This window comes from Streptomyces coacervatus (genome assembly GCF_029223485.1).
Classification (GTDB): Bacteria; Actinomycetota; Actinomycetes; order Streptomycetales; family Streptomycetaceae; genus Streptomyces; species Streptomyces coacervatus.
On the sequence record NZ_JARHTP010000013.1, the window covers coordinates 112900 to 169076 of the forward strand.

Sequence of the window (56177 nt, forward strand, 5' to 3'; positions counted from 1 at the left end):
CCTCTTCGCGAGCGCGGCGTCCGTACGGGCCCTGGCACTCGAGGCGCTCCAGCGCGCAGTGCTCGACATACGCACCGCGCCGGAGGCCGACCGGTCACCGCCCCACCAACCGCTCCTCCTCGTCGAGTGCACCGCCGGGCTGTGGGCCGGCACCGCACGCCGACAGGAACTGTCCGCCGACTTCCTCGCATGGGTGGACCGTACGACGCACGCCTTCCCCTGCGTGCCGTCCGACGAGCCGTCCTCCGTGCACGCCGGTCTCATCTGCTGGGCCTACCACAGACTGCCCCGGCACGCGCAGGCCACCGTGTGGCACACCGTCGTGCAGCGGGACGACGCCCGCACGGCCGGCCGGTCTCTCGGCACGGCCCCCGACAGGGTGCCCCACCTCCGACGCACCGCCCTCGAAGATCTCCGCCAGGCCTGTCTGGAGCTCCATGCCGAATGGTCCGACAACGGACACTGCCGCCCCTTCAGCTCCCTCCTGGAAGCCGCGACCCGCCGCAACGGCCCATACCCCAGTGGCGACCTCGACCGGCACATGGCCGTCTGCCACGACTGCTGCCGCGCCCACTCCGACCTGACCGGCGTGAACGAACAGCCGGGCACCGTACTGGCCACGGCTCTCCTCCCCTGGGGTGGTGCCGCCTTCGCGGCCGCCAGACGGCGGCGCACCAGCAACGCTCCGTCGGTCGCCAAGTCCGAGCGGAGGCCGGGCACCGCGGGCCACGCCCTGCCCCGTACAGAAACGGCGCCGGGCCTGTCATGGCTCCGGCACATCGCCCGTAGGAGCCCCGCAGTGAGCGTCACAGCGGCCGCGGGAATCCTCGCAGTGGCTGCCACCGCCCTCCAACTGCACGTGACCGGCCACCACACCGGCGCTGCCGGTCCTGTGCCCGCGGGCCCCACCCGGACCGCTGGCGACCCGACCGCCGCCCCACCTCCCTCCCCCGGCGCGTCACCCGACAGGGCGGACAGGACCAAGCACGCCTCGCGGTCTTCAGGCGGCAAAGACCATGCCGGAGCGGAGGGCCACGTACACGATCAGGCCTCTGCCCATCCGGGGCGTCCTCCCTACGCGCCTGTGGTGCAAAGCCCCAGCGTCCCGCCCTCCTGCAACAGCGAACAGAAATAGATCAAACCGGCCGACCACGGGAGATGCATCGCATCGGCCGCCCGCCCCTGCTCAGCGACTCGGACTCGCCTGCCTCGCAGTTGCCCAAGCCCTGCTCGGCCACCACTCTGCGGCCTGCTCCAACGGCCCGGTTACCACAAGAGGTTGAAGGCTGCGTTGCCACTGCTCAAGCGCACGATCCGCGAGCCGGCCATGGACAGCGACGTCCGGACCGACACCGTAGTGTTGGCGACGGCCGCTGGGATCGGGCACCGCAACCTGATCGGCGCACCGGTCACCCGCTCGCTGATCGCCTATGCCCACTGATCACTTCGGCACCACCCGTCCAGGCACGCCACTCGGCCCGCGGAACGCGGCTGACCTCCGTCTTCACCCGGGGTTTTCCCCACACCACGGCTGCGGCGCACCGCGGCTTCAGCGCACCGCCGCGACCGCGTCCACGACGACCTCGGCCACCCGTGCGGGCTGCTCGACCAGGACGGCGTGCCCCGCGTCGGGCACCGTGACCATCCGCACCTGTGGGCAGGCCTCCAAGCCGCGCCGCTCGCCGCCCGCCAGACCGATCTCGTCGTGATCGCCGCGCACGACCCAGGCCGGGACATCGGCCTCGCACAGCCGCGGAACCAGCGACGGATATCGGTCCAGGTACTCGTAGTAGCGCCGTACGATCCGGCGGCAGGTGGCCGGATCGTTGGCAGCCATGTCCGCCGCAAGTGCCTCGGCCCGATGTGCGGGCAGTTCGCGTTTCATGGCCTTGGGCAGCAGCTTCAGCATGCCGGTCCAGCCCGCGATGCCGAGCCCGGGCACCCGCCCCAGGGCGTTCATCACCGCCAGGAACTTCGCCTCGTCCGCGCGCGAGAAGGTCGGCGACAGCAGTACCAGCGGCCCCCGGAACAGATCCGCCGCCGCCATCTCGATCGCCACGTTCGCGCCGAGGCTGTGCCCGACGACCACATCGCACCCCGACTCGGCGGCGAACTCCGCCATCAGCCGGGCGTAGTTCTCCATGCTCACGTCGTCGGGCGCCGTGGTCCCCCCGAACCCGGGCATCGTGGCCGCGACCAACCCCAGCGCCGCCAGTGCCGGCTCGGCCATCATGTCCACGTAGAACTCGGTCGAACACAGCCCGCCCGGGATCATCAGCACCCGGTGCGGCGCCTGCTCCGGCCCCGCACGGCGGACATCCCACCGCTCGCTCATAGTCCGAGCCTGACGCCGGACGCCGGCCCCCGCATCCGCTGCGGTGGCCGGCGTCCGTCCTCGCCCCCTGTGACCGGGTACCGCCGCTGGTCAGTGGGCGGCGGCCAGCTCCTGCTCGGCGCCGCTCTGTACGCCTGTCTTCGCGCTGCGCAGGGCCGCGATGCCGATGAAGACCATGGACGACAGTCCGGCGAGCGCGAAGGCGGTGAAGCCGAAGTCGCCGTTGCCCGCGGCGAGCAGCTGGCCGCCGAGCCACGGGCCGAAGACGGCGCCGAAGCGGCCCATGCCGGAGGTCCAGCCGACGGCGGTGGCGCGGTTGTCCGGGGTGGAGCGGATGGAGACCGTCGCGTAGATCATCGTCTGGGCGCTGTTGAGGAACACGCCGGTGAGGAAGACGACCAGGGTGGTGACGCCCATCGGCATGTGGATGCTGAGCAGATAGACGCCGGCGGCGGTCAGTGCGAACCAGATCGCCGAGATGCGCGGGGCACCGAACCGGTCGGCCGCCCGGCCCGCGACCAGCATGCCCACGATGCCGCCGAGGTTGAAGACGACGACGAAGGTCAGGGCGTTGGCGAGTTCGTAGCCCTCGGTGCGCATCAGGGTGGGCAGCCAGGTGGCGACGCCGTAGACCAGGAGCAGTCCGCCGAAGGAGGCGCACCAGTACAGCAGGGTCTGGGTCCACTCGCCGCCGCGGAAGAGGTTGACCAGTGCGTCCCAGCGGTCGCCGGCCGTCTTGCTGCCGGCCGCGGCGGGCAGCTCGACGTCGTAGCGGGTGGCCAGTGCCTGTGCCTCCTCGGCCCGCCCCTTGGCGACCAGGAAGCTCAGCGACTCGGGCAGGAGCCTGGCCAGCATCGGGGCGAAGAGCAGCGGGGTCACGCAGACCCAGAAGGCGGCGCGCCAGCCGACCGGGTCCACCAGCCACTTGGCCACGTAGGCGGAGAGGATGCCACCCGCGTGGTGCGCGGTCATCAGCATGCCGATGACGATGGCGCCGCGGCCGCGCGGGGCGTAGTCGGAGACCATGCTGATCGCGGTCGGCAGCAGACCGCCGAGGCCGACGCCCGCCAGGGTCCGGCCGAGGCCGAAGACCTCGACGCTGCCCGATATCGCGCAGATCCCGGAGGCCAGCGAGAACAGCGTCACACAGGCGACCATCAGCTTCTTGCGGCCGATCCGGTCGGCGACCGTGCCCGCGGTCAGGGCGCCGACCAGCATGCCGAAGGTGGCGTAGGAGCCGAGGTCACCGGCGGTGTCGGCGGTGAGGCCGAAGGTCTTCGTCTCCAGCAGGTGCGGCAGCACGGAGCCGTAGATGAACATGTCGAGGCCGTCGAAGAGCACGGCCAGCCAGCACAGACCGACGACCAGGAGGGCCAGTCTGCTGATGCGAGCGGACGGGGAGGGGGAGGGGGAGGGGGAGGAGGACATCTTTGTTTTCCTCTCGTGGAACAGGGTGCCCCGACGCTAAGGATTCGAAGCGAGATTCGTCAACGTTTTTGTCAACAATCTCATCGACAATCAAGACCCGGCAGTCGGGACGGGGCAACGGGGCTGTCAGGCGACCGGCGGTGTCCCGTGCGTGTGGAACGACTCGATGGTCTTCAGGCCCCAGGCCTGCCCCTTCTTGCGCTCCTCCTCGGTCCAGGTGATCAGCGGCCAGTCGGGCGCGAGGACGAGTCGGGTGAGCGGGTTGCACAGCTCGATGCGGTTGCCGCCCGGCTCGTAGACGTAGAGGAAGAACGTCTGCTGGATGGCGTGCTTGTGCGGGCCCGTCTCGATGAACACACCGCTGTCGATGGCGAGATCGGCCGCGCGCAGGATGTCCTCGCGGGTGTCGGTCGCGAAGGCGATGTGGTGCAGCCGGCCGGCCGAGCCGGTCCAGTCCTCGGTGTAGACGACGTCGTACGACTTGTTGGTGTACGTCAGCCAACGCGCCGCGATCCGCCCGGAGTTGAGCCTGATCTGCTCCGTCGGCCGGGCTCCCAGCACTTGTTCCTGGAACTCGGCGTTGGCGAGCACGTCGGCGGCGAGGAAGTTGATGTGGTCCAGGCGGCGGACCCCGACTCCCCTGTTGGGCTTGGCCTGCGGCTGGTTCTTCAGCGCCGGGCACAGTTCCTCGGGGGCCCGGTAGTGCTCGCTCTCCCAGTACAGGGCGTGCTCGTGGCCGTCCGGGTCGGTGGTGAGGTACAGCTTGCCGATGCCCGGTTCGTCCTCAGCCCACTTGCCGCTGCCGCCCGACTCCTCGATCGCTTTGATACGGCGATGGAGGGCGTCCTCGCTGGAGGTGCGCAGGGCGAGCCGGCCGAGGCCGGGCTGTGCACGGGCGGTGAGGACCAGGCTGTGGTGCTCGTAGTCGTCGAAGGTCCGCAGATAGACCGTGTCGCCGTCCCGGCCGTTGACGGTGAGGCCCAGGTAGTCGGTGAAGAAGGCGACGCTGGCGTCCAGGTCGGGGGTGAAGAGCTGGGCATGGCCGATGTGGGCGATGTCGCCGAGCGGCGGAGTCATCGGTGACCTCCTTGGGGTTGCGGGGGGATCGGTGCCGTCTCGGCGGACCGGGGGAAGACGGTGCCGTCGAAGATCTTGCGGGCCGTGCGGACCACGGCGGTGCGGCGGGCGGAGGGCAGGCCGTCGGGGGTGGTTCCGAGGCTGCTTTCTATGTCCAGGAAGCCGGTGGGGTGTTCTATGCGGACACGGTCGCTGCCGGGGTCGATCGCGGCCAATTCCGCGCCCACGGCGCCGTCGATCCGCAGACCGACGGCCACGCTGGCCGCGCCGAGCACGCCGATCGAGGTGTGGCAGCGGACCGGGATGAAGGTGCGGGTGGTGACCGCGCCGCCGTCCCGGGGCGGGGCGAGCAGGGTGAGCTTGGGCACGGTGGTGTCGGAGACATCGCCGAGGCCCATCAGGCGGCCCGCCGCGAGGCGGATCCCGCGGAGCCGGTCGGCGAGAGCGAGGTCCTCCTCCAGGTCCTTGGGTGTCTCGTAGCCGGTGACCTTGAGGGAGGCCGCAGCGATGAGGACCGTGGGCATGCCGTTGTCGACGCAGGTGACGGGGACGCCGTCGATGACGTCCCTGACGTTGCCGGTCGGCAGCAACTTCCCTGCCCCGGCCGGGAATTCGATGACCACCGGCGCTGCCGTCCCCGGCACGCCCGAGATCTCGGCGTCTCCCGTGTAGTCGACGCGGCCGCCCGGGGTCGGGAAGGTCGCCGTTGCGTAGTCGCCGGTGTTGACCATGCGGATGCGGACGGAGGTCGACTCCTCCCCCACCGGGACCAGGCCGCGCTCGACGGCGAACGGGCCGATGCCCGCGAGGATGTTCCCGCAGTTCTGACGGTCGCTCACCTCTGGCCGGTCGACGACGACTTGGAGGAAGAGGTAGTCGACGTCGGCGCGCGGATCGGCCGAAGCAGACACCACGGCCACCTTGCTGGTGAGCGGGTGCGCGCCGCCCAGGCCGTCGATCTGCCGGTCGTCCGGGCTGCCCATGACGCGCAGCAACAGGGCGTCGCGCAGGGCCGGTTCGGCGGGGAGGTCGTCGGCGAGGAAGTAGGCGCCCTTCGAGGTGCCGCCCCGCATCAGCAGACAGCGCACCTCCTCGGGCACGCGGGTCACGGCCGCTCCCCCGCATTCCCTGCGTACTCCTGGTACGTCTGGTATTCGACGCCGAGTCGCTTGAGGGTGTCCCTCAACCCGTAGCGGTCCAGGCCGAGTTGGCCGTCGAGGAAGGCGGCGCGGGTGGCGGCCTCCTTGGCCTCGCGGGCCTCGGACTTCCGGACCGTCTCGCGGGCGCGTTCACGCGGTACGACCACCACGCCGTCGTCGTCGGCGAGGATCACGTCGCCGGGGCGGATCACCTGGCCGTCGACGGCGATCGGCACATTGACCGAGCCGCCGGTGGCCTTGACCGTGCCCTGCGAGGAGACGGCCCGGGACCAGGCGGCGAAGCCCATGTCCCGCAGTTCGTGGGTGTCGCGGATGCCCGTGTTGAGGACGACGCCGCGCACTCCGCGATGCTGGAGGGCGGTCGCGAACAGCTCGCCGAACAGACCGTCCGTGCACGGCGAGGTCGTGGTGACGACCAGGATGTCGCCCTCGCCGCACTGCTCCACGGCGGCGTGGATCATGAGGTTGTCGCCGGGCCAGCCGAGCACGGTGACGGCGGTACCCGCGACCCGTACGCCCTGCTGGACGGGACGGATCTCCGGCCCGAGCAGGCCCGTTCGGCCCATCGCCTCGCTGACGGTGGCCACACCGAAACCGGCCAGCGCGTCGACGTCCTTCAGTGCCGCCCTCGGCGGGTTGGTGACGATGACGCCGCTCATGCCAGCTCCTTCGCGATCTGCGGGTAGGGACGCATATACGCCTCGGCCATGGTCTTGTGGGCCAGGCCCAGGTTGGGGCCGGCGTTGCGCTTGAGCTGGACACCGCGGCGTACGGCGAGGTCGGTGTAGTAGTCCCACAGATGCTGCTGGGCGCCGAGGCACTCCATCGCTTTGCGCTTGGTGTCCCACACCTCGGTGATGTCGAGGAGGACCTCGGGCTTGAAGCCGCTCATCTCGGGCTGGTGCGGCTCGAAGTAGAAGACCGGCGGGGCGCCGATGATCTCGCCCTCCCCCGGGTAGCCGATGGCCTGCGCGAGGACCCTGGCCTCCAGCGCCATGCGGTTGGCGGCCGGGTGGTCGCCGTTGTACGGGTCCTCGGTCGGGTGGGTGAGCACGACGTCCGGCTGGGTCTCGCGGTAGACGGCGACGAGCCGGTCGGTCAGCTCGGCGGTGGCCACCAGCGGGTAGTCACCGGCGTCGAAGAAGCGGACCTCGGCGCCGAGGGTGGCGGCGGCCCGCTCGGCCTCGTCCCGGCGTATCGCCTTGATCTCGTCCAGCTTCTTGCCCTCGCGCCACGCCTTGGCGGACTCGCCGCGCTCGCCGAAGGTCAGACAGGCGATGGTGACCTTCTCCCCGCGGGAGGCGGCCAGGGCGATGGCGCCGCCCGCCCGCCACACGAAGTCCCCTGCATGCGCGGTGACGACGAGCGTGGAACGTGGTGGGGTGGCGGGCGCATTGGCCTGGGTCATTGGTGCAATCTCCTTGATGGACAGGTGGGCGCCCGCCCCGCACCACGGTGATCAGTCGCGCAGCGCCTCGATCACGCTGATGAGGTGGGCGCGGACGGCCGTCTCGGCCGCCTGCGGGTCCCTGGCCCTGATCGCCTCGATCATCGCCAGGTGCTCGTTCAGGGAGTGCTGCGGACGCCCCGGCCTGAGCGCCAACTGGAAGCGGTGGCGCACCAGTTGGGCATTGAGCCGCTCCAGCAGGTCCACGGCGGTCTGCTGGCCGGAGAACTCGCGCACCTTGGCGTGCAGTTCCTGGTTGAGCTCGGAGTAGGTCACCGGCTCACCGTCGGCCACGGCCTTGGTCATCGCCGTGCCCAGCTCCGTCAGCTCGGCGAGCTGCTCGTCACTGGCGGCGACGGCGGCCTTCGCCGCGCACAGCCCTTCGAGGACCATGCGGCACTCGGTGATGGCGACCGCTTCCTCCACGGTCACCACCCGCACCCGCGAACCACGGTTGCGGATCCGCTCCACGAGGCCCTGAGCCTCCAGATCGATCAGTGCCGCGCGGATGCTGGCCCGCGTCACACCGAACTGCTCGGCGAGCTCGTTCTCCACCAGCCGCTGCGCCGGTGCCATCTCGCCGTGCAGGATCGCCTGCCGCAGCTGCGCGAGCGCATGCTGCTTGGCCTGCTCTCCGGTGCTCGGACGGGCTTCTTTCGGCATCGTTGCCCTCCCTGAGTGAGTGCCTGTCGAACCTAAATCTAGCCAAACAAGATTGTCAACAATTTTGTCTGCTGTATTGCTCGCACAGGTCGGGAGAGCTAGGTTCCCCCGGCGGCGCCGCCGGGCCCCTCGTCGTCAGTCGACGGTCGCCGCCGGCAGGGGATCCTCTGCGTGGGCGATGAAGTCGTCGACCAACCGGTGGAAGAGTGCGGCGAGTTGCTCCAGATCCTCCGCCGACCAGTCCGCCAGGGCCAATCCCAGACCCCGGCGGCTCGCCTCGCCGATGCGGTCGACCGCCGCCAGGCCGACGTCGGTGAGCTGCACACGCTGCGCCCGGCGGTCGTCCGGGTCGACGACGCGGACCACATAGCCGCCCCGCTCCAACTGCCGTAGCTGCCGGGTGACATGGGAGGCCTCCACCGACAGCCGGACCGCCAGCACCCCGGGGCGCAGCGGCTCGCTCTCGGCGATGTGGCGCAGGATCATCACGGCCGCCCGGTCGAGCGCCAGTCCGGCCACGGACATCAGGCGCTCATGCTGCCGGGCACGGCCGGCCAGGTATGCGACACGGGTGAGCGCCCGCTCGATGTCGTGCACGTTCGCCGAGACGGGCGCCGGGACGGATTGCTGTGCGGCCATACCGCCACCCTAAATCTACTTGCCTAACTTAAGCAATATGCAGATGATTGCTTGACTTAAGTAAGCTAAGCATGCTTGCCTAAGTCAAGTAAGCCCGTAGCACTCAGACCGGGGCCGCACCGAGCGGAGGCGGCCCCTGTGCGCCGGCTCCGTGGGGACGGGGAACGGCGCAGTCACCGGGTCCGGCGGCCGGAACACTTCCCCCCGTCCGGCGCCGGACCCGGTGGCACCTCTCTCCCACACTCCCCCATCCAGAAAGAGAGCCTCCCGATGGCCACCATGAAGTCCGTCACGACCGGCGCCCAGAACCACATCGACCTGGTGGACGTCGAACGTCCCGTGCCGGGCCCGAAGGACGTGCTGATGAAGATCCGCGCCTGTGGCATCTGCGGCACCGACACCTTCTTCCTCCACCTCGGCGGCATGCCCGCCGGCGCCGACGGATCGATGCGGTCCATTCCGCTGGGCCACGAGCCGGCCGGCGAGATCGTGGAGGTGGGCGCCGAGGTCACCGAGCTGAAGGTGGGCGACCGGGTCGTGGTCAACCCGCAGGGCGTGCCCTCCGGGATCATCGGCTGCGGCGGCGAGCACGGCGGGATGAGCGAGTATCTGCTGCTGGAGGACGCCGAGATCGGCAAGACCGTCGCCGTCTTCCCGGACACCGTCCCCTACGACGTCGCCTCGCTGAACGAGCCGATGGCGGTCGCCCGGCACTGCGTCAACCGTTCCGAGGCCAAGCCGACCGACAAGGTCGTGGTCTTCGGCGCCGGGCCCATCGGCCTGGGCGCCACGATCTGGCTGAAGCTGCGCGGCGTGGAGCACGTGGTGGTCGCCGACGTCATCCCCGAGCGGCTGGAGACCGCGCTCGCCGTCGGCGCGGACGCCGTCATCAACTCCGCCACCGAGGACGTCACCGCCCGACTGACCGAGCTGCACGGACAGGCGGCCAACGCGCTGGGGCAGCCTCGCGCGGGCACCGACATCTACATCGACGCGGCCGGTGTCGCGGCCGTCTTCAACGCCACGGTGGATGCCGCCAAGTGGGGCGCCAGGCTGGTCATGGTCGCCGTACAGAAGAAGGGCGCGGACATCGATCTCGGCGGGATGCTGCGCAGTGAGCTGACGCTGATCGCCTCGCAGGGGTATCCGACCGAGATCTTCGAGGTGACGCCCGAGCTTGTGGAGCACCATGAGCGGTTCGCGAAGCTGATCAGCCATCGGGTGCCGTTTCTTGACGCGGAGCGTGCGTTTGAGTTGGCGATGACGCCGGGGGCCGCGGAGAAGGTCGTCGTCACCTTCGAGTAGGCGCCGCCGGGTGGGGGTGCGGCTATTGACGGTGCCGCGGTGGGTTGTTCGCCGACTGCTGCGCCGTCGTGGCTTGTCGCGCAGTTCCCCGCGCCCCTGAAAGCCCGCTGCTCCTACGGCGTTTCGGACAGGAAGCCCACTGCCGTGATCGACAATCTGGGAATTCCCTGGTGGCCGGGCATGCTGCCGGCGGCGGTCTCGTGCGCGGCTCTGCTGTGCGCCACGGCTGCCTCGGCACTCGGCTACCTCCTCACCGTCCTGCTGCTGGTCCTCGAACTGCTCGGCCCCGCCGCCTGGTTGCTGCTGCCGGCCTCTCTCGGGACCGTGACCCGGCTGCGTGCGGCCCACCTGGACGCCCTGCAGGCGCGGGCCGAGCATGCCGAGCGCACCCAGGAGGAGGAGGCGCTGCGCCGGGTCACGGAGGAGCGCATGCGCATTGCCCGTGATCTTCATGATGTCGTCGCCCACCACCTGGTGCTCGCCAGTCTCCAGGCCGGCGCCCTCGCCCGGCAGTTGCCGGACCGACCCGTCGAGGCCGCTCACATCGCCACCGACCTCACCTGCACCACCGCCTCGGCGCTGCGTGAACTCAAGTACACCGTCGGCCTGTTGCGGCAGGACGGCGACACCGACAAACCCCCTGAGCCGACCCCAGGCCTGGCCCAACTCCCCGAGCTGGCCGCCTCGTTCGAGAATGCCGGGCTCGTCGTCACCGTCACCACCGAGGGCGAGCCGGGTGCGCTGTCCGCGGGCGCCGACCTCACGGCGTACCGCATCGTGCAGGAAGCCCTCACCAACGTCACCAAGCACGCCGCCGCCCGCGAGGCCGAGGTGCGGCTCGTCTACTCGCGAGACCGGCTGACGGTCACCGTCGCCGATGACGGCGGCGGGCCACCGGCCGTCTCCGCTCCCCCGGGCGGCGGTTACGGCGTCATGGGCATGCGCGAGCGTGTCCGTTCGGCCGGCGGTCGCATCCGGGTGGGCCCTCGGCCCCGGGGCGGCTTCGAAGTCGTCACCGAGCTGCCGCTCGACCCGCACCCGACGCTTCCACTTGCTTAAGTCAATCAATTCTGTCTATGCTTGCGTAAGTCAAGCAATAAACCCTTGCCGGAGGCCCTGCCATGTCCGACGCCCTGACCCGACCCGCTTCGGCGGGGACATCCGCCCCGCCGAAGCCGAACGCCGTGGTGGCGGTGCTGGCCCTGGCCGGAATCGTCGTCTCGCTGATGCAGACCCTGGTCATTCCGATCGTCCCGGAGCTGCCCACCCTGCTGAACGCCTCGGCCTCCAACACCGCCTGGGCCGTGACCGCCACCCTGCTCGCCGCCGCGGTGGCCACTCCGGTCGTCGGCCGCCTCGGCGACATGATCGGCAAGCGGCGCATGCTGATGGTCAGCATCGTGCTGCTGGTCTCCGGCTCCGTGGTCTGCGCCCTGGCCGACTCCCTCGTCCCGATGATCATCGGACGTACCCTGCAGGGCCTCGCCGCCGCCGTGGTGCCGCTCGGCATCAGCATCATGCGCGACGCGCTGCCCGCCGACCGGCTGGCGGGTTCCACCGCGCTGATGAGCGCCTCGCTGGGTGTGGGCGGTGCGGTGGGGCTGCCGGCGGCCGCGTTCATCGCCGACAAGTGGGACTGGCACATCCTGTTCTGGACCTCGGCCGCGCTGGGTGCCGTCGCCTTCGCGCTGGTGCTGCTGATCGTGCCCGAGTCCAAGGTGCGCACCGGTGGCCGCTTCGACCTGGTCGGCTCGCTCGGCCTGTCCACCGGTCTGGTCTCCCTGCTGCTGGCCGTGTCCAAGGGCGGTGACTGGGGCTGGACGTCCGGCACCACGCTGGGCCTGGGCGCCGCCGCCGTCGCGATCCTGCTGGCCTGGGGCTGGTGGGAGCTGCGGGCCGAGCAGCCGCTGGTCGACCTGCGGACGACCGCCAAGCCGCAGGTGCTGTTCACCAACCTGGCCTCGGTGGCCCTCGGCTTCTCGATGTTCGCGATGTCCCTGGTGCTGCCGCAGCTGCTCCAGCTGCCCGAGCAGACCGGCTACGGCCTGGGCAAGTCCATGCTGACGGTCGGCCTGGTGCTCGCCCCGCAGGGCCTGGTCATGATGGTCATGTCCGCCGTGTCCGCGAAGGTCACCCAGGCCAAGGGCCCGAAGGTCACCCTGATGATCGGCGCGCTGATCGTGGCCTCCGGCTACGCCCTGAACATCGTCCTGATGAGCGAGGTCTGGCACCTCATCCTGGTCTCCTGCATCATCGGCGCCGGTGTCGGCTTCACGTACGGCGCCCTGCCCGCCCTGATCATGGGCGCGGTAGACCCGTCCCAGACCGGTGCCGCCAACAGCCTCAACACCCTGATGCGGTCCCTGGGCACGTCGTTCGCCAGTGCCCTGGCCGGTGTCATCCTGGCCCAGATGACCACCGACTTCGGCGGGCACGCCCTCCCGTCGGAGAACGGCTTCAAGGTCGTCATGGCCATCGGCGCCGGAGCCGCCCTGCTGGCCTTCCTCGTCGCCTCCTTCATCCCGCGCCGCCCGGCGCCCGCCCAGGCGGCCACCGACACGGACGAGCAGCCCGAGGCCGTGACGGCCAAGGCGTAACGCCCGGCCGACCGCCCTGCGACAGGCGGCCGTCCTCCCGCTCCGGCGGGAGGCGGCCGCCTGTCGTGTGTGGGGCGACTCAGGAGGCGGCTCAGGCGTTCACGGATGCCGGCGGGCCGCCCTCGTACGCCGCCCGCAGCACGGCCAGGGCCCCGTCGGCCGTGACCTCGCGGGGATTGGCGTAGGCCTGGCCTGCGGTCTGCGCCGCCGCCACCGTCAAGTCGGTTTCCTTCAGGCCGAGTTCGGCGAGGGTGCGGGGTGCGCCGAGGCGTTCGGACAGCTCCCGCAGGGCGCGCGGGGCGTCGTCCGCGTCGAGGGCGCGGGCCAGGGCGGCGGCCGCGTCCGGGGCCGCGGGCGCGTTGTACGCCAGGGCGTACGGCAGGACCACCGTGTGGGTCTCGGCGTGGGGCAGGCCGAAGGTGCCGCCGAGGACATGGCAGAGCTTGTGGTGCAGGCCCATGGTCGTAGCGCCGAGGCAGGAGCCGCACAGCCAGGCTCCGTACAGGGCGCGGCCCCGGGCCTCGATGGAGTCCGGGGCGTCGGCCACCGCCGGGAGGGCGCCCGCCATGGCCCGTACGCCCTCCCCCGCCATCAGTGCGATCAGGGGTGAGGTGTCGGGGGCGTACAGCGCCTCGACGGCGTGGGCGATCGCGTTGATGCCGCTGGTGACGGAGAGCGGTACGGGGAGGGAGAGGGTGAGTTCGGGGTCGTAGACGACGCTGCGCGGGAGGACGACGGGGTCGCGGCCGGTGCGTTTGGCGCCGTGTTCGGTCAGGCCCCAGACCGGGGTCATCTCCGAGCCGGAGTAGGTGGAGGGCACGGCGATCAGCGGTAGGCCGGTGCGCAGGGCGATCGCCTTGCCGAGGCCGATCGAGGAGCCGCCGCCGACGGCCACGCAGCCGTCGGCGCCCGCCGCGCGGGCCGCCTCGACGGCCCGGTCGGCGACCTCGACGGGCACATGCATACGGGCGCCGTCGTGCAGGCCCGCGCAGGCGGGGCCCAGCGAGTCGGCGACCGCCTGCGCGGTGGCGGCGCCATGGCTGCCGCACACCACGAGCAGCCGTCGCAGACCGAGCCTTGCGGCCTCACCGGCCGTCGCGGTGGTGGCGGCACCGGGCCGGAAGACGACCCGCACGGGCCGGGACTCGTAGGAGAAGTCGAGGTCGTGCTTCACGAGCGCTCCAGCACGAGGTCGAAGCGGGCGTGGCGGAAGGGGTTCGGGACGCCGAACTTCCGGGCCAGGGAAAGGTCGTCCGTTTCGGTGAAGTCCTGGACCAGGCCCGGCTTGACGGCGAACACCGCGTCCGAGTCGAGGTAGTCGCTGCCCGCGACGAAGATGTGGGTGGTCACCGGCACATGCGCTGCGGCCTTGGCGATGAAGTGGATGTGGGCGGGGCGGTAGGGGTGGCGGGCGGTCGCGCGCAGCAGGTCGCCGACCGGGCCGTCCGTGGGGATCGGGTACGGGCTCGGCACGCAGGTGCGGAACCAGAAGCGGCCCTCGGCGTCCGCGGTGAACAGCCCGCGCCCGTTGCCCGGCGGCTGCACCTCCGGCTGCTGGACGTCGTAGAAGCCGTTCCCGTCGGCCTGCCAGACGTCAATGACCCCACCTGGCAAGGGAGTTCCGTCCCGGGACAGGACCCGGCCGCTGACCACGCAGGGCTCGCCGCCGCCCACCAGGTCGATGTCCGCGCCGAGTTCGCGCGCCGGGGACTCGGTCATGTGGAAGGGGCCCAGGACGGTCGACTCGGTGGCGCCGGGGGCGCGGTCGGCGCTGTTGCCGTGGATTGTCTCGACGAGCATCGACAGACCGAGCACGTCCGACAGGAGGATGAACTCCTGCCGGGTGTCCGTGCACATCTGCCCGGTCGCCGTCAGGAAGCCGATCGCGCGCTCCCACTCCTCCTGCGTCAGACGGGTCTCGCGGGCGAAGGCGTGGAGGTGGCGGATCAGGCCGGTCAGCAGCTCGCGCAGGCGCGGGTCGGCGGTGCCGTCGAGGCTGGTCACCGCCTCGTCCGTGACCTTCGTGTCGGTGGCGTCGGTGGTCATGTCGGCTCCCTTTCCGGTGCGCGGATCAGCCGAACCAGACGACGAGCCGCACGTCCTCGTCGCCGTACCTGGCCGCCAGGTCCCGCATGGCGATCCATACCTGTGCCCAGCATCCCTCGTCCGGCGGGGCGAGCATCCGCGCCGTGAGGACCACGGGGCGGTACACCGCTCCGTCCAGCCGCACATCGGCACCGGGCGGCCACTCCGGCGGTGCCAGGAGCAGGTCGCTGCCGAAGGTGTCGGCGGCCGCCCCGCGCAGGCCGGGAGTCACCCGAACGAGTTCGTCGCCGTCCGGCTGTGCCCGCACCGCCCAGTTCCAGGCAGGCCCGTGGGCGAGCGGGGCGTCCCAGTCGACCGCCGCGACCTCGGCCCAGGTGGCGTAGGTGTGGCTGTGCTGGAAGTCCCCGAGGCCCGTCTCCCGTACCGGATCCGAGACGCCGTCCGGCAGCCCGCGGCCGGCGAAGAGCGGCCGCTCCACGTCCCCCGCCCCGCGGACGCCGAAGAGACACTCCCAGGCGACGTAGTCCCGGGGCGGCTGGAAGTCCAGCAGATCGGCCGTGAACTGCCAGCGCCCGTCTGGCGAGCGGCTTTCGATGACACCGTCGATGTCCGTACCCACGAGGGATGACCTTACGACAGTCCGGGCGTCAATTGACCTCCCGGAGCTGTTACTTGATGACGGCGTTCGCCACGACCACGACGACGCCGAGCAGCGCGTCGACCAGGCCGATGCCCACGGCGACGGCCCAGGCGCGTCCCGACCACCGTGCCGTGACCAGGCCGAGGCCGAACAGCAGCAGGATGTTCAGCAGGAACGCCGGATCCTCCACCCCGTCCGCCGGCCACCAGCCCCAGCCCGCCCCGGCGAGGATCGCCACGGTCGGCAGCACCGCCGTGACCAGGGGCCACTCGTCGGCGAGGGCGCGCAGGGCGTCCCAGCGGCGGTGCGGTGCGCGCTCGGCGATGTAGTGGGCGTAGCCGTGGGCGAGGGCGGAGGCGCACGCCGTCACCAGCAGCCATATGGCGTCGTAGCGGCGGCTGACGCGGGAGGTGTGGCCGTATTGGCTGAGGGCCGCGACCATGGAGCAGGCCAGTACGGCGCCGTAGACACCGCCGAAGAGGACGGCCTCGCGGGTGTCGTGCTGTCGTGGCTCGTGGACGGCCGTCGTTATCTGCGCCATGTCCTCCACGATCACCCGGCATCCGCGGGGCCGCCAGTTGCGACATGACGATGTGTCCTGCCGCCTGGGCCGATGCCGCACACAGTGTCCATGCACGGCCGACCGGCGATCTCGTTAGGGTCGGCGCATGACCCACAGTTTCGTTGTGCACATCCCCGACGCCGAGCTCGAACCCGAGCCCCTGAGCCCGGAGCAGATCGTCTCCGGGACGCCGGAGGTGACCGGGAAGGTGGTGTGGGAGTCGGCGGACGGCCGGCAGGTCCGCGGGGTCTGGCAGATCACGCCGGGTGTCGTCACCGACACCGAGGCGGACGAGCTGTTCGTCGTGATCAGCGGTTCGGCGACGATCGAGGTCGAGGGTGGGCCGACGCTGAGGGTGGGGCCCGGGGACCTGGCGGTGCTGCGCGAGGGCGACCGTACGACGTGGACGGTGCACGAGACGCTGCGGAAGGCGTACGCCATCAATCTGTGACCGGGGCCGCCGTGGTGCCGCGGATCTCCAACGTCGGTGCGGTGAGGTGCAGTTGGCCCGCTCCCCCGGGGTGTTCGAAGCGGTCCAGCAGGCAGCGGGCGGCGCGCCGGCCGACCTCGTGGCTGCCGTTGTCGACGGTGGTCAGCCAGACGTGGCGCAGGCGCGAGATGCTCGTGTTGTCGTAGCCGACGACGGACACGTCGCGCGGGACGCGCAGGCCGAGCTCCTCGGCCGCCGAGAGGGCGCCGACGGAGGCGATGTCGTTGACGGCGAAGAGGGCGGTGGGCCTCTCCGGGCGGCTGAGCAGCCGGACGGTGGTGCGGTAGCCGCCCTCCTCGGTCATGTCGCTCGGTTCGACCACTGCCTGGTCCGCGAGGCCGTGCGCCCGCATCGTCGCCTCGAAGCTGCGGCGGCGCAGTTCGCCGACGGCGCCGTAGCCCGCGATGTGCGCGATACGGCGGTGGCCGAGGCCGATGAGGTGCTCGGTGACCAGGCGGGCGCCCCGCTCGTCGTCGCCCGCCACGACGTCCACGCCCGCCGGGGCCGGTTCGCGGGCGCCCGCGACGACGATCGGGATCCGCTCGGCGGCCGTGCCGAGGGCGGCCGGGTCGGGCAGGGTGCCGACGACGACCAGGCCGTCCACGCGCAGGTCAAGGAGCGGGTCGGTGGGGTCCTGGCCGGTGCGGCGGTTGAGGCGGGCGTCCGCCAGCAGCATCCGCAGGCCGTTGTCGTGCAGCAGTGAGTTCAGGCCGTCCAGCAGGTCGACGAACCAAGGGTTGCGCAGGTCGTTGAGGAGCACGCCGACGGTGCGGGTGCGCTGCTCGCTGAGGCTGCGGGCGGCGGCGTTGGGCCGGTAGCCGAGCTGCTGCACCGCCCGCAGCACGGCCTCCCGCTTCTCCGGCCGCACCTGCTCGGAGCCGCGCAGCACGAGCGAGACCAGCGACTTGGACACCCCTGCCTGCTCGGCCACGTCGCGGATCGTCGGCGGTTTCATGGTGTGGACCGTTCCATGGGCCGCCGCGCCTTGTCAAAGGGGCCGGGGAGGGTTGACAGCTGCTGAGCGTGGGCTCAGGGTGGCCTGGACAGATTATGGACCGGTCCAAAGAGGGGCTGTCATGGTGGATTCGCTCGGTGTCGCCGTCGTCGGGTTCGGCTGGATGGGCCGGGTGCACACCCAGGCGTACGCCCGCGTCCTGCACCACTACCCGCAGCTGGGCCTGCGCCCGCAGCTGATCACGGTCGCCGAGGAGGTGCCGGGCCGGGCCGAGGAGGCCGCCGCGCAGTTCGGGTTCGCCGCCACCACCCGTGACTGGCGCGATGTCGCCGCGGACCCGCGGGTCCAGGCGGTCTCCATCACCGCCCCGAACTTCCTGCACCGCGAGATCGGCGTGGCGATGGCCGAGGCGGGCAAGCACATCTGGATCGAGAAGCCGGTCGGGCTGAGCGCGGCGGACGCCCGGGCGGTCGCCGACGCGGTGGCCACCGCGGGCGTCCAGGGTGCCGTCGGCTTCAACTACCGCAACGCGCCCGCCGTCGAGGCCGCCCGCGAACTCATCGCCTCCGGCGCCATCGGCACCGTCACCCACGTCCGCATCCGCCTCTTCAGCGACTACGCCGCCCATCCCGAGGGTGCTCTGACCTGGCGCTACGAGAAGGAGCGCGGCGGCAGCGGGGTGCTGGGCGACCTCGCCTCGCACGGCACGGACCTGGCCCGCCACCTGCTGGGCGACATCGAGTCACTGACCGCCGACACGGCCGTCTTCATCCCCGAGCGGGCCCGCCCCACCGGCGCCACCGCCGGCCACACCCGCGCCACCGGCGGCGAACTCGGCCCGGTCGAGAACGAGGACTACGTCAACTGCCTGCTGCGCTTCGCCTCCGGCGCCCGCGGTGTCCTGGAGGCCTGCCGGGTCTCGGTCGGCGAGCAGAACAACTACGGCTTCGAGGTGCACGGCACGAAGGGCGCGGTCTTCTGGGACTTCCGCCGCATGAACGAGCTCGGCGTCAGCCGCGGCACGAGCTACCAGGACCAGCCCGTCAGCACGGTGTACGTCGGCCCCGGCGACGGCGAGTTCGGGGCGTTCCAGCCGGGCGCGGCGAACGCCATGGGCATGGACGACCTGAAGGTGATCGAGGCGCACCGCTTCCTGCGCTCCATCGCGGAGGGCAAGCCGTACGGGGCGACGCTCCCGGACGCCGTGCACAGTGCCGCCGCGCTGGAGGCGATGGTGCGGTCGGCGGAGAGCGGGTCCTGGGTCAGCGTTCCGTCATAGCGGCCAGCGACTCCACGCCCTTGGCGAGGGCGTCGATCACAGACTGCGGAGGGGTGTCCGGGACTCCGGGCGCCCAGCCCCTCCGCCGGGTCCTGGCCGCGAGCGGGAGTTCCACCTGGACTCCCCCGCCGCGGGTCAGGTTCACCGGGTTGCGGGCGTGCAGACCGCGCAGGGACACCGGGATCTCGTCGAGGTCCGTGACCGCCTCGAACTCCGGCCGCAGCGCGTCGAGTTCGGCTGCGAGGAGCCGCGCGGCCGGCCGGTTGCCCCCGCCGAGGAAGATCGACCGGGGCGCCGTGGGCCTCATATGGCCGTGCAGGGAGACCACCACCGTCACCTGCGCCAGGAAGTCCCGCAGCAGCCCGCAGTGTTCGACCGCCATACGCGGCGACGGGATGTGCACCGGCTCGGGCACGCCCGGCTGGGTGAACACCAGGCTGGTGGCGTCGCACAACTCGCCCACGGAGCGGGCGAGTTCGGCCGTACCGCCCTCGTTGCTGCCGTGCAGTGCGAGGAGTCCGGTGTCGCCACCCTGCGTGAGGGTGGCGAGCAGCCGTACGCCTTCGATCTCGACCTGCTCCGTGCGTGTCGTCACTCGGCCCCTCAACTCGTCGCCTGCGGTGGCATGTTGTACGGCGTGACCACCTGGATCGCCGACGGCAGCGTAGGGCCCGCGGGCGGCAGGGCGCCGTGGGCGCGCATCACGATGTGGCAGGCCTCGCGCATGTCCTGGCGCAGGTCGTGGTGGAGGACGGCGGACAGGCGGTGCTCGCGCAGCAGACGGGTGTTGTCGTGGTCGAGGTCGTGCGCGACGAACACCGCGCACTCGCGGCCCAGGTCCTCGAAGGCGCGCAGGGTGGCGTTGTTGCCGCCGCCGATCGAGTAGACGGCGCGGATGGCCGGGTCGCGTTCCAGGGCGGCGCGGACCAGGTCGTACTGGGTGGCGTCCAGGCCGTGTCCCTCGGCGATCTCGACCAGCGTGCGGTCCGGGTGGCGGGTGCGCATGGCGCTGCGGAAGCCCATCTCGCGCTCCTCCTCGTTGCGGAAGAAGCCGCTGCTGAGGCTGGTGAGCACATTGCCGGGGCGCTCGCCCAGCCACTGGCCCATCAGGTAGGCGGCGGTCGCGCCGGCGGCCCGGTTGTCGATGCCGACGTAGGCGAGGCGGGCGGTGGCGGGCAGGTCGGTGACCAGGGTGACGACGGGGATGCCGGCCTCGGCGAGGCGGCCGACGGCGGCCGTGACCTCGGGGACATCCGGGGCCTTGAGGATCACGCCCTGCGAGCCGCGCCGGGCGATCCGGTCCAGGATCCTCGTCAGCTCCGGCGCCGGGCCGGTCTCGCGGAAGTGGAAGCGCGAGCGGACGACGGCCGGGTGCAGGGACGGCAGCTCCGCCTCCAGGGCGGCGCGTACGGCGGTGGAGAACCGTTCCGGCGTCTGCATCACGATGTCGATCATGAAGGTGCGGCCGACCAGCCGCACCTGGGTGCGCTGCCGGTCCAGGTCGGCGATGGCCTGCTGGACCTCCCGTGCGGTGCTCTCGCGGACACCGCCCCTGCCGTTCAGGACCCGGTCGACGGTGGCCTCGCTCAGGCCCGCCTGGCGGGCGATCTCCCGGATCGGGAACGGGTGACCCATTCGGTGGCTCCTTGAGGGGTTTTTGATGGCCGCGTGCCGGTTGTTCGACGGGTTTGTACTGACAAGAATGGCAGCGCTGAGTCGCCCCTGTCACCGAGAGGACCTCGATGTCCTTCACCGCCGTACAACACCGTGCCTGGCTGTCCGAGCAGGACTGCGACCTCGACTCGTTCCGCACGCTCGTCGAGCGGACGGCCGACCTCGCCGACTACCCGCACGCCCTGGCGGTGGAGCGGAACGTCCTGCTGTACGACGCCGAGCGCGTCCTCGCAGCCGGGCGCCGGGACGTCCAGGCGGAGCTGGTCAGAGCGCTCACCGACGGGCCCGGAGTGGTGGTGTTCCGGGGCGCGTTCCCCGACCGGGTGGTCGTCGAGCGGGCCACCGAGGTGTTCGACTCGCTGATCCGCGAGCAGTACGCGGCGGGTACGACGGCCGGCGACCACTTCGCCAAGCCGGGCGCCAACGAGCGGGTGTGGAACGCGCTGGAGAAGGCGGCCCTCTACGACCCGGCGGCCTTCGCCGACTACTACGCCAACCCCGTCCTCGCGCTGGTCTGCGAGGCCTGGCTCGGCCCCGGCTACCAGGTGACCTCCCAGGTCAACGTGGTCAACCCGGGCGGCCTCGCCCAGACCGTGCACCGCGACTACCACCTCGGCTTCCTCTCCGACGAGGCCGCTGCGGCCTACCCGTCGCACGTCCACCGCCTCTCCCCCGTGCTCACCCTGCAGGGCGCGGTCGCGCACTGCGACATGCCGGTGGAGTCGGGTCCGACGCTGTACCTGCCGTTCTCGCAGGCGTACGAGCCCGGCTATCTGGCCTGGCGGCGGCCGGAGTTCCAGGCGTACTTCAAGGAGCGCCACGTCCAGCTCCCGCTCGGCAAGGGCGACGCCGTCTTCTTCAACCCGGCGCTGTTCCACGCCGCCGGCACCAACCGCACCCCCGACGTGCGGCGCATGGCCAACCTGCTGCAGGTGTCCTCGGCCTTCGGGCGCGCGATGGAGACCGTGGACCGCGAGGCGGTGGCCAACGCGGTCTACCCGGTGCTGCTGCGCCGCAAGGCCGAGGGTGCCGACGAGGCGTGGCTGGAGAACGTGATCGCCGCGAGCGCCGAGGGCTACCCCTTCCCCACCAACCTCGACAGCGACCCGCCGGTCGACGGACTGGCCCCGCCCTCGCAGGCGGACCTCGTGCGCGAGGCACTGCGCGAGGGACGGCCCGCGCGGATCCTGCGGGACCAACTGCGCGTGGCCGGCGAACGGCGCGCGAGCTGAAAGGGCAGCGGAGATCCATGGGACTTCTCGACGACAAGGTCGTCCTCGTCAACGGCGGCAGCCAGGGCGTCGGCGCCGCCATCGCGCGGGCGGCCGTCCGGGAGGGGGCCGTCGTGGCCGTCACCGGACGGCGTCCGGAGCCCGGCGAGGCGCTGGTCGGCGAGCTGTCGGCGGCGGGCGGCAAGGCGATGTTCATCCGCGCCGACCTCGCGGACGCCGAGCAGGCCATGCACGCGGTGGGCGACGTCGTCGCCGCGTACGGGCGTGTCGACTGCCTGGTCAACTCCGCGGGGCTCACCTCCCGCGGCACGCTGCTGGACACCACGCCCGAGCTGTTCGACGAGCACATCGCGATCAACCTGAAGGCGCCGTTCTTCGCCATGCAGGCCGCCGTCGCGGACATGGTGGCCCGGAAGTCCCCCGGCACGATCGTCAACATCATCACCACCTCGGCGCACGGCGGACAGCCGTTCCTCGCGCCGTACGTGGCCTCGAAGGCCGGCCTGGTCGGCCTGACCCGCAACGCCGCGCACGCCCACCGCTGGGACCGGATCCGCATCAACGGCCTGAACATCGGCTGGACGGCGACCGAGGGCGAGGACGCCACGCAGAAGACCTTCCACGACGCCACGGACGACTGGCGCGAGGAGGCGGCGGCCAAGCTGCCGATGGGCAAGCTGGGCCAGCCGGACGAGATCGCGGACTTCGTGGTCTTCCTGCTGTCGGACCGGTCGGGCGTGGTGACGGGATCGGTGATCGACTGGGACCAGAACGTCTTGGGCGGCTTGGACTGAATCAGCCCGTCCGGCGTTTGAGGACGAGCCCGAAGGGCGATTCGGGGTCCGGGGCAGAGCCCCGGCAACGGACAGCAACCACACACCAGGAAAGCAGCGGAGCTAATGCGCATCGGAATCCTCGGCCTCGGCCGCATCGGCGCCTTCCACGCCGAGACCCTCTCCGGACTCGACGCGGTCGAGTCGCTCGTCCTCACCGACCCGTTCACGGACGCCGCCAAGTCCGCGGCGGAGCGGTTCGGCGGCGAGGTCGTGGACTCGCCGGAGGCCCTGCTGGCCGCCGGCGTCGACGGCATCGTGGTCGCGGCCGCGACGGACGCCCACCCCGGGCTGATCCTGGCCGGGGTCGAGGCCGGCATCCCGGTCTTCTGCGAGAAGCCCGTCGCCAAGACCATGGCCGAGGGCGTCCAGGTCCTCAAGGCCGTCGAGGGCACGGATGTGCCGATCCAGATCGGCTACAACCGCCGCTTCGACGCCGGCTTCGTCGCCGCCCGCGCCGCCGTGCAGGCCGGTGAGCTGGGCAAACTGCACACCGTACGGTCGACCACGCTGGACCCTGCGCCCCCGCCGGCCGGGTACATCGCCGCCTCGGGCGGCATCTTCCGCGACTGCTCCGTGCACGACTTCGACATCATCCGCTGGGTGACCGGCCGCGAGGTCGTCGAGGTGTACGCCGTCGGCGGCAACCGGGGCGCCGACTACATCAAGGAAGCGGGCGACGCCGACACCACCGGCGCCATCCTCACCCTGGACGACGGCACGATCGCGGTCGTCTCCAACTCCCGCCACAACGCCCGGGGTTACGACGTCCGCATGGAGATCCACGGCTTTACGGACTCCATCGCCGTGGGCCTGGACGACAAGCTGCCGCTGCGCTCCGTCGAGCCCGGCGTGACCTTCCCGGCCGGCACCCCGCACGACTTCTTCATGGACCGCTTCACCGAGGCCTACCGCGCCGAACTCACCGCGTTCACCGAGGTCGTGGCCGGCACCCGCCCCTCGCCCTGCACGGTCGCGGACGCCCTGGAGGCCGGCTGGATCGCCGACGCGTGCACGCTGTCGCTGCACGAGCACCGGCCGGTGACCATCGCCGAGGTCCGCACCGCCTGAGCGGCGGCCGCAGTCTCTCGTGCTCCGGGTGCTGGGCGGCCTCCGGCGCCCGGAGCACGAGTGTGTCGACCACCACGTCGCCCGGTCCGACACGGCCAGGAGATCTCTGCGTACGACCATGAGATCGCCTTGACCGAACGAACGACCGAGGAGCGACGGCCATGAACGCCGACGAGATACCCGGACCCTCCGACGACACCCGTCAACCCGCCTTCTCCAGCGGGGAGTTACGCACGCCGCTCGGCCCCGCAGGCCCCCGCGCGGTGGTCGTCGTAGGCGCCGGGCCGAGCGGTCTCGCGGCCGCGCGTGAACTGGAGCGGGCCGGACACCGGGTGACCGTCCTGGAGGAGCAGGAGACCGTGGCCGGGAAGTGCCGGAGCGTACGCATCGACGGCCGGGCCTACGACCTCGGCGGGCACATCTGCACCAACCGGTACGAGCGGACGGCGGAGTTGATGGCCGAACTGGACGTGGAGACGGAGCGCACCAGCCGCTATCGCGTCCTCGACGCCGAGGGACGCGCCACCGCCCAGCCCATGGCGTTCCTGCGCGGCGACGCCTTCCCGCGCTACCGGGCGCTGCGCGAGCGGGAGTTCCCGCGCATCGCCGAACCCGGGCTCGCCCACTCCGCGCGGGCCCTGGCCGCACCGGTCACCCACTGGCTCGCCGAACACGGCCTTCAGTCCATGGCCGAGTCGTTCGGCACCGGGTACACGGCGGCCGGGTACGGCTATCTCGACGACGACGTGCCCGCGCTCTACTTCGTCAAGTACGCCGAGATGACCGGACTGCTGTCCGACCCGCCCGAACTCCTCGGCCACGCGGGCGCGTTCACCGTCGTGGGCGGCTTCGACACGCTGTGGCGGCGGGTCGCCGAGGAGCTGAAGGACGTACGGCTCGGCGTGCGGGTGCTGTCGGTCGAACGGCACACGGGCGGCGTACGCGTCCACACCGACTCCGGCCCGGTGGACGCGGACGACCTGGTCCTCGCCGTCCCCCTGGACCGCATCCTGCCGCTCCTGGACGCCACCGAGGACGAGCGCGACCTGGCCGGGCGGATCCGCTCCAACGCCTACCACACCACCCTCGCCACCGCCTCCGGCCTCCCGGAGAATGCCTTCTACTTCCTCGACCGCCACACCGCGACCCGTGACGCGAGCGGCCACTGCGTCTCGTACCACCACCGCTACCCGGACAGCGACGTACGGACCTTCTACTCCTACGGCCGCCCCGAGGACGTCACCGCTCGGCTGCGGGACGACGTCGCGGAGCTCGGCGGGCGGCTGGAGGAGGTGCATCTGCACCGCCAGTGGGCGTTCATGCCGCACTTCGGCAGCGCCGACCTCGCGGACGGTGTCCTGGACCGGCTCGACGCACTGCAGGGCCGAGGCCGCACCTACTACGTCGGCGGGCTGCCCGCCTTCGAGCTGATCGAGTGCACCATCGCGCACGCCCAGGAACTCGCCCGCCGCCACTTCCCGCCCGCGGGCGCCACACTGACCCTGCACCAACCGACCGAGGAGGAACGGCCGTCATGAGCGAACCCGTCCGCGAGCCACTGCGCATCGGCGTCCTGGGCGCCGCCCGGATCACCGAACGCGCCCTGATCGACCCGGCCAGGACGGGCGGCCACCGTCTCGTCGCGGTGGCCGCCCGCGACCGGTCCCGCGCCGAGGCCTTCGCCGCCGAGCACAGTGTGGAGCGGGTCGCGGACTCCTACGCCGATCTGCTCGCCGATCCCGAGGTCGAGGTGGTCTACAACCCGCTCGCCAACGGCCTGCACGGGCCCTGGAACCTGGCCGCCCTGGCGGCCGGCAAGCACGTCCTGAGCGAGAAGCCGTCGGCGAGCAACGCCGAGGAGGCCGCCGAGGTACGGGAGGCGGCCGCGAAGGCCGGCACGGTCTTCATGGAGGGCTTCCACTACCTCTTCCACCCGGTCACCCGGCGCCTGCACGAGCTCCTGCAGAGCGGTGAACTGGGCGAGCTGCAGCGGGTGGAGACGATGGTCGCGATCCAGGCCCCCGCCGACACCGACCCGCGCTGGTCCCTGCCGCTGGCCGGCGGCGCCGTGATGGACCTCGGCTGCTACAGCCTGCACGCGCTGCGGATGCTGGCGCCCTGGGCGGGCGGCGCCCCGCGGCTGGTCTCGGCGCAGGGCGGGGAGCGTTCGGGCGCACCCGGGGTCGACGAGTGGCTGGACGCCGAAGTGGCCTTCCCGAACGGCGCCACCGGCTCGGCGCGCTGCCACATGGCGTACGACAGGCTGGAGATGAGCTGCCGGATCGTCGGCAGCCGGGGCGAGGCGCTGGCGCCGAACTTCGTGCTCCCGCAGATGGACGACCGGATCGTGGTCCGCACGGCGGAGGGTGAGCGGACGGAGCGGCTCGGGACCCGGTCGTCGTACACGTACCAGCTGGAGGCCTTCACGGCGCGGGTACGGGCGGGCGCTGCACTGCCGCTGGATGCGGACGACGCGGTGGCGACGATGACCCTGATCGACGCCTGCTACCGGGCGGCCGGATTCGAACCCCGGCCGCGGACGCGGGTGTAGCCGGAGGACGGCCGGACGGGGCGCCTGGGTTGCCGCGGCGGCGGGCGGGGGCCGGTGCGGGCGCGGACCCGGACGCAGGCGCAGGCCGGGCACGGACGCGGCGCGGGCTCTGCGATGATCGGTGCCATGGCCGCTCGCATTGCTCCCGCCCGCGTCGCCGACCTCCAGCAGGTCCTCGCCGACCACAGCCGCTACTGGGGCGAGCGCGATCTGCGCGACCTCCATCTGTTGGCCCTGGTGCAGGAGTTCGGCGAGACCTGCCTGGTCGCCCGCTCCGACGACGGCATCCTCGGCTATCTGATCGGCTTCGTCACCCCCGGCCGCACCGGATACGTGCATCTGATCGCGACGCGGGACGACGCCCGTGGCAGCGGCCTGGGCCGCGAACTGTACGCCGCCTTCACCGAGGCCGCACGGCGGCAGGGGGCCCTCCGGCTGAAGGCCATCACGAGCCTCGGCAACAAGGAGTCGGTGGCCTTCCACCGCAGCCTCGGTTTCGACGTCCGCGTGGCGGAGGACTACAACGGTCCCGGCGAGGACCGGGTCGTGTTCAGCCGCGCGCTCGGCTGACGTCGTACAGGGCCGGCCGCTCGGCCAGCTCGACCTGCACCCGGCCGCCGCCCTCCAGCGCCCGCACGCCCGCCTCGCACACCGCCGCCACCGCGTAGCCGTCCCACACGCTCGGGCCGATGACCTCGCCGCGGCGGGTGGCGTCGACCCAGGCCTGGACCTCTCGGTCGTAGGCGTCGGCGAAGCGTTCGATGTAGTCCTGGGTGATGGTGCCGCCCCAGCGGCCGGCCATATTGGTGACCATGGCATGGCCGTCGCCGATGCGGGCGGTGCCGCGTTCGCAGACCACCTCGGCCTGGACCTGGTAGCCGAAGCCGCAGTTGACGAAGATCTCGACGTCGACGATCGCACCGCCGTCGGTCTCGAAGACGACGAACTGCGGGTCCTGCACTCCGTCCGGTGCGTTCGCGGACGGGGTGGGGCGCAGGACCGTGACGGCGGTGATCTCCTGGTCGAGCAGCCAGCGCGTCACGTCCATCTCGTGCACCACGGAGTCGTTGATGAGCATCTCGCTGCGCCAGCCGGGCGGGGAGGCGAGGTTGCGGTGCCGGTTGTGCAGCATCAGCGGGCGGCCCAACTGGCCCGTGTCCAGAAGGGACTTGAGTCTCATGTACTCGGCGTCGTAGCGCCGCATGAAGCCGACCTGGACCCGGCGGCGGCCCAGCTTCTGCTCCGCTTCGAGCACGCGCAGTGCGGAGGCCGCGTCCGGGGTGAGCGGCTTCTCGCACAGCACGGGCAGGTCGTGCTCGAACGCCGTCAGCAGGGCCGCCTCGTGGACGGGCCCCGGGGAGGCGATCAGGACGGCGTCGACGTCGGCCGCCGTCATGGCGGCGGCCGGGTCGGTGTAGGCGGTGCAGCCGTCGATGCGGGCCGCGACGTCCTTGGCGCGTTCCGCATCGACGTCCACGACTGCGGTCACCCTGGCCCCGCTGGTGACCTCCTGGATACGGCGGACATGGTCGGCGCCCATCTTGCCGGTGCCGACGACCGCGACTTGCAGTGTTCCTTGCCGAGCCATGGTCGTTCGTCCCCCTTCGGAGGGTCAGGCGCCGCAGGATCTCAGGAACTTGCGGGTGCGCACCGCGATCGGCAGCGGCTTGTCCGGCTCGCACGGGTACATGTCCTGCTCGACGATGGCGAACAGCTCCACGCCGAGCTTCTGCGCGGCCTCCAGCACGGGCCCCAACTCCGGTACGCCGGACGGGGGTTCGCACATCACGCCCTGGGCCACGGCGGGCCCGAACGGGGTCTCGTTCCTGACCACGTCCGCGAGGATCTCCGGGTCGACCTGCTTGAGGTGCAGATAGCCGATGCGTTCGCCGTAGGTCTCGATCAGCTTGACGCTGTCGCCGCCGTAGTAGGCGTAGTGCCCGGTGTCCAGGCAGAGGTTGACCAGTTCGGAGTCGGTCGAGTCGAGGAAGCGCTCGACGTGGTCCTCGGTGTCGATGTGGGTGTCGGCGTGCGGGTGCACGACAATGTCGAGGCCGTACGTCTCCTTCACCTCGTGGCCGAGCCGCTCCATGCCCTTGGTGAGATACGCCCACTGCTCGCCGGTCAGCTCCTGCGGCTCCAGGATCTCGGCGGTCTTGTCGTCCCGCCAGAAGGACGGGATGACGACCAGGTGCTTCGCGCCCATGGCCTGGGTGAGTGCGGCGACCTGGCTGACGTGCTCCCAGGTGGACTCCCAGACGGAGGGGCCGCGGTGCAGGCCGGTGAAGACCGTGCCGGCGGAGACCTTCAGGTCACGCTTGTTGATCTCGTCGGTGAGGCGGGCCGGGTCGGTCGGCAGGTAGCCGTAGGGGCCCAGCTCGATCCACGGGTAGCCGGCCTCGGCGACCTCGTCGAGGAAGCGTTCCCAGGGCACCTGCTGGGGGTCGTCGGGGAACCAGACGCCCCAGGAGTCAGGGGCCGATCCGACCCGGATGCGGTCCAGTGCACCTGTCATGTCAGGAGGTTCCTTCCGGGGTCGCCGCCACGGGTGCGGTGAGGTCCTTCTCTTCCGGGAGTTCCTCGACGTCGACGCCGCGCACCTGGGACAACTCGTGCTTGAGTGCGGCGAGTTCGGCGCCACCGGCCATGTGGTTGGTCAGCTCCTCCAGGGTGATCTGGCTGCGCTCGGCGGAGAGTTCCATCGTGCCCAGGCGGAGCACGCTGAAGTGGTCGCCGACCATGTAGGCGTGGTGCGGGTTGTGGGTGATGAAGATGACGCCCAGGCCGCGGTCGCGGGCGGCGGCGATGTATTTGAGCACCACGCCGGACTGCTTCACTCCCAGCGCGGCGGTGGGCTCGTCCAGGATCAGCACGCGGGCGCCGAAGTAGACGGCGCGGGCGATGGCGACGCACTGGCGCTGGCCGCCGGAGAGGGTGCCGATGGGCTGTTCCAGGTTGTCCAGGACGATGCCCATGTTGCGGAGTTCCTCGTCCGCGGTCTTCTTCATCTTCTCGATGTCGAGACGACGCACGGGCCAGGGGCCCTTGGTCATCTCGGAGCCGAGGAAGAAGTTGCGCCACACCGGCATCAGCGGGACCGTCGCCAGGTCCTGGTAGACGGTGGCGATGCCCTTGTCCAGCGCGTCACGCGGGGTGGAGAAGCGCACCGGGGTGCCGTCGACGAGGAACTCGCCCTCGGTGTGCTGGTGCAGCCCGGAGATGATTTTGATGAGCGTCGACTTGCCGGCGCCGTTGTCGCCCAGCACGCAGGTGACCTGGCTGGGGCGGACCTGCAGGCTGACGCCGTGCAGGGCGCGGATGTTGCCGTACGCCTTGCCCGCGTTGCGCAGTTCGACGATCACGCCGTCCTTCTCCGGTGCGGCGTCCTGGAGGATGGCTCCGTGAGTTCCGCTGTTCTTGTCTGTCATCGGATTCACCTCCGGGTCATGGTGCGCTGGACCCACAGATTGATCAGGACGGCGCCGAGGAGCATGACGCCGAGGAAGGCCTTGAACCAGTCGGGGTTCCAGCCGGCGTAGACGATGCCCTGCTGCACCATGCCGAACATGAACGCGCCGAAGACCGGGCCGATCGCCGAGCCGTAGCCGCCGGTCAGCAGGCAGCCGCCGATCACCGCTCCGGAGATGTAGATCAGCTCGATGCCGACGCCCTCGCCGGACTGCACCGTGTTGAAGGAGAACAGCTGGTGCATGCCGACGAACCAGGCGCCGAAGCCGACCAGCATGAACAGCGAGATCTTCGTGAAGGCGACCGGCACGCCGACGGCGCGGGCGCTGTCCTTGTTGCCGCCGACCGCGAAGGTCCAGTTGCCGTACTTGGTGCGCAGCAGCACCCAGGTGGCGATCGCCGCGAACAGCAGCCACCAGAACACGGTGATCTTCACCTGCACGCCGCCGATGTCGAACGACGACGCGAAGACCTTCTTGGCCTGGTCGAAGCCGTCCATGTTGCTGATGTCGTCGGTGGCGACGTTGCCGGTGACCAGCTTGGTCACCGCGAGGTTGACGCCCTGCAGGATCAGGAAGGTGCCGAGCGTGACCAGGAAGCTGGGCAGGCCGGTCTTGACCACCATCCAGCCGTTGAAGAAGCCGATGGCGAGCGAGACGACCAGGGCGGCGATGACACCGACCCATACGTTCATGGTGAGCTGGTAGCTGATCATGCTGGCGGTGAGCGCCGAGGTGATCACCCCGACACCGGCGGACAGGTCGAACTCGCCGCCGATCATCAGCAGGGCGACCGGGATGGTCACGATGCCCAGGGTCGAGGACTGGTAGAGGATGTTCGCCATCGAACCGGCGTCGCGCACCGGCGGAGCGGCGATCAGGAAGAACACGTACACCGCTACCGCACCGAGGAAGACACCCACCTCGGGACGGGCCAACAGCCTGACCACCAGCGGCCGTTCGGCTGTGCGCCCGTCGGTCTGCTTGGGGCCGGAGGCCGGCGGTGAGGTCACCGCCGGCTCAGCATGCTGGGTCATACCAATCACCGAGTGCCCTTCGCGGCGAACTGGGAGACGGCCTCGACATTGCTCTTGTCGACGAAGGCAGGACCGGTCAGCACCGGCTGCTCACCGCCGCCCATGTAGTTGCCGTTGTTCTTGTAGAGCCAGAGCGAGTCGACGGCCAGGTAGCCCTGGAGATACGGCTGCTGGTCCACCGCGAACTGGATCGTGCCCTTGCTGATGGCGGTCGTCAGGTCCTTGTTGAGGTCGAAGGTGGCGACCTTCGCCTTGCTGCCGGCGTCCGCGAGCGACTGCACCGCGGTCAGCGCGTACGGGGCGCCGAGTGCGGTGACGTAGTCGATGGAGGAGTCCTGCTTGAGCTTGGCGGTGATCGTCGACTTCACGGACGGCATGTCGGTGCCGTTGACGTAGAGGACGTCGGTCTTGCCGGAGAAGGTCTTCTTCACGCCGTCGCAGCGCTGGGTGAGGCCGACGTTGCCCTGCTCCTGGATGACACAGACGGTGTGCTTGGCGCCGAGGGAGTTGAGCTTCTTGCCGAACGCCTCACCGGCCACGCTCTCGTCCTGGCCGAAGAACTCCATCAGGCCGAGCTTCTTCCAGTCGCTCACACCGGAGTTGAGGCCCACCACAGGTATGTTCGCCGACGTCGCCTTGCCGACGACGGTCTTCATGGCGTCCGGCTTGGCGAGGGTGATCGCGATGCCGTCGACCTTCTGGTCGATCGCGTTCTGCACCAGGGTGGCCTGGTTGCCCGCGTTCGGGTCGGCCGAATAGATGAGCTTGATGTTGTCCTTGGCCGCGGCGGCCTCGGCGCCCTTGCGGACGATGTCCCAGAAGGTGTCGCCGGGCGACTGGTGGGTGACCAGCGCGACCGTCATCCGAGGCGTGGTGGCCTTGCCCGCCGAGGCGTTGGCACCCCCCTCTTCCGACTTCTTGCCCCCGGAGCTGCTGGAGCAGCCGGCGAGGGTCAGGGCAGCCGCCGCAGCCACCGCGACGACGGGGACGATTCTGCGGGAGCGGGGGTGAGAAGAGCGGTCCATCTTTCCTGGCACCTCACTGTGCGTTGCGGGGGAAAGGGAGAAGAGATCACGAAGATCCAGGGCCCGGGATCTTGGCATGCCCGGGTCGTCTGCCGCAAACGCGGCGGTCGGCCTGGGACGGGATCAAACCCCCGGCCGCGCCCGCTGTCAATACTTTGTTAAGACATCATTTCACGAGCTAGTCCGAATGTAAGTACAAACTATTGACAGCGTCGCCCTCCGAGGCCTACACCTGGGAGGCGGCAGGCCCTCTGGGACCCGCATCCCCCAGCCCGAGGAGCGTCGCGCATGACCGAGTCAGACCAGTCCTTCGACTTGATCACTATGGGCCGTATCGGGGTCGATCTCTACCCTCTCCAATCGGGGATCCCCCTGGCCCGGGTCGAGACCTTCGGCAAATTCCTCGGTGGTTCCGCCGCCAACGTGGCGGTCGCCGCCGCCCGACTCGGCCGGAACACCGCGGTGATCACCCGCACCGGGGACGACCCCTTCGGCGCCTATCTGCACGAGGCGCTGAAGGAGTTCGGCGTCGACGACCGCTGGGTTGCGCCCGTCGCCGCGTACCCGACACCGGTGACCTTCTGCGAGATCTTCCCTCCGGATGACTTCCCTCTGTACTTCTACCGGCAGCCTAAGGCCCCTGACCTGGAGATACATTCCGAGGAGCTGGACTACTTCGCCATCCGGGCGAGCCGGGTCTTCTGGATCACCGGGACCGGTCTGAGCGAGGAGCCGAGCCGCTCCGCCACGCTCGCCGCCCTCAAGGCACGCGCCAAGGCGGGTACGACGGTCTTCGACCTCGACTGGCGCCCCATGTTCTGGAAGGACCCGGAGGAGGCTCGCCCGTACTACGCGGAGGCCCTGCGGCACGTCACGGTCGCGGTCGGCAACCTCGACGAGTGCGAGGTCGCCACCGGCGTCCGCGAGCCGCGGGCCTGCGCCGAGGCGCTGCTGGAGGCGGGCGTGGAGCTGGCGGTCGTCAAGCAGGGCCCCAAGGGCGTCCTCGCGGTGCACCGCGACGGCACCACCGCCGAGGTCCCCCCGGTGCCCGTCGAGGTGGCCAACGGCCTCGGCGCCGGCGACGCCTTCGGCGGCTCCCTCGTCCACGGGCTGCTGTCCGGCTGGGAGTTGGCCGAAATCATGCGGTACGCCAACGCGGCCGGAGCCCTCGTCGCCTCCCGACTCGCCTGCTCGTCCGCGATGCCCACCGAGGCCGAGGTCGAGGACCTCCTCGCGCGGGCCACTGCCTGAACCCTCGCGCGAGCCACCCCCTGAAACGGAGCTTCCCCTTGTCCCTCAGCATCCCCGACCTCGTCTCGGTCAGGGCCCGGCATCCCGAGGCCGTCGCCGAGGCGGCCGCCCGGCGCGCCCGCCGCCCGCTCATCGGCGACAGCGGCCGTCTGATGATCGTGGCCGCCGACCACCCGGCCCGCGGCGCCCTCGGCGTCGGCGACCGCAGACTCGCCATGGCCAACCGGGCGGACCTGCTGGAGCGCCTGTGCATCGCGCTCTCACGGCCCGGCGTCGACGGGGTGCTGGCCACCGCCGACATCCTGGAGGACCTCCTGCTGCTCGGGGTGCTGGAGAACAAGGTCGTCATGGGCTCGATGAACCGCGGGGGCCTGGCGGGCGCCGTCTTCGAGATGGACGACCGCTTCACCGGCCACCGTGCCGAGGACATGGCCCGCCTCCGCTTCGACGCGGGCAAGCTGCTGCTGCGCATCGACTACGACGACCCGGGCTCGCTGACCACGCTGGAGTCCACGGCCCGCGCGATCGACGACATGGCCGCACACCGGCTGCCGCTCTTCGTCGAGCCGTTCATCTCCCGCCGGATCGACGGCAGGGTCAGCAACGACCTGTCCGCCGAGGCCGTCACCAAGTCCATCGCGATCGCCGCGGGCCTGGGCGGCACCTCCGCCTACACCTGGCTGAAGCTCCCCGTCACCGACGACCCGGACGCCATGGGCGAGGTCCTGGAGACCTCCACCCTGCCGACCGTCCTGCTGGGCGGCGAGGTGGGCGAGTCCGCAGAGGAACAAGCGGGCGCGTACGAGCGCTGGCGCAAGGCCCTCAGGCTGCCGACCGTGCAAGGCATGGTCGTCGGGCGGTCGCTGCTCTACCCGGCCGGGGGCAGTGTGGAGACGGCGGTCGACACGGCCGTGGGTCTGCTGTGACGTTCTTGTTGTGACTCGGAGGAGTGCTGTATGACATACCACCTTCCCGCGGGCAAGGCCCTCGGCGGCCCGTACGTCGTCGAGGTGACGCCCGAGAAGGCCGGCTGGGGCTACTCCAGCCTGCGCGTCCTGGAGCTCCCGCCGGGCGGCACGCACACCTTCGACACCGGCGACAGCGAATGGATCGTGCTGCCGCTGAGCGGCGGCTGCACGGTCGCGGCGGCCGACGACTTCGGCCACGACACCTTCGAACTCACCGGCCGCGACAGCGTGTTCAGCGGTGTCAGCGACTTCGCCTATGTGCCGAGGGACGCCCGTGCGACGGTCACCTCCGCCGGCGGCGGACGCTTCGCGCTCACGGGCGCGCGCTGCACCCGGCGCCTGCCCGCCCGCTACGGTCCGGCCTCGTCCGTACCGGTGGAGCTGCGCGGCACCGGGAACTCCTCCCGCCAGGTCAACAACTTCGGCGCAGCAGGGGTCTTCGAGTGCGACAAGCTCATCGCTGTCGAGGTGATCACGCCCGGCGGCAACTGGTCGTCGTTCCCGCCGCACAAGCACGACGAGCACCGGCCCGGTGAAGAATCGGTGCTCGAAGAGATCTATTACTTCGAGTTCGCCGATCACGACGGCACCCCCGGCCTCGGCTACCAGCGCGTCTCCCCCTCCGGGCACGGCCGCAACACGGACGTCCTGGCCGAAGTGCGCGGCGGCGACGTCGTACTGATCCCCGACGGCTGGCACGGGCCGTCCATGGCCGTGCCCGGCCACCACATGTACTACCTCAACGTCATGGCGGGCCCCGAGCCCGAGCGCGCCTGGCTGATCTGCGACCACCCCGATCACGCCTGGGTCCGCGGCACCTGGCCCGAGCAGCCCGTCGACCCCCGCCTCCCCCTCTACACGGCACCGGAGAAGTCCTGATGAGCACCACCACCCGCCGCCTGACCGTCGCCCAGGCCCTGGTGCGTTTCCTGTCCGTCCAGTACACCGAGCGCGACGGCGTGCGCCACCGGCTCATCGCCGGTACCTGGGGAATCTTCGGTCATGGCAACGTTGCCGGGATCGGCCAGGCCCTGCTGGAGGCGGGTGAGGACACCATGCCGTACCACCAGGGCCGCAACGAGCAGGCGATGGTGCATGCGGCCGTCGGCTACGCCCGCCAGCTCGACCGTCTCTCCGCGCAGGCCGTGACGACGTCCATCGGCCCCGGCGCGACGAACCTGGTCACCGGCGCCGCCCTGGCGACGATCAACCGTCTGCCGGTCCTGCTCCTGCCCGGCGACTACTTCGCCACCCGCGCCGCCGACCCGCTGCTGCAGCAGCTGGAGCACCCGACCGAGGCCGACGTGTCGGTGAACGACACCCTGCGCCCGGTGTCGAGGTACTTCGACCGCATCACCCGCCCCGAGGCCCTGATCCCCTCCGCCCTCAACGCCATGCGGGTCCTCGCCGACCCCGCCGAGACCGGCGCCGTGACCCTGGCCCTCCCCCAGGACGTGCAGGCCGAGGCGTACGACTGGCCGGAGGAGTTCTTCGCCGAGCGCGAGTGGCACGTACGGCGGCCCGCGCCCGACCCGTTCGAGCTGGCGGAGGCGGTCGCGGCGATCCGGGCCGCCGAGCGTCCGCTGATCGTCGCGGGCGGCGGCATCCACCACAGCAAGGCCGAGGAGGCGCTGAAGGCGCTGGTGGACGCCACCGGCATCCCGGTCGCCTCGACCCAGGCGGGCAAGGGCTCGCTGCGCTACGACCACCCCGCCGACCTCGGCGGCATCGGCCACACCGGCACGGCGGTCTGCGACGACATCGCGCGCACCGCCGACCTGATCATCGGCGTCGGCACCCGGTACACGGACTTCACGACCGCCTCCAACACCCTCTTCCAGAACCCGGACGTCCGGTTCGTCAACCTCAACATCGCCGCGTTCGACGCCCACAAGCTGGCGGCGCGGACGGTCGTGTGTGACGCGAGGGCAGGGCTCACAGCGTTGACAGAGGCACTCTCGGATCACCGTGTGAACTCGGTTTACGAGGCCGAGTACCGCGCCGGCAAGGAACGCTGGGAGCAGGTCGTTGACGCTGCTTTCACCGCCGACGACGAGAACGCCGTACCGACCCAGACCCAGGTGCTCGGCGCCCTGGACGCGGTCGTCGGCGACGAGGACGTGGTGATCAACGCGGCCGGTTCGCTCCCCGGTGACCTGCACAAGCTGTGGCGGGCGCGCAGCCCCCGCCAGTACCACCTGGAGTACGGCTACTCCTGCATGGGGTACGAGATCCCGGCGGGCATCGGCGTCCAGCAGGCCAGCCCCGACACCCCGGTCTGGTCCCTGGTCGGCGACGGCACCTACCTGATGATGCCGACGGAGATCGTCACGGCCGTCCAGGAGGGCCTGCCCGTCAACCTCCTCCTCATCCAGAACCACGGCTACGCCTCCATCGGCGGCCTCTCCGAATACGTCGGCGGCGAGCGCTTCGGCACCGCATACCGCTACCGGACCGCCGACGGCACCTTCTCCGGCGCCCCGCTCCCCGTCGACCTGGCCGCCAACGCGGGCAGCCTCGGCATGGACGTACTGCGCGCCAAGACCGTGCGCGAACTGCGCGAGGCGCTCGCCGCGGCACGCGCCTCGGACCGCCCGACCTGCGTCTACGTCGAGACCGACACGGCCACCCCGACCGCTCCCCCGGCCGAGGCCTGGTGGGACGTGCCGGTCGCCGCGACCGCCTCCCGCGAGGCCGCCGTACAGGCCCGCGAGGAGTACGACCGTCAGGTCGCCGACCAGCGCCGCCACCTCTGAACTCCCCGTATCCGAAAGGCCCTTGCACCATGAAGACCATCACCCACTGGATCGGCGGCAAGCCCGTCGAGTCCGCCTCCGGCCGCCACGGCGCCGTCTACAACCCGGCGACCGGCGCACAGGAGAAGCAGGTCGGATTCGCCACCGTCGACGAGGTGGACGCCGCCGTCGCCTCCGCGAAGGTCGCGTTCGAGAGCTGGGGCGCCTCCTCCCTGGCCAAGCGCACCGCGATCCTCTTCAAGTACCGCGAGCTGCTTGACGCGCACCGCGACGAGATCGCCGAGCTGATCACCGCCGAGCACGGCAAGGTGCACTCCGACGCGCTGGGCGAGGTCGCGCGCGGCATGGAGATCGTCGAGCTGGCCTGCGGTATCAGCGTGCAGCTGAAGGGCGAGCTGTCGACGCAGGTCTCCACCCGCGTCGATGTCGCCTCGATCCGCCAGCCGCTGGGCGTGGTCGCGGGCATCACGCCGTTCAACTTCCCGGCCATGGTGCCGATGTGGATGTTCCCGCTGGCCATCGCGTGCGGCAACACCTTCGTGCTCAAGCCCAGCGAGAAGGACCCGTCGGCCTCCTTCCGCCTAGCCGAACTGGCCGCCGAGGCGGGCCTTCCGGACGGCGTCCTGAACATCGTGCAGGGCGACAAGGTGGCCGTCGACCGCATCCTGGAGCACCCGGACATCGAGGCGGTCTCCTTCGTCGGCTCGACGCCGATCGCCAAGTACATCCAGCTCAAGGCGGTCGAGCACGGCAAGCGCGTGCAGGCACTGGGCGGCGCCAAGAACCACATGCTGGTCCTGCCGGACGCGGACCTGGACTTCGCGGCCGACAACGCGATCAATGCGGCGTACGGCTCGGCGGGCGAGCGCTGCATGGCCGTGTCGGTCGTGGTCGCGGTCGGCGACACGGGGGACGAGCTGGTCGCCAAGATCGCCGAGCGCGCGAAGAACCTGAGGATCGGCCCCGGCAACGACCCGTCCTCCGAGATGGGCCCGCTGATCACCCGCGAGCACCGCGACAAGGTCGCGTCGTACGTCGCGAGCGCCGCCGAGCAGGGCGCGCAGGTCGTGGTGGACGGCACCGGCTACACGGTGGACGGCCACGAGGACGGCTTCTTCCTCGGCGTATCGCTGCTGGACAAGGTGCCACTGACGGCGGACGCGTACCAGGACGAGATCTTCGGCCCGGTGCTGGTCGTGGTCCGCGCCGAGTCGTACGACGAGGCCATCAAGCTGATCAACGACTCCCGCTGGGGCAACGGCACCGCGATCTTCACGCGCGACGGCGGCGCCGCCCGCCGCTTCCAGCTGGAGGTCAAGGCGGGCATGGTCGGCGTGAACGTGCCGATCCCGGTCCCGGTCGGCTACCACTCCTTCGGCGGCTGGAAGGACTCCCTCTTCGGCGATCTGCATGTCTACGGCAACGACGGCGTCGCCTTCTACACCCAGGGCAAGGTGATCACCACGCGCTGGCCGGACCCGGCCGACGCGGGTATCAACCTCGGTTTCCCCAGCCACTCCTGACACCCCGTCAGCTCTTCAGAGGGAGGTACGCCCATGGCGAAGACCGGCGGCACCGCACGTGCCGCGACGGCCGCTCTCGACTCGCTGGACTTCGCCCTGGACCGGGGCAGTCCGGTGCCGCTCTACTACCAGCTGGCCCAGCAGCTGGAGGCGGCGATCGAGCACGGGGTCCTCGCCCCGGGCAACCTCCTGGGCAACGAGATCGACCTCTCGACCCGCCTGGGCCTGTCCAGACCCACCGTCCGGCAGGCCATCCAGTCCCTGGTCGACAAGGGGCTGCTGGTGCGCCGCCGAGGGGTCGGCACCCAGGTGGTGCACAGCCAGGTCAAGCGCCCGCTGGAGCTCTCCAGCCTCTACGACGACCTGGAGTCGGCCGGGCAGGGCCCGACCACCCAGGTGGTGCGCAACGAGCGCGAGCCGGCGTCGCCGGACGTTGCGGCCGCGCTCGCCGTCGCGGAGGGCAGCGAGGTGATCGTCCTGGATCGGCTGCGTCTCACCCACGGCCAGCCGGTTGCCCTGCTGTGCAACCACCTCCCCGCAACGCTCCTGGACCTGGACACCGCCCGCCTGGAGTCGACCGGCCTGTACCGGATGATGCGCACCGCCGGCATCACCCTGCACAGCGCCCGCCAGACCATCGGCGCCCGCTCCGCCACCGCCGAGGAGGCCGCACGCCTCGACGAGGAGGAGGGCGCGGCCCTGCTGACCATGCAGCGCACCGCGTACGACGACACCGGCCGTCCGGTGGAGTACGGGACGCACATCTATCGGGCGTCGCGGTATGCGTTTGATTTCCAGCTGCTGGTGAGGCCATGACGAGCGCGACGAGCGACAATCTGTGACGCACTGTCAGCCGTGCTGGGCGTACCAGTCGACGGTTCGCCGTACGCCTTCGTCCAACGACACGGTCGGGGCGTATCCCGTGAGGGAGCGCAGGCGTGTGAGGTCGGGGCAGCGGCGGGCCACCGAGTGAGGAGGGGCGGGCCGGTACACAACTTCCGGGTTGTGGCCGGTGATGTGCAGGATGAGCTTGATCAGATCCCCGATGTTGGTCTCCTCCGTGTCGTCGCCGATGTGGACGATCCGACCGCCTGCGGCCTCATTGGCCATCAGCCGGTGAACGGCCTCGACGGCGTCGTCCACGTAGCAGAACGCCCGGGACTGATCGGCGCCGAAAACCGTGAACGGGTCCTCGTGGCGCAGTGCGCGAAGGGCCACCTCCGGGATCACATGGGCCGCGCCCATCCGAGGGCCGTAGACATTGTGGAACCGTCCGATGACATAGGGCAGGCCCTTCGCCCGGGCGGTGTGCGTCACTGCGGCTTCGCCGAGCATCTTGCTGGTCCCGTAGGCGAAGCGAGGTGCGGTGATGTCCTCCACCGTCAAGGGGACGGTCTCCGGCGTGGGCACGGGCACGGTGCCGGCGCTGACTCCCCCGGCATACACCTCGCTCGTGGAGGCGAAGAAGAGGCGCTCGCCCGGCCGCATCCAGTCCAGCGTGTTGAGCAGCGCCAGACAGTTGATCCGGATGGCCCTGGCAGGATCCTTGTCCACATTGCGGACCCCCACGACGGCGGCCAGCATGTAGACCTGATCCCACCCGTGCGGGATGTCCCGGTAGCCGGCGGGTTCGGTGAGGTCGGCGTGGAGCACCTCGGCGTCGACGGACGCCAGGTCGGGGTCGTTCCGCCCACGCGAGAAGTCGTCGACGATCGTCACCGCATGCCCCTCGGCCAGCAGCCTCCGAGTCAGGTGCAGCCCGATGAAACCGGCACCGCCGAGTATCAGTGTCTTCATGTCGCCACCGCCGGGACCGGAGTGACAGCCGCCGCGGGCAGGTAGCCGAGGCCGGCATAGCGCACACCTCTGGCAGCGATCTCGGCGGCGTCGAGGATCCGCCACGAGTCGAACACCAGCCGCACACGGGAGCCGTCCAGTGCGCGGCCCACGTCGAGGTTGCGGTAGTCGGGGTGATCGGTGATGACGAGCACCGCGTCCGCGTCGTGGAATCCGGTGTGGACGTCGACGGGCTCGCCGCCGTATGCGCGGATCACGTCGGCTCCCACCAGGGGGTCATGGCCGAGGATCCGCAGTCCGGCCGCCGCGAAGACGGGCATCATCGTCGCGATCGGAGTGCCCCGCATGTCGTCGGTGGGAGGCCATCCCTTGTACGCCCAGCCGAGCACGGTCAATGTCGTTCCGCCCGTCTCGCGCATCATCTCGACGACTCTGTTCGCAACATGGACCGGGAGATCCTCGTTCAGCCTCCGGGCCGCACCGACCAATTTCGGCGTGTACCCGACGCGTTCGGCTCCGGAGGACATGATGTAGGGATCCTTCGACAGGCAGCCGCCGCCCACGTACCCGGGCTTGTGGATGTCCGGTCGCGGATAGTCCACATTCGCGGCCTTGATCACTTCAAGCGGGTCGAGCCCGAACCGTTCAGTGAGCTCGGCCACTTCATTGCCGAATGCGTAGATCACGTCGGTGTGGCAGTTGTTCGTGAGCTTGACCAACTCGGCGGCCTCAAGACTGGACACCGGAACAACCTGCTTGGCGAGGCCGCCGAACAGGGCCAGGCCGAGACGCAGACTGTCCTCGTCGAGCCCGCCCACGACCTGTGGCAGTTCGAGCAGCTCCCGCAGGGCCCGCCCCTGAACGGTCCGTTCCGGCGCCATCACCAGCCGGGCCCGGCCCCAGACGCCCGTCAGCTGCGGGAGAACGACCGCCCGGCTGGTCCCGACCGGCACGGTGCTGCGTACGACGACGAGGGTGTCGTGCGTGCAACGAGCGGCCACGTGCTCGGCGGCCGCGGCCAGGTTCTCCAGGAACGGCCGGTGCGTTTCCTCGTCGACGGGGGTGGACACGCAGATGATGGCCGCGTCGACAGGCTCGCCGGGCAGTTCGGACGCAATGAAGATGTTCTTGCCCACGAGTTGGGCGAACGCATCCTCGACGCCCGGTTCATAGACGTGGGCTCGCCCCTGCCCCAGGGACTCCAGCACCGAGGGTTGGACGTCGACTCCATGGACCTCGTAGCCCTTGCGGGCCATTGCCGCGGCCAGGGTCAGGCCGACGTAGCCCATGCCGATGATGCCGACCCGGTGAAATTCGTGCGATGCGCCTTCCTTCATGATCGGACCTCCTGTCGGTGCGGAAAATTTCAATGGAAAAAACTTCATTCAAGGACACGGTGGACGGACTTCGTCCAGGTCACGCACCGTCACGTAACCGGCGAAATGCTCTCTCCGGTAGCTGCGGCAGGCACTGGCGATGTTCTCGTGGCGGTCGGCGTAGTCGACCGCCAACACGATCTTTCCGGCTCTCCGCAACGCGCGTGTTGCTTTGAGTTTCGGCGCGCAGAAATCCTCGGTGCACGGGAGATCGGTGGCCTGGAAGAACAGCCCTTCCGCGCCGATCCCGTCGATGGCACTGATATATCCTGGGTAGCGTTGCAATTCGGGAGCGTTCAGCGGGAAAATCCAGAATCCCGGTTTGGCTGCCTTGGCGTACTCGCTGATCCTCCTGATCAGATCGACCATTTTCACAGCCAGGTCGTTCCGGGTTTCGCCGGGCACTCGATGGAGGTCGATCTCGTCGTAGGCCACCACCGTGTCGAGAAAAATACCGTCGAACCCGGCAGCGATCGCCCGGTCCACCCGCGGTTTGATCGCCTCGTCCCACCATCGCTGGTCCCAGTACTTCACGAAGTACTCACCGGGCCAGTCCCGCCATTCACTGATGATGAGATCCGGGTTCCTCCTGCGGAAACCGGGATAGTCCGGCCGGAACCATTCCATCGAACCGATTTCAAAATAGGCGAGAACCCTCTTTCCCGACTGCTTCAGATGACTGATCTCGTTCGCCGTGAAATACGATGCCGAAGCATCTCTGGCCAGGTCGATGACGGCCAGCTGATACGGCCCGCGGGCCAGCTCGTCGAGGTTCCCGTTCTTGTATCCCTGGAGCTGCACCACCGCATTGGTGATCGCGTTCGGGTTGTCGGGAGGTGGTGTAACGGCGCGGGTCCGGTCCGGTTGTTTCGCTCCCGCCGGCGTGAAACAACCCGCGAACATGACGAGGCAGCATGTGATGAGAATCGTCCTCATGATCCGCTGCGACTTCACGGGACACTCAGCCTTCCCAGCTTGCCCGGATCGACCCTTCGAGATCGTGCACGGGTTTCCAGCCCAGCGCGCCGTGGATCCTGTTCACATCGGCAGCGATCCACTGCACCTGACGAGAACGTGCCGGTGCCCCCGCGGACTCGCGCACATGCCCGATGAACCCGGCTGCCTGCGCGAGCAGTGCGACCGCCTCACGCGCCCTGACGGCGACACCGCTGCCGACGTTGAGCACGGGCCGCGGCAGGTGATCGGCCAGTGCGGCCGCACCGATCGCCGCCGCCACGTCCCGCACATCGACGAAGTCCCGGTAGGCGTCCAGCGGCCCGAGCGTGATGTGGTCCGCACCGCTTCGGAACGCCGCCCGAATGCCCTGCGCGGCCCGGCCGAGCAGGTTCTCGGGCGGCAGTCCGGGGCCGATCGGGTTGAACACCCGGAGCGACACGGCGTCCAGGGCCCCCTCGCCCGCGGCGAGTTCGATCAGCCGGGTGCTCGCGAGCCGCGTCACCCCGTACACGCTCACGGGGTTGCCCGCATCCTCCTCGGCGACCGGCCTGCCGGGGGTGACCTCGCCGTACTCCGCCGCCGAACCCAGCACCACCAGCCGCGCGGTCGGCAGCGCCGTCTTCGTCGCTTCCAGCAGGCGCGCGGTGACCAGGGCATTCGCCTCCATCAACGCGACCGTGTCGCCGGCCAGCCGGCCTGCGCAGTTGATGACGACATCGGGACCGACCCGCTCCAGCAGCATGGCGAGTTCGTCGACGCTCCCGGCGACCAGATCGTGCCCGACCCAGCCAGGGTCGTCCGGCCGCTGCCGTCGGCTCGCCTTGATGAGCGTGCCGACGCGCATGTCATGGGCGAGGAAGTCGGCGACCGAGCGGCCGAGGAATCCCGACGCGCCGAACAGCAGCACCGTCGCGGTCATGCGATCACTTCCTCGGCGGCCGTGATGGTCGGCAGCAGGGTGGAGCGCATCTGCTCGAAGCTGCGGTTGGCCTCCTCGTAGTCGTCCGGGCAGCCGATGTCCACCCAGTAGCCGCCGAAGTCGTAGACCCTCGGCTCGTCGCCGCAGGCCAGCAGGTCGAGCACCAGTTGGTCGAAGCCGAGAGGCGTGTTCTTCGGATACCGGGCGAGGGTCCTGCCGGAAATGGCGTACACACCCATGTTCACTCCATAGGACAGCGTCGGCTTCTCGCTGAACCTGACGAGGCGATCGCCGATCGTTTCCAGCGTGCCGAAGTCGATTTTGACCTTGCGCTGGTAACTGGCGATGGTCAAGGGCGCCCCCGACCTTTCGTGGCCCCGCAGGAGCGAGGCGTAATTGAGGTCGGTGAGAATGTCGCCGTTCATCACCAGAAAGTGCTCCGGCAGCCGGTCGAGGAAATTGAACAGTGGTCCGATCGTGGACAGCGGCTGGTCCTCTTCCGCGTAGTCGGCCGTTATGCCCCAGCGTGCTCCGTCGCCGACGAATGCGCGGATCAACGCGCTGAGGTGCCCCACCGCGAGCGTCACCCGCCGAAAACCCTGGGCCCTGAGCTGCTGCAAGATGATGTCGATGATGGCGTACTCCCCGCCGATCGGCATCAGCGGCTTCGGGAGTGCGGTGGTGTAGGGCCTGAGGCGCATCCCACGGCCTCCAGCGAGGATCGCGACATGCATGACATGACCTCCTTGGAAATGGGGTCTACTTCGGATCACCTGTAGTGATGGACGTCTCCGATGTTCAGCCGCAGAGCCATCAGCAGCAGTGCGAGAAGAACGACACAGCTGGCCAGGAAGATCGGCACCTCCCCGTAGGGCGCAAAATACTGCGCCATCGAATTCGTCGCGGCGATATTCAGTACGAGAACGGCTCCGGTGATTCCCAGAATCGAGCTGAAGTGGCCGTGATTGACGGTGATGAACCCGACGAAGTATGCACCGCCGAGCACAAGATAGGTGGTGACGAGCAGCATCCCTCGCGGGGTGAGGAGCCCGGCGACGGAAAGAGCGAGGAGCAAGAGGGTTCCGAGAGATGCCAGGGTCAGAATGCACAGCGCCAGTTCGCGCAGCAGCAGGCGCCACACACTGCGATGAAATTCAGCGGTCGTGCGCGCACGTCGCACCAGTTCGACAGCCTGGATATTGAACCTGTGCGTACGCCATTCCACTGTTCCCATGCCGACCACCAGTGGTGCCATCGCAAGGGCGAGGTCCAACGGTGCCGTCACGAACGGGACGGTGTTGTACAACAGGAACAGCGCGGACAGCACCGCATAGGCGATGCAGGGCAGAACCGAGAAGAGCGCGGGCCGAACGGGGGCCGGTTGTGCACCCCGGTCACGCGGTTGCCTCGTCGGGCCGGTGGCCCACCATGCCACTCCCGCCGCCAGCACACACGTGCCGACGGCGGTGATCAGCACGGGTACCGCATGGCCGACGTCGTACCGGTGAGCGAGGTAGGCCCCGCCCGCGACGAACGTGGGCAGCACGATCACAGCGAGGCGCCACTCCATGCCGTAGAAGACCAGCACACCCGAGGCGAGCTGAAAGCTCATCTGCAGTACGACGAACACGGCCAGCGAAGCGTCACCCGCGCCGGTGGCCGCGAGCATCATGGCGTCCGCCGCAGCAATGCCCAGACCGAGCAGGCTCAGCCGGCGCCAGATCCGTGCGGCCGCCTGCGGGTAGCCCTGCCCGAGCAGCCGGTATGCAGTGACGCTCGTGCCCATGCCCCAGATCCAGCCCAGGGTGGTGGCGAGCAGCATCCCGCGCAGCAACGCGGGCCCACCGATCTCGACGAGCACCGCCGGATACACCACGCCGGGTACCGAGTAGAGCAAGCCATGGGTCAACAGCACGAACCGCTGTGGCGGGCGCGCGGACGTCTCGTCCCGAGGCGGGTCCGGCCGCCGGGGCAGGCGCCGGAACATCTCGCCGGCCAGCTCGAAGACGTCCTCGCAGCCATACCTGTCGCGTGCCTCCTGGTCGGTCACGCCCTGGCGTTCGAGCAGGGTGGCGGTGTGCAGCTCGTCGACCACGAGCGGCGGGTTCGGTTCCAGCGTCGCCACCAGCTGCCCGACCGGGTCGGCTCGCCCCGACCCGCCGGAGCCCGGGTGGTTGTCGACCTGTCTCATGGGATCGCCGCCCTTTCCCGGCCCGCAACGCGACGGGGGCCCGAATGCGGGCTGAGCACCAGGTCGTCGTACATCTTGCGGTAGCCGTCGTTCCACTGCGACAGCGTGAACTTCTCCAGCACCCGCTCCCGCGCAGCCGTGCCGAGGCGGCGCCGCAGCCCGGCATCGCGGAGCAGCCGCACGCATGCCTGTGCCACTGCGGCCTGATCACCCGGCGGTACGAGGATCCCCGCGTCGCCGACCGCCTCCGAGACACCGCCGACGTTGGTGCAGACCTGCGGTCTTCCCATGGACATCGACTCCACCACGGTGTACGGAAATCCCTCCGACACACTGGTCAGCGCCGTCAGATGGCCGGCCTGGTAGGCATCCGCCTGGCGGGGCACCCTGCCCTCGAACACCGCGGCGCCCGACAGCCCGAGTTCCTCGACCAGCGCCAGGCAGCTCGCGTGGTAGTTCTTGTTCTCCCTCGGGACCGGACCGAAAATGCGCAGTCTCGCTTCGGGAACCTCGCGCCGCACCAGGGCGAACGCCCTGATCAGCGTGTGCAGATCCTTCAACGGGTCGATGCGCCCGACGAACACCATCGTCGGGACGTCCGGCTCCGCTTCGGCGACCGGGTAGTCGGCCGGGTCGATGCCGTTGTACATGGTCCGGATCCGGGCCGGGTCGGCTCCGCCGTACAACTGCCAGCGCCGGTTGTACTGGGAGTGCGGGGCCAGCACGTCGACGGCGCGGTAGGCCGCCACCGTCATCGCGCGGCAGAAGCGGAGCATGAGCAGCTGACCGGCGCTCGGCTGCGGTTCGCGCAGTATCTCCATATACCGCTCACGCAGATAGACGCCGTGTTCGGACATCACCAGTGGTGTGCCGTATGCCCATTTGCTGGTCAACCCCACGAGGACACTGGACCCGCACATCGCGAGGTGACACACGTCCGCGTCGATCGGCGGACGGGACAGCGGACGCAGCGCGTGCTCCATGAGGTCGGCCGCGGTGAACGCGTCGTACAGGGTGAGCGTGGCGCCACGGCCGGCTGCGTCGGCCTGACCGTCGCCATCGGCTTCCCGCCACGCTCGGGTCAGCCGGTCCAGCGCGTCATTGGAGACGAACACCGACCGGACATCGCCGGTCTTGGCGTAGTCGAACAAGGTTCGCGCCATGAACAGAAACGATTCTGCGATGTCCCGGTCATAGTGCGGGTCCTGCTGGGGCGGACGCAACAGTGTCCGCAGGAAGTTCTCGTGCGCCTCGACGACCGACGGCGGTGGCCGCTGTCGGTCGGCACCTTGCGAGGGAGCGGCCCACATCGGCAGGTTGACGACCCGGGTGAGGTTGTCGGGTGAGGGCCAGACCTGGGGTTCGGTGCCGTCGACCGTGAGCGATACGACAGTGAACGAGTTCTCCGGCATGCCTCGGATGATCTGGTCGCACCACAGGCTCACTCCGCCGGGGTGGTAGGGGTATGTGCCCTCGGCGACCAGCAGAACCCGCAGCGACCTGCCCACCTCGGCGGGGGCCAGGTCGACATGACGAGGGATGTCGCCCTCTCCGAGGGGGCCTTGGCCTCGACTCACCCGAACCGGACTGGTCATCGCGGCCTCGCAGTGAGGGTGACGGTGTCACCCCTGGTCAGACCCAGCCGGGAGACCGAGTCGGAGCCGTATGTCTGCGCCTCATCCGGACCGTGCTGGTCGGAAGCGGTCGCGGGCCTGGTCGCGACGCCGGTGATGAACAGAGAACCGCGCGCGGCCGGGGTATAGGTGATGGCGTTCGTGACCCGGTTCCACACGGCGTCCTCATGGCTTTTGAGCTCGGCGAAATGACTGGTGCGGGCGTCGACGTACTTCGCGAGGGTGAGCCAGTCGGGATTCTCCAGCGGAACCCGGAAGTACGCGCTGTATTTGGCGAGCAGCACCTGCAGCCAGTCGAAAACGAGACTCTTGCCGGGCGCGTACTGATGCGCGTTGCCCTGATGCAGGGTGTGGGCGTAGACCGAGCCGGTCATCAGGTGCTGCAGAGCCAGATCGGCCTCGTGATCGATGGACTTCCGGTAATAAGTGGCCGTGTCCTTCTTGCCGTTCGAATGAGCGTAGTAGATCGCCACCTGCTGTTCCGGCGTGGTCGCCTCGAAGGCGATGTCGACCGGCCAGTCCGGGACCACCAGGACGTCGGGCTGCAGTGGGTGGTGGATACCGCAGTTGAAGCAGTCGGGCTTGTGGCTGGGGAAGGACATGTCGCCGTGCAGGTACTTGACACCGAGATCGCTCGCCGCTTTGAGCAGAGCCTTGTTGGAGGCCTTGAGACCGTGGTCGATCACCGGCGCGGTCGGTGAGTTCGGTTTGTCGGCGTATGCGCCGAGCCCTGAGTACTCCGGGGGCTTGAGCACCGTCGTGGGCACCGGAAGACCAACCGCGGCCGCCCTGGCGAGGTTGTCTTTGATCTCGTGGTAATTGCGGTCGTACGGTGTTGTGTTCATCGCGGGATGGGTCAACGTGTGGCTGATCCAACGGAATTGATCCTTGAGGCAGAGGCTGTAGCTCGTCAGTTCGTCCGCTGTCTTCCCCGGATGGCACATCGGCGGCGCGTAGGGGTTCAGCAGGCTGCCGTTGAAAGCGAGGTTGAGCTTGAATCCCGCGGCGAGTGGATACCGGCGCCCGAAATCGGCCTGCTGTCGGCTGAGTGCCAGTGCTTCCGGGCCCGAGATGCGGAACTTCTGGGTGCGGCCCGGTGATCCGGGTGTACCGCGCAGCGTGGTGAGGAACCAGTCGTCGACGTCGACGTTGAGCCAGTGTCGCTGCTCGCCGAGGAAGACGCCCCTGGTGGCCCACCGGACCAGCCCGAAGCCGAGCAGGTCACCAGTCGCCTCACCGCGCCCGACGGAGAATCCCACGCCGAGTTCCTCCCGGCCGTCCGAGCCGGTCTGGAGCGCACCGACGACCGATGGGCCAAGGGTCAGGAGCGGTTGTGCGTGGCAGCCCGCCTTGAGTGCCGAGCGGTACACATAGCTTTGGGTCAGCGGGATGCGTATGTCCGGCGCGAGGTAGTCGAAGATCTTGCGACCCGTGTCGGTCAGCGCGGCGTGGGCCGGCACGGTGCCCACCGGCCCCTCGGACTGGGCACGCAGACAGGAGAAACCGGCTGCGGAGCTGTTCAGCGAGACCTGCCGCACCTTGTAGGTGCGTTCGTAGTTCCACAGGGCGTCCCACTCGGTGTTGCTGACGGTACTTGCGCCCGACGCACCGCTCAGAGTGTTGTCGGTCAGCAGGATGGCGTTGTACCTGCCGGTGCCGTCAGGGCGTACAAACCTGTCCGCGGCCAGCGGCTCGTTCTTGGTCAGCAGGACGTCGTAGGGCGTGCCTATCCGGTCCAGGATCTCTCGCCAGGCCGGCAGGCCGAAGTCCCGGGTGTCGGTCGCGATGATCAGCTGTCGCAGCGCGACCTTGTCACCCCGGTGCACCGGGGTGTCCGGAGCCGCGTTGTCCCGCACCGGCACGAGTTCCTTGCTGGGGACGGGTGGTGCGGGCGGCTTCGCCGTTCCGTCCAGGCCACCCCGGGCCGCCTGCCAACCGGTTCCGCTCGGCGCCACCGCCAGCGTGATGATCAAAGGGATGACACCGACCGCCATGGCGAGAAGGATCAGCGGACCGCGAGGATTCCTGACAAGAGCGCTCAAGCTCACCGGCACAGTCATCGGATTCCTTTCCGCGGGCCTGCGTTGCAGCTCATCTCCTGACTAGTAAACTTACGTCGTATACGTCCACTTTGCACCCATACGTCAGGGCGGTCAAGGGGGGTATCCCCCGGCGAGACAAACCCTCAGGAGGAGGTGCGCGAACGGCCCCGATCTGCCACGCCGGCAAGGGGGGCACATCGGGGCCGACCAGAGGATTCGAGACAGCCATCTGCTATATTTACGATGTAAACGTACAAGCTACACCGAAGGGTACATACCGTCAAGGCGAAAGCCCCGAGCGGTCCAGGGGCGAGGAGGCGCGGAATGGCTCACGGCTCAGCGGCAGGCCCGGTGCGTCGCGCCGGAGACCTCGGGCGTTGCGGCGGGCTCAATCGGGAACGGGTACGAGGCGCGGCGCTGGAACTGGTGGACCGCGAAGGCCTCCAGGCACTGAGCATGCGCCGCCTCGGCACCGAGCTCGGCGTGGAGGCGATGGCGCTCTACCGGTACGCCCCGAGCAAGGAAGCCCTGCTGGAGGGCCTGGTCGAAACGCTCTATCGCGAACTCGAGGAACGCCTGACCACCGAGCCCGGCCCCGCGACGGCCGGCACGCCCGCCTGGCGCGCCGAACTCCACCGGATCGCCCGCGCGACCTACGACATCTGCCTCGCCCACCCCCATGCCGTCCCGCTGCTCGCCACTCGCGTGCCGGCGGTACCGCCGACGTGGCAGCCGACTGCCGTCCTGCGGGACCACGAGAGGGTGCTGCGGCTGCTCCGCGCGGCCGGGCTCGACGACGTCCGCAGCGCCGCTGCCTTCCAGGCGCTCACCGCCTGGCTCCTGGGCTATGTGTCGGTGGAGCTGCGGCCCATCGTCGACGACCCCGACGAGCCGGATCCGGCATTCCGCCTCGGGCTGCACCGTCTGTCGGCCCTGGAGATGCCCACGCTCCGCGAGACCGCCACCGCGCTCGCCGAGCGGGGCGGACCGGACGGACTGGCGGCCGGGCTGGACGCTCTGCTCGACCGGTTCACACGGGAGTAGACCGGGAGCAGACACGGCACCGCCTTCCGCACGAGCGGGCGGTGGCGACGCGTGCTTCACAGCGGGACATGCGCATCGCCCGCGCCGTCCCCTCTTGACGCCCGCGTCAAGAAGGGGCAAAGTCGTATATATACGTTGTAAACGTACGCCCATGTGCCGCACGTCAGGAGCCTTGTGCCATGACGCGCAAAGAGCGCGACGGAACCGGGCCCCCGGGCCCGCCGTCGACGATCCTCGTCACCGGTGGCGCCGGTTTCATCGGCAGCCACGCCTGTGTCGAGCTGCTCGACCACGGTTACGAGGTGATCGTGGTCGACGACTACTCCCACAGCACCCGCCAGGTCCTTCCCCGGGTGGAGCGCATCGCCGGCCGCTTCGTCGGCGCCGTCTACGAGTTGGACATCTGTGACCGGCGGGCCCTGTCGGCCGTCTTCGACCGGCACTCCGTGGACGCCGTCATGCACTGCGCCGGCCTCAAGGCCGTGGGCGCGTCGACCCTGATGCCCGTCGAGTACTACGACACGAACGTCGGTGGCACGACCGCCCTGCTGCGGACCATGCACGACCACGGGGTGCACCAGCTCGTCTACTCGTCCACCGGCTCGGTCTACGGCGACGCCGGACACGGACCGCTCGACGAGGACACCCCCGCCCGGCCCACCAATCCGTACGCGGCCTCCAAAGTGCTGTGCGAGCAGATCCTCGCCGACGTCTGCCACCGGCACCCCGAGTACACCGTGCTGTGCCTGCGGTACTTCGAGCCGGCCGGCGCCCACCCCAGCTCGCTGCTCGGCGCGGATCCCAGCGGCGATCCGGGCGACCTGATCCCGCACATCGCCCAGGTGGCGGCCGGCCGACAGGCACAGCTGCGGGTGTTCGGCGGCGACTACCCCACAGGCGACGGGACCGCGATCCGCGACTACGTCCATGTCATGGACGTGGTCGAGGCGCACCGCATCGCGCTCGACCACCTCTTGGACGGACCCGGCATGCATGTGTACAACCTGGGCGTCGGCAGGGGGCGTTCGGTACTGGAGGTCGTCGCCGCGTTCTCAGAGGTGTGCGGCCGGAGCATTCCGTACGAGATCGTGCCCCGCCGTCCGGGCGACGTGGCCGAACTGGTCGCCGACGCGGGCGCCGTGGCGCGCGCCTGGGGCTGGCACCCCACCCGCGACCTCGCCGACATGTGCCGGGACGCCTGGCGCTTTCAGCAGCTCAACCCGCACGGTTACGCGGGCGGCGGGCGGCGCCCGAACGCGAAGCGCTGAGGGCGAACGCCGTCTCCACCAGGGCGATATGGCTGAAGGCCTTGGGCGCGTTGCCCAGTTGACGGCCCGCCTGGGGATCCCACTGCTCCGAGAGCAGACCGACGTCGTTGCGGACGGCGAGCACTCGCTCGAAGACCTCCCTGGCCTGTGCGGCGTGCCCGGTCGCGGCAAGGGCGTCGGCGTACCAGAGGGAACACGACACGAACGCGCCTTCCGAGCCGTGCCCACCGTCCACCCGGTGCACGCCGCGGCCGTCCGGCGCGTACCGCCGCACGAAGCCGCCGTGGCGCAGCCGCCGCATCGCGCGGACGGTACAGCGGACCCGCTCGTCCGAGGCAGGCAGGAAGCCGAGCCGCGGCATCAGCAGCGCCGAGGCGTCCAGGGCCGGCGAGCCGTAGGACTGCACGAAGGATCGCTGCCCGGGGTCCCAGCCCTCCCGGCACACCTGGCGGTGCACCTCGTCCCGCATGGCGCGCCATTCGCCGGAGGAGCCGTTGCGGCCGAGCAGCTCCCCCATCCGCAGGGCGCGGTCGGCGGCCACCCAGACCATGACCTTCGAGTGCACGAACTGCCGCCGGGGGCCCCGCACCTGCCACAGCCCCTGGTCCGGTTCCCGCCAGTGCCGCTGCAGATAGCCCATCATCGCCTCGACCAGATTCCACACATGGGCCGGCATGGGGATGCCGGCCCGCAGCGACAGACAGAAGGCGTCGAGGACCTCGCCGTAGACGTCCAGCTGGAACTGGTTCGCCGCGGAGTTGCCGAACCGGACGGGCCGCGAGCCCTCGTAGCCGGGCAGCCAAGGCGCCTCGGTCTCCGGCAGCAGGCGCTGTCCGCCGACGCCGTACACGGTCTGCAGATCGGCGGGGTTGCCGGCGATGGCCCGCACCAGCCAGTCCAGCCAGGCGGTCGCCTCCTCCCGGTAGCCGCTGCGCAGGAGACAGGACAGGGTGCGGGTGGAATCGCACAGCCAGCAGTAGCGATAGTCCCAGTTGCGCTCGCCGCCGATGCAGCCGGGCAGCGAGGTGGTCGGCGCGGCGACGATGCCGCCGGTGGGGGCGTAGGTGAGGGCCTTGAGGGTGATCAGTGACCGCACCACGGCGTCCCGCCACGGGCCTTCGTAGCGGCACTGGGCGGTCCACTTCCGCCAGAAGTCGGCGGTCTCCTTCAGGAGTGTCTCGGCCGGGATGCTCAGCGGCGCGGGCGGTTCGGGCAGATGCGAGGGCGACCACACGAGCGTCAGGGCCAGCCGCCGTCCGGCCGGGACGGTGAAGTCGTACACCGTGGCATCGTCGCCACGCGCCCGTACGGCTCCGTCGGCGCCCAGCCAGACGGCGTCCGGGCCGGCGACCCCCACCACGCATCGGTCGACGGCCCGGATCCAGGGCACGACCCTGCCCTGGTGGAAGCGCAGCTGCAGCTCGCTGCGCATGGACACGGCACCGGAGAGGCCCTCGACCACCCGGACGACGCAGGGCAGTTGGGCACGGGGCGGCATGAAGTCGGTGACCCGCACGGCTCCCGACGCGGTCTCCCACCGCGTGTCCAGGATCAGCGTGTCGGGCCGGTAAGCCCGCTGTGTGCAGGGACCGCCGTCGACGGGGGCGACCCGCCAGAATCCGTTGTCCGGGGTGCCGAGCAGCGCGGCCAGACAGGCCGGCGAGTCGAACCGGGGCAGACACAGCCAGTCGACGCAGCCGTCCTTGCCGACCATGGCCGCGGTCTCTAGGTCACTGATGAGGGCGTAGTCCTCGATGGGAGCACTCATGATCGCCACTCACTCACGCGGTGTGTGACCGAGTTCCGTGCGGTTCTTCGGGACGGCGGTCATGCAGGGCGGAGTCGACGGCGGTGGCAGCTCCGCCGCCGGCGCCGCCCTGCGGGGGCGGCATCCCGTTCCCACTTCATCGATCACCCTTGCGGATAAGTCGTATGTTTACGACGTATACGTACATCTTTGCATCACGAGGCCCGGGCGTCAACCCCGCCGTCCGCCGCCAGCGAAGCGCTGATCCGCCTCGCGGTGAACCCCGTCCCGCACACAAAGCGCAGCAGCGGCCCGAAGGTGGGAGCGGCGGCCAGCCCCGCGAAGTACAGGCCCGGCACCGAGGCCTGGAAGTCGGCGGACAGCCGTGGCGCACCGGCCAGTTGGGGCGGATCGGCGGCGCTCCTGCGCACCGCCCTGCGCAGCTGCGGGCTCAGCAGTTCCACCCTGTCGACGTCGACCAGGTATCCGGTCCCCGCGATGACATGGTCGGCGTACAGGGTCTCCACGTCTGCGCCGCCATTGCGCACCTTCAGCCGCACCCCGCCGTTCTCGCGCGCCGCCGAGTGGAGGCTGCGGCCGGACAGCACCGGGACACGGCCCTGCACGCGCTCGCGGAGCCACCAGGCGCCGGACGGTCCCAGCACCGTCCGCAGCAGGTGGGCGCGGGTGCGGGCCGGCAGGTGCCGGATGGCCGCGGGCCCTCGGCTGCAGACCACCAGCGGCCATCCGGTGCCCATCACGGCCTCCGGCCACAGCACTCGTGCGTGCAGCGGACGGTCCTGGGCCCGGTCGGCCTCCGGGGGAGGGCCGAAGGAGGGGCGGGTGCGGGCGACCACGGCCGGCTCGGCGCCGGCCTCGTTCAGCAGAGCAGAGGTCTCCAGGGCCGACTGCCCGCTCCCCACCACGACGACGCTCCGGCCCGCGAACACCGAAAGATCCGTGTGGTCCGCGGTGTGGGAGACGAGACCGTCCTCGCGCAGCCCGGTCAACTCGCGCGGTACGTACGCAAAGGGGGTGACACCGGTGGCGACGACGACGCCGCGCGCGGTGAACTCCTCTCCGGAGTCCAACGTGATGCGGAACCGGCCGTCAGGGGGGCGGTCGACGCGGCGTACCGCGGTCCGTTCCAGCCCGGGGACGCAGTTCTGCTGGAACCAGAGCCCGTAGCGCACGAATTCGGACAGCGGCACCGGTTCGCGCTCGCGGCCCGGGTGGCGTCCCTCCTTGGCCCGGAATTCCCCGAGTCCGTGCCCCGGGGCGGGGGCCGAGATCGACGAGGCGAACGGGGACGACTTGAGGTACATCTCGCGCGGCATGTGCGAGCGCCAGCCGTCCATCGGCTCCCCGAAGATCCGGTACGGCACTTGGCGGGCCTGGAGGTGGGCGGCGATGGAGAGCCCGTAGGGGCCTGCTCCCACCACGGCGACGTCGACGTCTCCTGAAGGCTTCATGATTCCGGGCGCCCTTCCCATCAGCGGCTTCTTGACTATTTGCCTGTATCGGGCGTATGTATATTTACAGCGTAAACATGTGTAGACGGACAGGCAAGACCGGCCAAGAGGTGAGGTGGCAGGCCGTGGCCGTCGTAAACGAATCGACCAGCGCCGGACCGGCGGAGACCGCGGGAAGGATGCGCACGCGCCACCGCCGCACTTCTCCGGTCCCGGTCCTGCTCGCGGTCGACGCGCTTGCCGCCACCATCGCCGCGGGCGGGGTGTATCTGCTCTGTCAGCGCTGGTTCGTCCCGGCCGTGCTCGTCCCGCTGTGGCTCCTCGCTCTGGCGTCACAACGGGTGTACGGGTCCTGCGCCGACGCGGAGTGCCTGCGCCGGGTGCTGCGGGCGGCCTGTCTGGCCGCCGCCGCGGCCGGCACCGCCTGGTGGTTCGCGCCCCGCGACGAGCTGCTGCACGACGCGCTGATCGCACTGCCGCTCGCCACCGGGCTGACGCTCGCGCTGCGCCGGCACCGGCGGGCGAGGATGCGCACCCGCGGAAGCCGGGTGCTCGTGCTCGGACCCGCCGAGTCCGCCGCCGAGTTGAGCGCGGCGCTGCGCAGGGGGCACGCCCCCGGGGTGCAGATCGTCGGTGTGTACCCCGACGCCGTGGACCTGCTCAAGGCGGTACGGCGGACCGGCTGTGACGCGGTCATCGCCCTGCCGGGTCCCGAGTTGGGCGCCGAAAGGCTGCGGCGGCTGTCCTGGGAGCTGTGGACAGCGGGCGTCGACCTGATGCTGGCCCCGGTCCTCGCCGATGTCTCGGCCGGGAGGCTGGCCGTGCGTCCGGTCGCCGGAGTGCCCCTGTTGCAGCTGCACGCCCCCAGGCTGTCCGCGCTGCCCCGCGTCCCCAAAGAGCTGACGGACCGTCTGCTGGCTTTGCTGGGTCTGCTGCTGCTGGCTCCGCTGATGGCGCTCATCGCCGCGTGGGTACGGCTCGACAGCCCGGGACCCGCGTTCTACCGGGAGCGCAGAATCGGGTGCGACAGCCGTGAGTTCACTCTGCTGAAGTTCCGGACGATGCGCCGCGGTACGGACCGGCTCAAGGCCGAACTCGCCCACCTCAACCGCTACGGCAGCGACCGGTACTTCAAGATCGCCGACGATCCGCGCGTCACCAGGGCGGGAGGGTTCCTGCGCTCGTCCTCACTGGACGAGCTGCCGCAGCTGTTCAATGTGGTGGCAGGCCATATGTCCCTCGTCGGCCCGCGACCTCTGGTGAAGGACGAGGTCGCCGCCCTGAGCGAGGACGGCAGTCACCGGCTCCTGGTGAAGCCGGGCATGAGCGGGTTGTGGCAGGTCAGCGGCCGCTCCTGCCTGCCGATCGAAGAGCGGGACCGGCTCGATGTGAGCTACGTCGAGAACTGGTCGCCCGCCCTGGACCTGTCCATCCTGCTGCGGACGCCGTCCGCGGTCGTGCGCCGGACCGGCGCATGCTGAGGAGCCCCCATGAGCGACCAGACACCGGCACTGCTCGTCAAGTTGGGGTGTTTCCCGCAACTCCACGGGGGGCTCGGGGTGGTGCGCACCCTGGGGCGCATGGGCGTCCCGGCGTACGCCATGGTCGAGGACCGCTTCACCCCGACCGCCCTCTCACGCCATCTCGCCGGCCGCTTCGTCCGCCCGACGACCGGCCGGGAGGACGCCTCGGAACTGGTCGCGGCGCTCCTGCAGATCG

General features: G+C 70.2%; 52 protein-coding genes and 1 pseudogene (2 of these 53 only partly in view). 23 read left to right on the forward strand and 30 right to left on the reverse strand.

The features are described 5' to 3' along the window. Positions 1–1135 carry the 3' portion of a hypothetical protein gene (locus tag P2Q00_RS29620; protein ID WP_275776171.1) on the forward strand. 227 nt of this gene lie to the left of the window's left edge, so the window shows 1135 of its 1362 coding nt (coding positions 228–1362); its start codon lies beyond the left edge, outside the window; the stop codon is at positions 1133–1135. Then, positions 1114–1357, forward strand: a pseudogene (locus tag P2Q00_RS51180) (hypothetical protein); the annotation flags it as partial. The gene P2Q00_RS29620 and the pseudogene P2Q00_RS51180, both read left to right, overlap by 22 nt. Before the next feature lie 192 nt (positions 1358–1549). On the opposite strand, the gene P2Q00_RS29630 reads toward P2Q00_RS51180, so the two are convergent. The 8 genes from P2Q00_RS29630 to P2Q00_RS29665 form a co-directional block, all read right to left on the reverse strand. After that, on the reverse strand, positions 1550–2335 hold the full coding sequence (locus P2Q00_RS29630; RefSeq protein WP_275776174.1) for an alpha/beta fold hydrolase: 786 nt from the start codon (positions 2333–2335) through the stop codon (positions 1550–1552). Positions 2336–2425: 90 nt separating this feature from the next. After that, complete coding sequence (locus P2Q00_RS29635; RefSeq protein WP_275776175.1) at positions 2426–3763, reverse strand: MFS transporter; 1338 nt, start codon at positions 3761–3763, stop codon at positions 2426–2428. 126 nt (positions 3764–3889) lie between these two features. After that, on the reverse strand, positions 3890–4840 hold the full coding sequence (locus P2Q00_RS29640; protein ID WP_275776176.1) for a catechol 2,3-dioxygenase: 951 nt from the start codon (positions 4838–4840) through the stop codon (positions 3890–3892). Continuing rightward, positions 4837–5949, reverse strand: coding sequence for a 4-oxalomesaconate tautomerase (locus P2Q00_RS29645; RefSeq protein ID WP_425579576.1), 1113 nt, complete (start codon positions 5947–5949; stop codon positions 4837–4839). Before P2Q00_RS29645 ends, P2Q00_RS29640 begins: the two co-directional genes overlap by 4 nt. Beyond that, the gene (locus P2Q00_RS29650; protein ID WP_275776177.1) at positions 5946–6659 is read right to left on the reverse strand and encodes a 4-carboxy-4-hydroxy-2-oxoadipate aldolase/oxaloacetate decarboxylase; all 714 of its coding nucleotides are present in this window, start codon (positions 6657–6659) and stop codon (positions 5946–5948) included. Before P2Q00_RS29650 ends, P2Q00_RS29645 begins: the two co-directional genes overlap by 4 nt. Continuing rightward, on the reverse strand, positions 6656–7408 hold the full coding sequence (locus P2Q00_RS29655; RefSeq protein WP_275776178.1) for a PIG-L deacetylase family protein: 753 nt from the start codon (positions 7406–7408) through the stop codon (positions 6656–6658). Before P2Q00_RS29655 ends, P2Q00_RS29650 begins: the two co-directional genes overlap by 4 nt. Before the next feature lie 51 nt (positions 7409–7459). Beyond that, entirely contained in the window at positions 7460–8110 is a 651-nt protein-coding gene (locus P2Q00_RS29660; RefSeq protein WP_275776179.1) for a GntR family transcriptional regulator, read from the reverse strand. Positions 8111–8245: 135 nt separating this feature from the next. Then, on the reverse strand, positions 8246–8749 hold the full coding sequence (locus P2Q00_RS29665; RefSeq protein WP_275776180.1) for a MarR family winged helix-turn-helix transcriptional regulator: 504 nt from the start codon (positions 8747–8749) through the stop codon (positions 8246–8248). A gap of 270 nt (positions 8750–9019) precedes the next feature. On the opposite strand from P2Q00_RS29665, the gene P2Q00_RS29670 reads away from it, so the two are divergent. The 3 genes from P2Q00_RS29670 (at position 9020) to P2Q00_RS29680 (ending at position 12651) form a co-directional block, all read left to right on the forward strand. Further along, complete coding sequence (locus tag P2Q00_RS29670; protein WP_275776182.1) at positions 9020–10054, forward strand: zinc-dependent alcohol dehydrogenase; 1035 nt, start codon at positions 9020–9022, stop codon at positions 10052–10054. Positions 10055–10198: 144 nt separating this feature from the next. Then, on the forward strand, positions 10199–11113 hold the full coding sequence (locus P2Q00_RS29675; RefSeq protein WP_338059356.1) for a sensor histidine kinase: 915 nt from the start codon (positions 10199–10201) through the stop codon (positions 11111–11113). 62 nt (positions 11114–11175) lie between these two features. Further along, positions 11176–12651 carry an MFS transporter gene (locus P2Q00_RS29680; protein ID WP_275776186.1) on the forward strand — a complete coding sequence of 492 codons (1476 nt, stop codon included), beginning with the start codon at positions 11176–11178 and terminating at the stop codon, positions 12649–12651. Positions 12652–12742: 91 nt separating this feature from the next. Here P2Q00_RS29680 and P2Q00_RS29685 read toward each other — a convergent pair whose 3' ends face one another. Genes P2Q00_RS29685 through P2Q00_RS29700 form a run of 4 tightly spaced genes read right to left on the reverse strand, consistent with a single transcriptional unit; the run spans position 12743 to position 15878 of the window. Continuing rightward, positions 12743–13825: a maleylacetate reductase gene (locus P2Q00_RS29685; protein ID WP_275776187.1), complete on the reverse strand. Its 1083-nt coding sequence runs from the start codon at positions 13823–13825 to the stop codon at positions 12743–12745. Continuing rightward, positions 13822–14697 (reverse strand): dioxygenase family protein, encoded by an 876-nt coding sequence (locus P2Q00_RS29690; protein ID WP_275776188.1) that lies wholly within the window; start codon positions 14695–14697, stop codon positions 13822–13824. The genes P2Q00_RS29685 and P2Q00_RS29690 overlap by 4 nt, the downstream gene beginning before the upstream one ends. 25 nt (positions 14698–14722) lie before the next feature. Beyond that, positions 14723–15316 (reverse strand): hypothetical protein, encoded by a 594-nt coding sequence (locus P2Q00_RS29695; RefSeq protein ID WP_275776189.1) that lies wholly within the window; start codon positions 15314–15316, stop codon positions 14723–14725. A 49-nt stretch (positions 15317–15365) separates the two neighbouring features. Then, complete coding sequence (locus P2Q00_RS29700; protein ID WP_275776192.1) at positions 15366–15878, reverse strand: hypothetical protein; 513 nt, start codon at positions 15876–15878, stop codon at positions 15366–15368. A gap of 127 nt (positions 15879–16005) precedes the next feature. Here P2Q00_RS29700 and P2Q00_RS29705 point away from each other — a divergent pair, with 127 nt between their 5' ends. Beyond that, positions 16006–16350, forward strand: coding sequence for a cupin domain-containing protein (locus P2Q00_RS29705; protein WP_275776193.1), 345 nt, complete (start codon positions 16006–16008; stop codon positions 16348–16350). On the opposite strand, the gene P2Q00_RS29710 is transcribed toward P2Q00_RS29705, so the two are convergent. Next, positions 16340–17344 (reverse strand): LacI family DNA-binding transcriptional regulator, encoded by a 1005-nt coding sequence (locus P2Q00_RS29710; RefSeq protein ID WP_275776194.1) that lies wholly within the window; start codon positions 17342–17344, stop codon positions 16340–16342. The two genes, P2Q00_RS29705 and P2Q00_RS29710, sit on opposite strands and share 11 nt — an antisense overlap. Positions 17345–17465: 121 nt before the next feature. Here P2Q00_RS29710 and P2Q00_RS29715 point away from each other — a divergent pair, with 121 nt between their 5' ends. After that, entirely contained in the window at positions 17466–18623 is a 1158-nt protein-coding gene (locus P2Q00_RS29715) for a Gfo/Idh/MocA family protein (RefSeq protein ID WP_275776195.1), read from the forward strand. Here P2Q00_RS29715 and P2Q00_RS29720 read toward each other — a convergent pair. Both P2Q00_RS29720 and P2Q00_RS29725 read right to left on the reverse strand, forming a co-directional pair. After that, positions 18607–19218: a poly-gamma-glutamate hydrolase family protein gene (locus P2Q00_RS29720; protein WP_275776196.1), complete on the reverse strand. Its 612-nt coding sequence runs from the start codon at positions 19216–19218 to the stop codon at positions 18607–18609. The two genes, P2Q00_RS29715 and P2Q00_RS29720, sit on opposite strands and share 17 nt — an antisense overlap. An 8-nt stretch (positions 19219–19226) precedes the next feature. Then, positions 19227–20258: a LacI family DNA-binding transcriptional regulator gene (locus tag P2Q00_RS29725; RefSeq protein ID WP_275776197.1), complete on the reverse strand. Its 1032-nt coding sequence runs from the start codon at positions 20256–20258 to the stop codon at positions 19227–19229. A gap of 107 nt (positions 20259–20365) precedes the next feature. On the opposite strand from P2Q00_RS29725, the gene P2Q00_RS29730 reads away from it, so the two are divergent. From P2Q00_RS29730 to P2Q00_RS29755, 6 genes are all read left to right on the forward strand, one after another. Then, positions 20366–21529, forward strand: a complete 1164-nt coding sequence (locus P2Q00_RS29730) for a phytanoyl-CoA dioxygenase family protein (protein ID WP_275776198.1) — start codon at positions 20366–20368, stop codon at positions 21527–21529. Positions 21530–21546: 17 nt separating this feature from the next. Next, entirely contained in the window at positions 21547–22323 is a 777-nt protein-coding gene (locus P2Q00_RS29735) for an SDR family oxidoreductase (protein ID WP_275776199.1), read from the forward strand. 105 nt (positions 22324–22428) lie between these two features. Next, positions 22429–23433 (forward strand): Gfo/Idh/MocA family protein, encoded by a 1005-nt coding sequence (locus P2Q00_RS29740; protein WP_275776200.1) that lies wholly within the window; start codon positions 22429–22431, stop codon positions 23431–23433. A gap of 161 nt (positions 23434–23594) precedes the next feature. Next, complete coding sequence (locus P2Q00_RS29745; protein WP_275776202.1) at positions 23595–24971, forward strand: protoporphyrinogen/coproporphyrinogen oxidase; 1377 nt, start codon at positions 23595–23597, stop codon at positions 24969–24971. Beyond that, complete coding sequence (locus P2Q00_RS29750; protein ID WP_275776204.1) at positions 24968–25984, forward strand: Gfo/Idh/MocA family protein; 1017 nt, start codon at positions 24968–24970, stop codon at positions 25982–25984. Before P2Q00_RS29745 ends, P2Q00_RS29750 begins: the two co-directional genes overlap by 4 nt. Before the next feature lie 126 nt (positions 25985–26110). Continuing rightward, on the forward strand, positions 26111–26554 hold the full coding sequence (locus P2Q00_RS29755; protein WP_275776206.1) for a GNAT family N-acetyltransferase: 444 nt from the start codon (positions 26111–26113) through the stop codon (positions 26552–26554). On the opposite strand, the gene P2Q00_RS29760 is transcribed toward P2Q00_RS29755, so the two are convergent. From P2Q00_RS29760 to P2Q00_RS29780, 5 genes are read right to left on the reverse strand one after another with little or no spacing between them, the layout of a single operon-like run. Beyond that, positions 26535–27572, reverse strand: a complete 1038-nt coding sequence (locus P2Q00_RS29760; protein ID WP_275776208.1) for a Gfo/Idh/MocA family protein — start codon at positions 27570–27572, stop codon at positions 26535–26537. The genes P2Q00_RS29755 and P2Q00_RS29760 overlap by 20 nt on opposite strands. 24 nt (positions 27573–27596) lie before the next feature. After that, positions 27597–28499 (reverse strand): sugar phosphate isomerase/epimerase family protein, encoded by a 903-nt coding sequence (locus P2Q00_RS29765; protein WP_275776209.1) that lies wholly within the window; start codon positions 28497–28499, stop codon positions 27597–27599. Position 28500: 1 nt separating this feature from the next. Further along, positions 28501–29412 (reverse strand): ATP-binding cassette domain-containing protein, encoded by a 912-nt coding sequence (locus P2Q00_RS29770; protein ID WP_275776210.1) that lies wholly within the window; start codon positions 29410–29412, stop codon positions 28501–28503. 5 nt (positions 29413–29417) lie between these two features. Further along, entirely contained in the window at positions 29418–30494 is a 1077-nt protein-coding gene (locus P2Q00_RS29775) for an ABC transporter permease (protein WP_275776492.1), read from the reverse strand. Continuing rightward, a complete protein-coding gene (locus P2Q00_RS29780) occupies positions 30494–31513 on the reverse strand; it encodes a sugar ABC transporter substrate-binding protein (protein WP_275776211.1) in 1020 nt (339 codons plus the stop codon). Before P2Q00_RS29780 ends, P2Q00_RS29775 begins: the two co-directional genes overlap by 1 nt. Before the next feature lie 288 nt (positions 31514–31801). Here P2Q00_RS29780 and iolC point away from each other — a divergent pair, with 288 nt between their 5' ends. The 6 genes from iolC to P2Q00_RS29810 are packed head-to-tail and all read left to right on the forward strand — an operon-like array spanning position 31802 to position 38827. Continuing rightward, entirely contained in the window at positions 31802–32764 is a 963-nt protein-coding gene (gene iolC / locus P2Q00_RS29785; protein ID WP_275776212.1) for a 5-dehydro-2-deoxygluconokinase, read from the forward strand. Positions 32765–32802: 38 nt separating this feature from the next. Then, positions 32803–33690, forward strand: a complete 888-nt coding sequence (locus tag P2Q00_RS29790) for a Cgl0159 family (beta/alpha)8-fold protein (protein WP_275776213.1) — start codon at positions 32803–32805, stop codon at positions 33688–33690. Positions 33691–33720: 30 nt separating this feature from the next. Further along, positions 33721–34611 (forward strand): 5-deoxy-glucuronate isomerase, encoded by an 891-nt coding sequence (gene iolB, locus P2Q00_RS29795; protein WP_275776214.1) that lies wholly within the window; start codon positions 33721–33723, stop codon positions 34609–34611. Next, the gene (gene iolD, locus P2Q00_RS29800; protein ID WP_275776216.1) at positions 34611–36488 is read left to right on the forward strand and encodes a 3D-(3,5/4)-trihydroxycyclohexane-1,2-dione acylhydrolase (decyclizing); all 1878 of its coding nucleotides are present in this window, start codon (positions 34611–34613) and stop codon (positions 36486–36488) included. Before iolB ends, iolD begins: the two co-directional genes overlap by 1 nt. Before the next feature lie 29 nt (positions 36489–36517). Next, positions 36518–38011: a CoA-acylating methylmalonate-semialdehyde dehydrogenase gene (locus P2Q00_RS29805; RefSeq protein ID WP_275776218.1), complete on the forward strand. Its 1494-nt coding sequence runs from the start codon at positions 36518–36520 to the stop codon at positions 38009–38011. A 33-nt stretch (positions 38012–38044) separates the two neighbouring features. Continuing rightward, a complete protein-coding gene (locus tag P2Q00_RS29810) occupies positions 38045–38827 on the forward strand; it encodes a GntR family transcriptional regulator (RefSeq protein ID WP_275776220.1) in 783 nt (260 codons plus the stop codon). 33 nt (positions 38828–38860) lie between these two features. On the opposite strand, the gene P2Q00_RS29815 is transcribed toward P2Q00_RS29810, so the two are convergent. The 8 genes from P2Q00_RS29815 to P2Q00_RS29850 form a co-directional block, all read right to left on the reverse strand. Then, a complete protein-coding gene (locus P2Q00_RS29815; protein WP_275776222.1) occupies positions 38861–39808 on the reverse strand; it encodes an NAD-dependent epimerase/dehydratase family protein in 948 nt (315 codons plus the stop codon). Continuing rightward, on the reverse strand, positions 39805–41145 hold the full coding sequence (locus P2Q00_RS29820) for a nucleotide sugar dehydrogenase (RefSeq protein WP_275776224.1): 1341 nt from the start codon (positions 41143–41145) through the stop codon (positions 39805–39807). Before P2Q00_RS29820 ends, P2Q00_RS29815 begins: the two co-directional genes overlap by 4 nt. Before the next feature lie 48 nt (positions 41146–41193). Further along, the gene (locus tag P2Q00_RS29825) at positions 41194–42138 is read right to left on the reverse strand and encodes a glycoside hydrolase family 191 protein (protein ID WP_275776227.1); all 945 of its coding nucleotides are present in this window, start codon (positions 42136–42138) and stop codon (positions 41194–41196) included. Between the two features lie 7 nt (positions 42139–42145). After that, positions 42146–43060, reverse strand: coding sequence for an NAD-dependent epimerase/dehydratase family protein (locus P2Q00_RS29830; protein WP_275776229.1), 915 nt, complete (start codon positions 43058–43060; stop codon positions 42146–42148). Next, positions 43057–43794: a nucleotidyltransferase family protein gene (locus P2Q00_RS29835; protein WP_275776231.1), complete on the reverse strand. Its 738-nt coding sequence runs from the start codon at positions 43792–43794 to the stop codon at positions 43057–43059. The genes P2Q00_RS29830 and P2Q00_RS29835 overlap by 4 nt, the downstream gene beginning before the upstream one ends. 35 nt (positions 43795–43829) lie before the next feature. Further along, complete coding sequence (locus tag P2Q00_RS29840) at positions 43830–45185, reverse strand: hypothetical protein (protein WP_275776232.1); 1356 nt, start codon at positions 45183–45185, stop codon at positions 43830–43832. Positions 45186–45247: 62 nt separating this feature from the next. Then, entirely contained in the window at positions 45248–46828 is a 1581-nt protein-coding gene (pelF, locus tag P2Q00_RS29845) for a GT4 family glycosyltransferase PelF (RefSeq protein ID WP_275776233.1), read from the reverse strand. A 14-nt stretch (positions 46829–46842) separates the two neighbouring features. Continuing rightward, on the reverse strand, positions 46843–48879 hold the full coding sequence (locus tag P2Q00_RS29850) for an Agd3-related carbohydrate deacetylase (protein ID WP_275776234.1): 2037 nt from the start codon (positions 48877–48879) through the stop codon (positions 46843–46845). Positions 48880–49251: 372 nt separating this feature from the next. Here P2Q00_RS29850 and P2Q00_RS29855 point away from each other — a divergent pair, with 372 nt between their 5' ends. Next, positions 49252–49971 (forward strand): TetR/AcrR family transcriptional regulator, encoded by a 720-nt coding sequence (locus P2Q00_RS29855; protein WP_275776236.1) that lies wholly within the window; start codon positions 49252–49254, stop codon positions 49969–49971. Between the two features lie 179 nt (positions 49972–50150). Then, positions 50151–51239: a UDP-glucose 4-epimerase GalE gene (gene galE, locus P2Q00_RS29860; RefSeq protein WP_275776237.1), complete on the forward strand. Its 1089-nt coding sequence runs from the start codon at positions 50151–50153 to the stop codon at positions 51237–51239. Here the strand turns inward: galE and P2Q00_RS29865 are convergent. Beyond that, a complete protein-coding gene (locus P2Q00_RS29865) occupies positions 51187–53007 on the reverse strand; it encodes a glycoside hydrolase family 15 protein (RefSeq protein ID WP_275776238.1) in 1821 nt (606 codons plus the stop codon). The two genes, galE and P2Q00_RS29865, sit on opposite strands and share 53 nt — an antisense overlap. A gap of 194 nt (positions 53008–53201) precedes the next feature. Continuing rightward, entirely contained in the window at positions 53202–54458 is a 1257-nt protein-coding gene (locus P2Q00_RS29870) for a SidA/IucD/PvdA family monooxygenase (protein ID WP_275776240.1), read from the reverse strand. Between the two features lie 125 nt (positions 54459–54583). Between P2Q00_RS29870 and P2Q00_RS29875 the strand changes: the two genes are divergently transcribed. Both P2Q00_RS29875 and P2Q00_RS29880 read left to right on the forward strand, forming a co-directional pair. Continuing rightward, positions 54584–55939: an exopolysaccharide biosynthesis polyprenyl glycosylphosphotransferase gene (locus P2Q00_RS29875; RefSeq protein ID WP_275776242.1), complete on the forward strand. Its 1356-nt coding sequence runs from the start codon at positions 54584–54586 to the stop codon at positions 55937–55939. 9 nt (positions 55940–55948) lie between these two features. Next, positions 55949–56177 carry the beginning of a carboxylate--amine ligase gene (locus P2Q00_RS29880; protein WP_275776244.1) on the forward strand. It continues 992 nt past the right edge of the window, so only the first 229 of its 1221 coding nucleotides appear in the window; it begins with the start codon at positions 55949–55951; the stop codon falls past the right edge of the window.

What these genes read in the sequence shown, in the direction of transcription:
- P2Q00_RS29680 (WP_275776186.1), top strand. Translation starts at nt 11,176, where the DNA reads ATGTCCGACGCCCTGACCCGACCCGCTTCGGCGGGGACATCCGCCCCG.
- P2Q00_RS29830 (WP_275776229.1), bottom strand. Translation starts at nt 43,060, where the DNA reads ATGACCGCGACGGTGCTGCTGTTCGGCGCGTCGGGATTCCTCGGCCGC.
- P2Q00_RS29630 (WP_275776174.1), bottom strand. Translation starts at nt 2,335, where the DNA reads ATGAGCGAGCGGTGGGATGTCCGCCGTGCGGGGCCGGAGCAGGCGCCG.
- P2Q00_RS29870 (WP_275776240.1), bottom strand. Translation starts at nt 54,458, where the DNA reads ATGAAGCCTTCAGGAGACGTCGACGTCGCCGTGGTGGGAGCAGGCCCC.
- galE (WP_275776237.1), top strand. Translation starts at nt 50,151, where the DNA reads ATGACGCGCAAAGAGCGCGACGGAACCGGGCCCCCGGGCCCGCCGTCG.
- P2Q00_RS29705 (WP_275776193.1), top strand. Translation starts at nt 16,006, where the DNA reads ATGACCCACAGTTTCGTTGTGCACATCCCCGACGCCGAGCTCGAACCC.
- P2Q00_RS29805 (WP_275776218.1), top strand. Translation starts at nt 36,518, where the DNA reads ATGAAGACCATCACCCACTGGATCGGCGGCAAGCCCGTCGAGTCCGCC.
- P2Q00_RS29690 (WP_275776188.1), bottom strand. Translation starts at nt 14,697, where the DNA reads ATGACCACCGACGCCACCGACACGAAGGTCACGGACGAGGCGGTGACC.
- P2Q00_RS29865 (WP_275776238.1), bottom strand. Translation starts at nt 53,007, where the DNA reads ATGAGTGCTCCCATCGAGGACTACGCCCTCATCAGTGACCTAGAGACC.
- P2Q00_RS29810 (WP_275776220.1), top strand. Translation starts at nt 38,045, where the DNA reads ATGGCGAAGACCGGCGGCACCGCACGTGCCGCGACGGCCGCTCTCGAC.
- P2Q00_RS29725 (WP_275776197.1), bottom strand. Translation starts at nt 20,258, where the DNA reads ATGGGTCACCCGTTCCCGATCCGGGAGATCGCCCGCCAGGCGGGCCTG.
- P2Q00_RS29715 (WP_275776195.1), top strand. Translation starts at nt 17,466, where the DNA reads ATGGTGGATTCGCTCGGTGTCGCCGTCGTCGGGTTCGGCTGGATGGGC.
- P2Q00_RS29755 (WP_275776206.1), top strand. Translation starts at nt 26,111, where the DNA reads ATGGCCGCTCGCATTGCTCCCGCCCGCGTCGCCGACCTCCAGCAGGTC.
- P2Q00_RS29670 (WP_275776182.1), top strand. Translation starts at nt 9,020, where the DNA reads ATGGCCACCATGAAGTCCGTCACGACCGGCGCCCAGAACCACATCGAC.
- P2Q00_RS29700 (WP_275776192.1), bottom strand. Translation starts at nt 15,878, where the DNA reads ATGGCGCAGATAACGACGGCCGTCCACGAGCCACGACAGCACGACACC.
- P2Q00_RS29820 (WP_275776224.1), bottom strand. Translation starts at nt 41,145, where the DNA reads ATGAAGGAAGGCGCATCGCACGAATTTCACCGGGTCGGCATCATCGGC.
- iolC (WP_275776212.1), top strand. Translation starts at nt 31,802, where the DNA reads ATGACCGAGTCAGACCAGTCCTTCGACTTGATCACTATGGGCCGTATC.
- P2Q00_RS29650 (WP_275776177.1), bottom strand. Translation starts at nt 6,659, where the DNA reads ATGAGCGGCGTCATCGTCACCAACCCGCCGAGGGCGGCACTGAAGGAC.
- P2Q00_RS29850 (WP_275776234.1), bottom strand. Translation starts at nt 48,879, where the DNA reads ATGGCGGTCGGTGTCATCCCTTTGATCATCACGCTGGCGGTGGCGCCG.
- P2Q00_RS29735 (WP_275776199.1), top strand. Translation starts at nt 21,547, where the DNA reads ATGGGACTTCTCGACGACAAGGTCGTCCTCGTCAACGGCGGCAGCCAG.
- P2Q00_RS29730 (WP_275776198.1), top strand. Translation starts at nt 20,366, where the DNA reads ATGTCCTTCACCGCCGTACAACACCGTGCCTGGCTGTCCGAGCAGGAC.
- P2Q00_RS29855 (WP_275776236.1), top strand. Translation starts at nt 49,252, where the DNA reads ATGGCTCACGGCTCAGCGGCAGGCCCGGTGCGTCGCGCCGGAGACCTC.
- P2Q00_RS29660 (WP_275776179.1), bottom strand. Translation starts at nt 8,110, where the DNA reads ATGCCGAAAGAAGCCCGTCCGAGCACCGGAGAGCAGGCCAAGCAGCAT.
- iolD (WP_275776216.1), top strand. Translation starts at nt 34,611, where the DNA reads ATGAGCACCACCACCCGCCGCCTGACCGTCGCCCAGGCCCTGGTGCGT.
- P2Q00_RS29655 (WP_275776178.1), bottom strand. Translation starts at nt 7,408, where the DNA reads ATGACCCAGGCCAATGCGCCCGCCACCCCACCACGTTCCACGCTCGTC.
- P2Q00_RS29635 (WP_275776175.1), bottom strand. Translation starts at nt 3,763, where the DNA reads ATGTCCTCCTCCCCCTCCCCCTCCCCCTCCCCGTCCGCTCGCATCAGC.
- iolB (WP_275776214.1), top strand. Translation starts at nt 33,721, where the DNA reads ATGACATACCACCTTCCCGCGGGCAAGGCCCTCGGCGGCCCGTACGTC.
- P2Q00_RS29770 (WP_275776210.1), bottom strand. Translation starts at nt 29,412, where the DNA reads ATGACAGACAAGAACAGCGGAACTCACGGAGCCATCCTCCAGGACGCC.
- P2Q00_RS29710 (WP_275776194.1), bottom strand. Translation starts at nt 17,344, where the DNA reads ATGAAACCGCCGACGATCCGCGACGTGGCCGAGCAGGCAGGGGTGTCC.
- P2Q00_RS29750 (WP_275776204.1), top strand. Translation starts at nt 24,968, where the DNA reads ATGAGCGAACCCGTCCGCGAGCCACTGCGCATCGGCGTCCTGGGCGCC.
- P2Q00_RS29665 (WP_275776180.1), bottom strand. Translation starts at nt 8,749, where the DNA reads ATGGCCGCACAGCAATCCGTCCCGGCGCCCGTCTCGGCGAACGTGCAC.
- P2Q00_RS29765 (WP_275776209.1), bottom strand. Translation starts at nt 28,499, where the DNA reads ATGACAGGTGCACTGGACCGCATCCGGGTCGGATCGGCCCCTGACTCC.
- P2Q00_RS29835 (WP_275776231.1), bottom strand. Translation starts at nt 43,794, where the DNA reads ATGCATGTCGCGATCCTCGCTGGAGGCCGTGGGATGCGCCTCAGGCCC.
- P2Q00_RS29780 (WP_275776211.1), bottom strand. Translation starts at nt 31,513, where the DNA reads ATGGACCGCTCTTCTCACCCCCGCTCCCGCAGAATCGTCCCCGTCGTC.
- P2Q00_RS29740 (WP_275776200.1), top strand. Translation starts at nt 22,429, where the DNA reads ATGCGCATCGGAATCCTCGGCCTCGGCCGCATCGGCGCCTTCCACGCC.
- P2Q00_RS29815 (WP_275776222.1), bottom strand. Translation starts at nt 39,808, where the DNA reads ATGAAGACACTGATACTCGGCGGTGCCGGTTTCATCGGGCTGCACCTG.
- P2Q00_RS29640 (WP_275776176.1), bottom strand. Translation starts at nt 4,840, where the DNA reads ATGACTCCGCCGCTCGGCGACATCGCCCACATCGGCCATGCCCAGCTC.
- P2Q00_RS29745 (WP_275776202.1), top strand. Translation starts at nt 23,595, where the DNA reads ATGAACGCCGACGAGATACCCGGACCCTCCGACGACACCCGTCAACCC.
- P2Q00_RS29760 (WP_275776208.1), bottom strand. Translation starts at nt 27,572, where the DNA reads ATGGCTCGGCAAGGAACACTGCAAGTCGCGGTCGTCGGCACCGGCAAG.